This is a genomic window from Hymenobacter metallicola, from assembly GCF_004745645.1.
Lineage (GTDB): Bacteria > Bacteroidota > Bacteroidia > Cytophagales > Hymenobacteraceae > Hymenobacter > Hymenobacter metallicola.
The window spans coordinates 398664-454790 of sequence record NZ_SRMB01000005.1; the positions used below are offsets into that span (position 1 = coordinate 398664).

At 59.6% G+C, this 56127-nt stretch carries 43 protein-coding genes and 1 tRNA gene (1 of these 44 cut by a window edge); 24 read left to right on the forward strand and 20 right to left on the reverse strand.

Annotated elements, in window-relative coordinates; genetic code table 11:
- The 3 genes from nagB to E5K02_RS22410 form a co-directional block, all read left to right on the forward strand.
- Positions 1–733 carry the final stretch of a glucosamine-6-phosphate deaminase gene (nagB, locus tag E5K02_RS22400; protein ID WP_135398162.1) on the forward strand. 1181 nt of this gene lie to the left of the window's left edge, so 733 of the gene's 1914 nt are visible here — the last part of the coding sequence; the start codon falls outside the window, past its left edge; it ends in the stop codon at positions 731–733.
- Positions 734–1209: 476 nt separating this feature from the next.
- Positions 1210–4188, forward strand: coding sequence for a SusC/RagA family TonB-linked outer membrane protein (locus E5K02_RS22405; protein ID WP_135398164.1), 2979 nt, complete (start codon positions 1210–1212; stop codon positions 4186–4188).
- Positions 4189–4230: 42 nt separating this feature from the next.
- Positions 4231–5898 (forward strand): RagB/SusD family nutrient uptake outer membrane protein, encoded by a 1668-nt coding sequence (locus tag E5K02_RS22410; RefSeq protein ID WP_135398166.1) that lies wholly within the window; start codon positions 4231–4233, stop codon positions 5896–5898.
- Positions 5899–6164: 266 nt separating this feature from the next.
- On the opposite strand, the gene E5K02_RS22415 is transcribed toward E5K02_RS22410, so the two are convergent.
- Positions 6165–6593, reverse strand: a complete 429-nt coding sequence (locus tag E5K02_RS22415; protein ID WP_135398168.1) for a Fur family transcriptional regulator — start codon at positions 6591–6593, stop codon at positions 6165–6167.
- A 162-nt stretch (positions 6594–6755) separates the two neighbouring features.
- Here E5K02_RS22415 and E5K02_RS22420 point away from each other — a divergent pair, with 162 nt between their 5' ends.
- Entirely contained in the window at positions 6756–7934 is a 1179-nt protein-coding gene (locus tag E5K02_RS22420; protein WP_135398170.1) for an acyltransferase family protein, read from the forward strand.
- 61 nt (positions 7935–7995) lie between these two features.
- A complete protein-coding gene (locus E5K02_RS22425) occupies positions 7996–8496 on the forward strand; it encodes a DUF2059 domain-containing protein (protein ID WP_167856544.1) in 501 nt (166 codons plus the stop codon).
- 198 nt (positions 8497–8694) lie between these two features.
- Here the strand turns inward: E5K02_RS22425 and E5K02_RS22430 are convergent, their stop codons facing one another.
- Together E5K02_RS22430 and E5K02_RS22435 are read right to left on the reverse strand one after the other, a co-directional pair.
- A complete protein-coding gene (locus E5K02_RS22430) occupies positions 8695–10329 on the reverse strand; it encodes a 3-(methylthio)propionyl-CoA ligase (RefSeq protein WP_135398174.1) in 1635 nt (544 codons plus the stop codon).
- 358 nt (positions 10330–10687) lie between these two features.
- Positions 10688–13975 (reverse strand): glycoside hydrolase family 3 N-terminal domain-containing protein, encoded by a 3288-nt coding sequence (locus E5K02_RS22435; RefSeq protein WP_240737405.1) that lies wholly within the window; start codon positions 13973–13975, stop codon positions 10688–10690.
- Positions 13976–14586: 611 nt separating this feature from the next.
- Here E5K02_RS22435 and E5K02_RS22440 point away from each other — a divergent pair.
- The gene (locus E5K02_RS22440; protein WP_135398176.1) at positions 14587–16302 is read left to right on the forward strand and encodes a cellulase family glycosylhydrolase; all 1716 of its coding nucleotides are present in this window, start codon (positions 14587–14589) and stop codon (positions 16300–16302) included.
- Positions 16303–16398: 96 nt separating this feature from the next.
- On the opposite strand, the gene E5K02_RS22445 is transcribed toward E5K02_RS22440, so the two are convergent.
- On the reverse strand, positions 16399–17409 hold the full coding sequence (locus tag E5K02_RS22445) for an alkaline phosphatase D family protein (protein ID WP_135398178.1): 1011 nt from the start codon (positions 17407–17409) through the stop codon (positions 16399–16401).
- 221 nt (positions 17410–17630) lie between these two features.
- Between E5K02_RS22445 and E5K02_RS22450 the strand changes: the two genes are divergently transcribed.
- Complete coding sequence (locus tag E5K02_RS22450) at positions 17631–18923, forward strand: carboxypeptidase-like regulatory domain-containing protein (RefSeq protein ID WP_240737414.1); 1293 nt, start codon at positions 17631–17633, stop codon at positions 18921–18923.
- Between the two features lie 79 nt (positions 18924–19002).
- On the opposite strand, the gene E5K02_RS22455 is transcribed toward E5K02_RS22450, so the two are convergent.
- Positions 19003–19719, reverse strand: coding sequence for a 3-ketoacyl-ACP reductase (locus E5K02_RS22455; RefSeq protein WP_135398183.1), 717 nt, complete (start codon positions 19717–19719; stop codon positions 19003–19005).
- A gap of 96 nt (positions 19720–19815) precedes the next feature.
- Positions 19816–20769, reverse strand: a complete 954-nt coding sequence (locus tag E5K02_RS22460) for a bifunctional helix-turn-helix transcriptional regulator/GNAT family N-acetyltransferase (RefSeq protein ID WP_135398185.1) — start codon at positions 20767–20769, stop codon at positions 19816–19818.
- Positions 20770–20952: 183 nt separating this feature from the next.
- Between E5K02_RS22460 and E5K02_RS22465 the strand changes: the two genes are divergently transcribed.
- Both E5K02_RS22465 and E5K02_RS22470 read left to right on the forward strand, forming a co-directional pair.
- On the forward strand, positions 20953–22830 hold the full coding sequence (locus tag E5K02_RS22465; protein WP_135398187.1) for a DUF885 domain-containing protein: 1878 nt from the start codon (positions 20953–20955) through the stop codon (positions 22828–22830).
- Between the two features lie 544 nt (positions 22831–23374).
- The gene (locus E5K02_RS22470) at positions 23375–27502 is read left to right on the forward strand and encodes a PA14 domain-containing protein (RefSeq protein WP_167856545.1); all 4128 of its coding nucleotides are present in this window, start codon (positions 23375–23377) and stop codon (positions 27500–27502) included.
- Between the two features lie 126 nt (positions 27503–27628).
- On the opposite strand, the gene E5K02_RS25810 is transcribed toward E5K02_RS22470, so the two are convergent.
- Positions 27629–28279, reverse strand: a complete 651-nt coding sequence (locus E5K02_RS25810; RefSeq protein ID WP_206026005.1) for a hypothetical protein — start codon at positions 28277–28279, stop codon at positions 27629–27631.
- Positions 28280–28632: 353 nt separating this feature from the next.
- Between E5K02_RS25810 and E5K02_RS22480 the strand changes: the two genes are divergently transcribed.
- Both E5K02_RS22480 and E5K02_RS22485 read left to right on the forward strand, forming a co-directional pair.
- Positions 28633–29262 (forward strand): flavin reductase family protein, encoded by a 630-nt coding sequence (locus E5K02_RS22480; RefSeq protein ID WP_135398192.1) that lies wholly within the window; start codon positions 28633–28635, stop codon positions 29260–29262.
- Positions 29263–29345: 83 nt separating this feature from the next.
- On the forward strand, positions 29346–29903 hold the full coding sequence (locus E5K02_RS22485; protein WP_135398194.1) for a DUF4126 family protein: 558 nt from the start codon (positions 29346–29348) through the stop codon (positions 29901–29903).
- An 84-nt stretch (positions 29904–29987) separates the two neighbouring features.
- Here E5K02_RS22485 and E5K02_RS22490 read toward each other — a convergent pair whose 3' ends face one another.
- On the reverse strand, positions 29988–30428 hold the full coding sequence (locus E5K02_RS22490; RefSeq protein WP_135398196.1) for a hypothetical protein: 441 nt from the start codon (positions 30426–30428) through the stop codon (positions 29988–29990).
- Between the two features lie 126 nt (positions 30429–30554).
- Between E5K02_RS22490 and E5K02_RS22495 the strand changes: the two genes are divergently transcribed.
- Positions 30555–31259, forward strand: a complete 705-nt coding sequence (locus tag E5K02_RS22495; RefSeq protein ID WP_240737406.1) for a Dph6-related ATP pyrophosphatase — start codon at positions 30555–30557, stop codon at positions 31257–31259.
- Positions 31260–31267: 8 nt separating this feature from the next.
- Here the strand turns inward: E5K02_RS22495 and E5K02_RS22500 are convergent, their stop codons facing one another.
- The 5 genes from E5K02_RS22500 to E5K02_RS22520 all read right to left on the reverse strand — a co-directional run bounded on the left by E5K02_RS22500 (position 31268) and on the right by E5K02_RS22520 (position 36350).
- Positions 31268–32170: an RES family NAD+ phosphorylase gene (locus tag E5K02_RS22500; RefSeq protein ID WP_135398198.1), complete on the reverse strand. Its 903-nt coding sequence runs from the start codon at positions 32168–32170 to the stop codon at positions 31268–31270.
- Positions 32171–32396: 226 nt separating this feature from the next.
- Positions 32397–33416 (reverse strand): MBL fold metallo-hydrolase, encoded by a 1020-nt coding sequence (locus tag E5K02_RS22505; RefSeq protein WP_135398201.1) that lies wholly within the window; start codon positions 33414–33416, stop codon positions 32397–32399.
- A gap of 105 nt (positions 33417–33521) precedes the next feature.
- Positions 33522–35087: a hypothetical protein gene (locus tag E5K02_RS22510; RefSeq protein WP_240737409.1), complete on the reverse strand. Its 1566-nt coding sequence runs from the start codon at positions 35085–35087 to the stop codon at positions 33522–33524.
- Positions 35088–35205: 118 nt separating this feature from the next.
- Complete coding sequence (locus tag E5K02_RS25695; RefSeq protein ID WP_167856546.1) at positions 35206–35922, reverse strand: hypothetical protein; 717 nt, start codon at positions 35920–35922, stop codon at positions 35206–35208.
- A gap of 143 nt (positions 35923–36065) precedes the next feature.
- Complete coding sequence (locus tag E5K02_RS22520; RefSeq protein ID WP_135398203.1) at positions 36066–36350, reverse strand: hypothetical protein; 285 nt, start codon at positions 36348–36350, stop codon at positions 36066–36068.
- A gap of 480 nt (positions 36351–36830) precedes the next feature.
- Between E5K02_RS22520 and E5K02_RS22525 the strand changes: the two genes are divergently transcribed.
- From E5K02_RS22525 to E5K02_RS22540, 4 genes are all read left to right on the forward strand, one after another.
- Positions 36831–37244: a thiol-disulfide oxidoreductase DCC family protein gene (locus tag E5K02_RS22525; protein ID WP_135398205.1), complete on the forward strand. Its 414-nt coding sequence runs from the start codon at positions 36831–36833 to the stop codon at positions 37242–37244.
- A gap of 125 nt (positions 37245–37369) precedes the next feature.
- Positions 37370–38374 carry a zinc-binding dehydrogenase gene (locus E5K02_RS22530; RefSeq protein WP_135398207.1) on the forward strand — a complete coding sequence of 335 codons (1005 nt, stop codon included), beginning with the start codon at positions 37370–37372 and terminating at the stop codon, positions 38372–38374.
- Positions 38375–38481: 107 nt separating this feature from the next.
- Positions 38482–38745, forward strand: a complete 264-nt coding sequence (locus E5K02_RS22535; protein WP_135398209.1) for a hypothetical protein — start codon at positions 38482–38484, stop codon at positions 38743–38745.
- Between the two features lie 165 nt (positions 38746–38910).
- Entirely contained in the window at positions 38911–40038 is a 1128-nt protein-coding gene (locus E5K02_RS22540; protein WP_167856547.1) for a metallophosphoesterase family protein, read from the forward strand.
- Here the strand turns inward: E5K02_RS22540 and E5K02_RS22545 are convergent.
- Together E5K02_RS22545 and rfaD are read right to left on the reverse strand one after the other, a co-directional pair.
- Positions 40035–41426, reverse strand: coding sequence for an FAD/NAD(P)-binding protein (locus tag E5K02_RS22545; RefSeq protein ID WP_167856548.1), 1392 nt, complete (start codon positions 41424–41426; stop codon positions 40035–40037). The two genes, E5K02_RS22540 and E5K02_RS22545, sit on opposite strands and share 4 nt — an antisense overlap.
- Before the next feature lie 198 nt (positions 41427–41624).
- Positions 41625–42590 carry an ADP-glyceromanno-heptose 6-epimerase gene (rfaD, locus tag E5K02_RS22550; RefSeq protein WP_135398213.1) on the reverse strand — a complete coding sequence of 322 codons (966 nt, stop codon included), beginning with the start codon at positions 42588–42590 and terminating at the stop codon, positions 41625–41627.
- A 125-nt stretch (positions 42591–42715) separates the two neighbouring features.
- Here rfaD and E5K02_RS22555 point away from each other — a divergent pair, with 125 nt between their 5' ends.
- From E5K02_RS22555 to lpxB, 4 genes are all read left to right on the forward strand, one after another.
- On the forward strand, positions 42716–43630 hold the full coding sequence (locus E5K02_RS22555) for an ABC transporter substrate-binding protein (RefSeq protein WP_135398215.1): 915 nt from the start codon (positions 42716–42718) through the stop codon (positions 43628–43630).
- Complete coding sequence (locus E5K02_RS22560) at positions 43627–44634, forward strand: FecCD family ABC transporter permease (RefSeq protein ID WP_135398217.1); 1008 nt, start codon at positions 43627–43629, stop codon at positions 44632–44634. The genes E5K02_RS22555 and E5K02_RS22560 overlap by 4 nt, the downstream gene beginning before the upstream one ends.
- 95 nt (positions 44635–44729) lie before the next feature.
- Positions 44730–45146, forward strand: coding sequence for a 6-pyruvoyl trahydropterin synthase family protein (locus tag E5K02_RS22565; RefSeq protein ID WP_135398219.1), 417 nt, complete (start codon positions 44730–44732; stop codon positions 45144–45146).
- A 113-nt stretch (positions 45147–45259) separates the two neighbouring features.
- The gene (gene lpxB / locus E5K02_RS22570; protein ID WP_135398221.1) at positions 45260–46369 is read left to right on the forward strand and encodes a lipid-A-disaccharide synthase; all 1110 of its coding nucleotides are present in this window, start codon (positions 45260–45262) and stop codon (positions 46367–46369) included.
- Positions 46370–46494: 125 nt separating this feature from the next.
- Here the strand turns inward: lpxB and E5K02_RS22575 are convergent, their stop codons facing one another.
- The 5 genes from E5K02_RS22575 to E5K02_RS22595 form a co-directional block, all read right to left on the reverse strand.
- Positions 46495–46794: a hypothetical protein gene (locus tag E5K02_RS22575; RefSeq protein ID WP_135398223.1), complete on the reverse strand. Its 300-nt coding sequence runs from the start codon at positions 46792–46794 to the stop codon at positions 46495–46497.
- A 108-nt stretch (positions 46795–46902) separates the two neighbouring features.
- The gene (gene clpX, locus E5K02_RS22580; RefSeq protein ID WP_135398225.1) at positions 46903–48132 is read right to left on the reverse strand and encodes an ATP-dependent Clp protease ATP-binding subunit ClpX; all 1230 of its coding nucleotides are present in this window, start codon (positions 48130–48132) and stop codon (positions 46903–46905) included.
- A 237-nt stretch (positions 48133–48369) separates the two neighbouring features.
- Positions 48370–49077: a ClpP family protease gene (locus tag E5K02_RS22585; protein WP_135398227.1), complete on the reverse strand. Its 708-nt coding sequence runs from the start codon at positions 49075–49077 to the stop codon at positions 48370–48372.
- Positions 49078–49266: 189 nt separating this feature from the next.
- Positions 49267–50598, reverse strand: coding sequence for a trigger factor (gene tig / locus E5K02_RS22590; protein ID WP_135398229.1), 1332 nt, complete (start codon positions 50596–50598; stop codon positions 49267–49269).
- A gap of 101 nt (positions 50599–50699) precedes the next feature.
- A tRNA-Leu gene (locus tag E5K02_RS22595) sits at positions 50700–50781 on the reverse strand.
- A 376-nt stretch (positions 50782–51157) separates the two neighbouring features.
- On the opposite strand from E5K02_RS22595, the gene E5K02_RS22600 reads away from it, so the two are divergent.
- The 4 genes from E5K02_RS22600 to E5K02_RS22615 all read left to right on the forward strand — a co-directional run bounded on the left by E5K02_RS22600 (position 51158) and on the right by E5K02_RS22615 (position 55615).
- Positions 51158–53365: a RelA/SpoT family protein gene (locus E5K02_RS22600; RefSeq protein WP_135398231.1), complete on the forward strand. Its 2208-nt coding sequence runs from the start codon at positions 51158–51160 to the stop codon at positions 53363–53365.
- A 149-nt stretch (positions 53366–53514) separates the two neighbouring features.
- Positions 53515–53988 carry a Fur family transcriptional regulator gene (locus tag E5K02_RS22605; RefSeq protein WP_394346329.1) on the forward strand — a complete coding sequence of 158 codons (474 nt, stop codon included), beginning with the start codon at positions 53515–53517 and terminating at the stop codon, positions 53986–53988.
- Positions 53985–54332, forward strand: coding sequence for an STAS domain-containing protein (locus tag E5K02_RS22610; protein WP_135398235.1), 348 nt, complete (start codon positions 53985–53987; stop codon positions 54330–54332). The genes E5K02_RS22605 and E5K02_RS22610 overlap by 4 nt, the downstream gene beginning before the upstream one ends.
- Positions 54332–55615, forward strand: coding sequence for an adenylosuccinate synthase (locus tag E5K02_RS22615; protein ID WP_135398237.1), 1284 nt, complete (start codon positions 54332–54334; stop codon positions 55613–55615). Before E5K02_RS22610 ends, E5K02_RS22615 begins: the two co-directional genes overlap by 1 nt.
- Positions 55616–56127 lie beyond the last annotated feature (512 nt).

Here is a 56127-nt window from a genome sequence, read left to right on the forward strand (position 1 = left end):
TGCCGTCTTCGATGACGAAACCCTGCGCTTCGCCGAGTTTGTGGCCGACTACGACGCGGCTTTTCGCCTGGACGAGCAGCCGGCCGAAAACCTCTACCAGCGCGTGGCCGAGTTTCTGCGCAACAAAGCGCCCGGCCAGGTCGACTCGCCCGAGGTGCAGCAGATCAAGGGCCTGATCCGGCGGGGCGAGGCCAAGGCCGCCTGCCGCTACGCCGGCATCCCCGACGACCAGGCCCACTTCATGGACCTGCCGTTTTACGAAACCGGGCGGGTGCGCAAAAAGCCTATCGGGGAGGAGGATATCCGCCTGACGATGGAGATGCTCAACCAGATCCGGCCCCAGCAGATTTACGCCGCCGGCGACTTGTCGGACCCCCACGGCACCCATCGGGTGTGCCTGGCCGCCATTTTCGAGGCCGTGCGCCGCCTCAAGCAAACCCACACCGACTGGCTGGCCGACTGCTGGGTGTGGCTCTACCGCGGGGCCTGGCAGGAGTGGGATATCGACCAGATTGAAATGGCCGTACCCCTGAGCCCCGAGGAACTCACCCGCAAGCGCCGGGCCATCTTCAAGCACCAGTCGCAGAAGGACCGGCCGCTGTTTCCCGGGGCCGACCAGCGCGAATTCTGGCAGCGCTCCGAAGCCCGCAACCGTACCACGGCCAAAATCTACGACCAGCTGGGCCTGCCTGAGTACGAGGGCATCGAGGCGTTTGTGCGCTGGGTGTTCTAAGGCACGCGGCCTAGGCTTGGGCCGGAGCTTTAGGCTAACCAGGATGGGGTTAACCAGAACCGGAGCCCGGTAGCGTAGGTCGTTGAACACGACTGGCGCTGCCGGGCTCCGGCTGGTTGTTAGGTCCTGTAGAGTAGGAAGTAGGCAGGGAGCTACGGGTGCGTTGCGTTGGCAAGGGTAGGGGTTTGAAGCCGGGAGGCCCGCCGGTTTATTTACATAGTGCAATTATTATATAGCCTGAAGCCTACTTGGGCAAGAAGGTTGGCAAGCCCTAAACCCGGGGTAGGAAGTGAGTAATTACTTATAGTGGGGTAAGTGGGCACTTCCTGGCAACGTTCCCGACAACGATTGCATAAAATTATCTGGGCTACTTCTGTCCTTTCTATCTGAAACCCGCAACCTTATGAGGAAGCAAGGTGCTGGCATTTTGCAGGCTGTTCTTCGGCAAATCAAATTTCCACCATACTTCCCACCTCATGAAAAACTGGTTACTTCTGATTGGGCTGCTGCTCGGCCTGGCCGGGCACGCCCGCGCCCAACAAGCCCGCCAACTCTCCGGGCAGGTGCTCGATGAAGCCTCGGGTCAGGGGCTGCCGGGCGTAACGGTGGTCGTGAAAAACACCACTATCGGAGCCAGCACCGACGGCAGCGGCAACTTCAGCCTGGCGGTGCCCGCCGGAACCGAGCCCACGCTGGTGCTGAGCTACGTGGGCTATCTGGCCCAGACCGTGACGGTCGACAATACCAACAGCATCACGGTAAAGCTCAAAACCGACCAGAAAGCCCTGGATGAAGTGGTGGTTATCGGCTACGGGGAAGTAAAGAAAAGCGACGTGACCGGCTCCATTGTGTCGGTAAAAGAGGAAGACCTCAAGAAGGTGCCCGCCGCTAACGTGATGGAAACCCTGCAGGGCCGCCTGCCCGGCGTAGACATCACCAGTGCCGGGGGCTCGGCCGGGGCCGCCGTGAACATTACCGTGCGCGGCAACCGCTCGATTCTGGCCAGCAACGGCCCATTGTTTATCGTCGACGGGGTGCAGTACAACTCCATTCAGGATATCAACCCCAACGATATTCAGAACATGGAGGTGCTCAAGGATGCCGCTTCCACGGCCATCTACGGGGCCCGGGGCGCCAACGGGGTTATCATCGTGACGACCAAAAAAGGCAGCGCTGGCAAAACCCGCGTGACGCTGAACTCCTACTACGGCCAGACCGACGCGGTTTTCTACCCCGAGGTCAACAACGGGGAGCAGTACGTGGCCCAGAAGCGCGAAGCCAACCGCGCCAGTGGCACTTGGACCAGCCCCGCCGACGACGCGAAGATCTTCACGCCCCTGGAGCTGCAGGCCATTGCCAACGGCACGTCCACCAACTGGGCCGATTTGCTCCTGCGCAACGGCGTGCAGCAGGAACACCAGGTGGGCGTAGCGGGCGGCTCGGAAAAAACCAAGTTTTACCTCTCGGCCGACTTCTACAACGAGCAGGGCCTGTTCCGCAACGACGACCTGAACCGCTACTCCTTCCGGGCCAACATCGACCAGGCCATCAACGACAAAATCCGGGTGGGCCTGCAAAACCAGCTGACTTACTACAACCTGGATGCCCGGCGCGACCCGACCAATATGGCCAACAAGATTAACCCCTTGAGCACGCCCTACGACGCCAGCGGGAACTTTGTGAACTACCCCAACAACCAGGCCTTCCTCAACCCGCTCACCGACGAGCGGGCCGATACCTACGTCAACAACACCCGCCGGACGCGTACCTTCTCGACGGCCTACCTGAGCTACCAGATTCTGCCCAGCCTGAACTTCCGCTCCAACCTGGGCCTGACGCTGTCGAATGACCGCACCGGCATCTTCCAGGGGCAGTACTCCATCGACCGGAACGGGCAGATCAACCAGGCTTCCTATGGCACTGGCTTTGAAACCAACTGGAGCTGGGAAAACATCCTGAACTTCAACAAGACCTTCGGCGACCATTCCGTGAACGTCACCGGCGTTACCTCGCTGCTGACCTTCAACAACGAGGCTTCCCTGGCCCAGGGCCGGGGCGTGCCGGTATCGTACCAGCAGTTCTACGCCCTGGCCAACTCCGGGCAGGTAGTAACCTCTTACACCGACCTCAAGCGCAGTGAGCTACGCTCCCTCACGGCCCGGGTGCAGTATGGCTTCAAGAGCCGCTACCTGCTCACGCTGACCGGGCGGCAGGACCGCTCCTCGAAGCTGGCCAAAGACAACCAGGTGGCCTTTTTCCCCTCGGCCGCCGTGGCCTGGCGCGTGGTCGACGAAAGCTTCATGAAGGACTTCACCGCCGTTACCGACCTCAAGCTGCGCGCCAGCTACGGCCGGGCCGGCAACTACGACGTGGCACCCTACTCCTCGCAAAGCCTGCTGACGCGCATTCCCTTCAGCTTCGGCGAAACCAGCGCCGCCGGCTACGGCTTCGACAAGCGCGTGGGCAACACCAACCTGGGCTGGGAAATTTCCTGGACCAAAAACGCGGGCCTCGACTTTGGTTTGTTCCGCAACCGCCTCACCGGTTCCATTGATGTGTACGAAACCCTGACCAGTGACCTGCTGCTCGACAACAACCTGCCCTCGACTACGGGCCGGGGCAACATCATCGAAAACATCGGCAAAACCCGCAACCGCGGGGTAGAAGTGGGCCTGAATGCCCTGGCCCTGGAAACGCCCGACTTTCGCTGGAATGTAGGCGCCACCTGGTTCAAGAACAACGAGGAAATCCTGGAGCTGGGCGGAGCCGACGACCTGCTCAACAACCGCTTCGTGGGCTACCCCGTGCGCGTGTTCTACGACTACGAGAAAATCGGCATCTGGCAGACCGACGAAGCCGATGCCGCCAAAGCCTTTGGCCAGAAGCCCGGCCAGATCAAGGTGAAGGATATTTCGGGGCCCAACGGCGTGCCCGACGGCAAGATTACGGCTACCTACGACCGGCGGGTGCTGGGCGCGGCCGTGCCCAAGTGGAGCGGCAGCTTCAACAGCGACATGAGCTACAAGGGCTTCGACTTGTCTTTCCAGGTCTTTGCCCGCATCGGCCAGATGATCAACTACGAGTACGCCCAGATCTTCGACCCCCAGGGCATCGAAAACAGCGGCGTGCACAACTACTGGACCCCCGAGAACCCCAGCAACGACTACCCCCGGCCCGACGCGGCCCTGTCGAAGTCGACGATGCAGAACAGCCTCTTTGGTACCACGCTGCAATACAGGGATGGCTCCTTTGCCAAGCTGCGCGGCGTAACGCTGGGCTACAACCTGCCCAAGGGCTTCCTGGAAAAATTCGGCATGGGCTCGGCCCGCCTCTACGTGCAGGGCAAAAACCTGGTGACCGTCAGCAAAATCGACAACTACGACCCCGAGCGGGGCGGCCCCATCACCACGCCCATTCCGCGGGTGGTGCTGGCCGGCATCAACCTGGGCTTTTAAGCCCGGGGCGCGCGAGTTGCTCACCGTTTAAAGACTATTCCCATGAAATTTTCGAAGAAGATCTATAGCATCGTTGCGGCCTGCGCCCTGGTTGGGCTTTCCACGTCCTGCAGCAAGGAGCTAGAAGAATACAACCCCTCGGGCCTCACCCCCGACGCGGTATACACCACCCCGGGCGGATTTGAAAACCTGGTGAATGCCGCCTACTCCTACACCCGCTGGTGGTACGGCAAGGAAGACGGCTTCAGCATGTCGGAAATGGGCACCGACCTGTGGCTGCGCGGGGCCGGCGACGTAAACCCCGACCTGACCGACTACACCACGCTGCAGTCCAGCTCCCGGGCCGTGGAGTCGCTCTGGAGCAAGCTCTACATCGGCATCAACGTCTGCAATGCCGGCATCAGCCGCGTGGGGCAGTCGGGCATGAGCGACGCGCTGAAAAAGACCCGGGAAGGCGAGCTGCGCTTTTTGCGGGCCTTCTACTACTGGCACATTGTGGAAAGCTGGGGCGGGGTGCACTTCACCACCGAGGAAACCCAGGGCGCCGTGAAAACGGCCAACCGCACTCCCGTGGACGAGTTCTACAAGCAGATTTTTGCCGACCTCGACATTGCCGTGGCCAACCTGCCCGCCACCCTGGCCGTGGCCACCGAGTACGGCCGCGTGACCAAGCCCGTAGCCGAGGCGTTTCTGGCCAAGATGTATCTGACCCGTGGCGAAAACCAGAAGGCCGCCGACCTGGCCCAGAAAGTCATTACCAGCTACGGCTTCTCGCTGCAGCCCCGCTACGCGGATCTGTGGTCGATGACCAACCTGGAGAACAAGGAAATCGTGTGGGCCGTGAACTACTCCCGCGACCTGACCCTGAACGACCGGGTCGACGCGGGCCTGTACCCCGACGGCCACTCGCGCGGGGGCAACAACGGCCACCTGCTCTGGCTCATGAAGTACGACGACCAGCCCGGCATGACCCGCGACGTGGCCAACGGCCGGCCCTTCAACCGCTTCATGCCCACCAAGTTTCTGCTCAACCTGTTCGACGAAACCAAGGATGCGCGCTACGCGGCTTCTTTCCGCACGGTGTGGCTGGCCAACACGGCCGTCACGACGGGCACCAAACCCCTGGCCGTGGGCGACACGGCTATTCTGGCCACCAAGAAGGTGGTATCCACGGCCGTGCGGAACGCCAAAAAGTACCGCGTCTACGATGTCAACGACATTTACAACGCCAACGGTACGGGCAAAAACCGCTTACAGTACGTGTGCCTGCGCAAGTTTGAGGACCCCACCCGGCCCACCATTCAGGAGGAGCAGAGTGCCCGCGACGCCTACGTAATCCGGCTGGCCGACGTGTACCTGCTGGCCGCCGAAGCCAACTTCAAGCTGGGCAAGCTTGATGATGCCGTCAAGCAAATCAACGCGGTGCGGGAGCGGGCGGCCCTGCCCGGCAAAGTAGCCGACATGCGCATCAGCGCCGCCAACCTCAGCCTGGACTTTATCCTGGATGAGCGGGCCCGGGAGCTGGCCGGCGAGCAGCACCGCTGGTTTGATTTGAAGCGCACGAACAAGCTGGTTGACCGGGTGAAGGCCAACAACCCCGAGGCCGGAGCCAGTATTCAGCCTTTTCACCTGGTGCGCCCCATTCCCCAGCGCCAGCTCGATGCCGTGACCAACAAGAGTGAGTTTATTCAGAACCCCAACTACCGGTAATCGTTGTTAAGCATTAAGACTGAAAAAGCCCGCCTGAATAATTTCAGGCGGGCTTTTTTCAGTCTATGCGTATTGCTTGAAAGCCAGACCAGATGGGTTGGTCCGTTTCTTTGAGCGTAAGGGTCTCGTTCTCCTCTCCACAACCCAAGCAACCTTTTCCACCCCATCTGGCGCCGGGCAGCTTGCCGGAACACAAACCGCAGGCATAGTGAGCTTTCAGAACATAGAAGCAGCAAAGTGCCCAAGGGTTGCACCCCGACCAGGAATCAGGTGGCGTGGCACTGCTGGCACACCCCAGACATGAGGTAGTCGCGGTGCACGGCCTGAAACCCGCCGGGCAGCTGCACGGCCGGAATGGCTACCTGGTTGAGGCAGTAGGTATGCTGGCACACCGAGCACTTGAAGTGCACATGGTCGTCGGCGTGGGCCTGCTCGGTGCAGGTGGCTGAGCAGGCGGCAAAGCGAATCACGTCGGAGCTGTCGAGCACCCGGTGAATCACGCCCTTCTGCTCGAAGGTGCGCAGGGTGCGGTAGAGCGTAATCCGGTCGGTGCCTTCCTCCAGGGCCTGCTCGATGTCGTTGCTCGACAAGGCAAACGACTTGCTGAAAAGCACGCTCAGCACGGCCCGGCGCATGGGCGTCTGCCGGAGCCCGTGGCGGGCGAGAGTCAGCGAAATGTGGTCGGGAGTTGCCATCAGGATTCCAAAAGTACGAGGTTGGCACCGAAGCGCCTACTGCGGGGCGCCTTCTGGCTGCTAGGGGGTAACAGCGAAAGGGCCAAAAAGTGTCGGGGGCTGGCGGTGTGCCGAATTTTATCATCTTAGGTCCTCCGTAACGACTCCCTTATCTGCTGGCCCATGTCTTCCTCTTCGCCTGCTGTTCACCCACCGGCCGCGCCCGCGCTGCCCCCCACCGGCACGCCGCCCAGCCGCCTGGTGGCCTTGGATGTATTCCGCGGCTTGACCGTCATGGCCATGATTCTGGTCAACAACCCCGGCGACTGGGGCCACATCTACGCCCCGCTGGCACACGCCCAGTGGCACGGCTGCACGCCCACCGACCTGATTTTTCCCTTTTTCCTGTTCATTGTGGGCGTTTCCATCGTCTACGCCCTGGATTCGGCCCGGCGCACGGCCCCGCACGGGCCTTTGCTGCGGCGCATTGCGCGGCGGGCGGCGGTGCTGTTTGGCCTGGGCTTGTTTGGCTCCCTGTTTCTGGACTGGGACCTGAGCACGGTGCGCATTCCCGGGGTGCTGGCCCGCATTGCGCTGGTATTTCTGGGGTGCGGAGTCTTGTTCGTAAAAACCACCTGGCGGCAGCAGGCGATTCTGCTGGCCGTTCTGCTGGTGGGCTACAACGTGCTGCTGCAGCTAGTGCCCGTGCCGGGCTTCGGGCCCGCCAATCTGGAGCCGGCCACCAACCTGGGCGCCTGGCTCGACCGGCTGCTGCTGGGGGAGGCCCACCTCTGGAAAGAAAGCAAAACCTGGGACCCGGAAGGGGTGCTCGGCACGTTGCCCGCCGTGGGTACCGGCATCATGGGGCTGCTGGTGGGGCAGGGGCTGCGCCGCACAAGCCTGGAGGCCGCCGGCCGGGTAGCCTGGCTGTTTGTGGCCGGGGGCGCGGCCCTGCTGCTGGGGTTGGTTTGGAATAGCTGGTTTCCCATCAATAAAAGCCTGTGGACCAGCTCCTACGTGCTCTATACCGGCGGTATTGCCACGATGAGCCTGGCGGCCCTTTACTGGCTCTGCGACGTGCAGGGCTACCGCCGCGGCATCAAGCCCTTTGTCGTGTTCGGGGTCAATGCCATTACCGTGTTTTTCCTTTCGGGCCTCATTGCCCGCGGGCTCAATCGGTGGCAGGTAACGGGCGCCGGCGGCTCCCCGACGGGCCTGAAGCAGTGGCTCTACGAGACGCTGTTTGTGCCCGTCTTCCCCGACCCCTACCTGGCCTCCCTGGCCGGGGCCCTGGCCTGCGTGCTGATATGGCTGGGTGTGCTGTGGGTGATGTATGAGCGGCGCATTATTATCAAGGTGTAGGCGCCGGGGACGCCATGCTGAAAAAGGCCGCCACTTTCCGGTGAGTTGCGTACCTGCTTGTATGAAGCAGCTCCTGACCCTGGTAACCGTACTGACTTTTGCGCTGCCCCTGGCCGCCCAAACCACTTCTGCCCCGACCACCGCCGCCCCGGTTGCGGCCATCTCCCCGAAGCAGCGGCAGGCGGCCGAGGAGCTGTTGCAGATGATGAAGATGGAAGAAAACATGAACAAGAGCATCGACCAGATGGTCAGCATGCAGGTGCAGCAGCGCCCCGACATGAAGCAGGTGGAGCCCGAGCTGCGCACCTTCATGACCAAGCACATGAGCTGGGCCACGCTCAAGGACGATATGGTACAGCTCTACGCCGCCGAGTTCACCGAGAAAGACCTGCGCAACCTGACGGCCTTCTACAAGTCGCCGACGGGGCAGAAACTGCTCGACAAGCAGCCTGAACTGATGCGCGCCACCATGCAAATGGGCCAGCAGCGCCTCCAGCAGAATATTCCCGAGCTTCAGCAGCTCATCGAAAAGAAGATGCAAACCCAGGATACCAAGCAGTAGAGGCGCAGAGTCGGGGTAGCCTAGCGGCTACCTTCGCCTGTCCCGACGAGCCACGCGAAGCCATCCGTCCTCTGAAGTGTGCCAAGAGCCCTTATGTGAAAAGCCCTTTCCTGTTTGTGCGGGAAAGGGCTTTGTGGTAAAAGGTCGTGACTACCTTCGCAGAGGACGGATGGCTTCCTCGCAAGGACAGGAATGAGTCTAGTGAGCCGCCGGAAACTCGTAGCCGGCGAAGTCCTGGCGGAGCTTGGTTTTGAGCAGCTTGCCGGTGGCGGTATGGGGCAGCTGGTCCACAAACTCCACGGCGTCGGGCTTCCACCAGTGGGCTACCTTGCCCTCGAAAAAGTCGAGCAGCTCCTGTTTGCTGACTTGGATTTCGGGCTTGCGCACCACAACCAATAGCGGCCTTTCGCTCCACTTGGGATGGGGCAGGCCAATAACGGCGGCTTCGGCCACGGCGGGGTGGGCTACGGCCAGGTTTTCGAGGTCAATGGAGCTGATCCATTCCCCGCCCGACTTGATAACGTCCTTGGAACGGTCGGTGATGTTCATGAAGCCGTCGGCATCAATCGTGGCCACGTCGCCGGTGCGGAACCAGCCGTCGGGGGTAAACTGCGCGCGGTTGTCGGACTCGTAGTAGCCGCCCGCCACGAATGGGCCGCGCACGAGCAGGTCGCCGAAGGCCGTGCCGTCGTGGGGCAGCTCCCGGCCCTCATCGTCCACTATTTTCATGTCGATGCCGAAGATAGAGCGGCCCTGCTTGGTGCGGACGGCAAACTGCTCGTCGGGGCTGAGGTTGAGCTGGTTACTCTTAGGCGTATTTACCGTACCCAAGGGCGAGGTTTCGCTCATGCCCCAGGCGTGGCGGATGGTGACGCCCAACTCCTCGTCGAAGGCCCGCAGCAAGGCCGGTGGACAGGAGGCCCCACCCACAATCATCTTGGTGAGGGTGCGGAAGCGGGCCTTTTTCTCGCGCATAAACGTCAGCAGGCCAAACCAAATGGTGGGCACCCCGGCCGAGAACGTCACGCCCTCGTTTTCGAATAACTCAAACAAGCTGGCTGCGTCGAGGCCAGGGCCGGGTAGTACCAGCTTGCAGCCAATCATGGGAGCCAGGTACGGAATACCCCAGGCATTGACGTGAAACATGGGCACCACGGGCAGAATCACGTCCCGGGCCGAGCAATTGAAGCAGTCGGGCAGGCCGGCGGCATAGCTGTGCAGCACCGTGGAGCGGTGGGAGTAGAGCACGCCCTTGGGCTGGTCGGTGGTGCCGGACGTGTAGCAGAGGGAAGAGGCCGTATTTTCATCGAAGGAGGGCCACTCGAACTCGGCTTTGTGGGCAGCCAGCAGGTCTTCGTAGCAGCGGATATCGGGCAGGCTGCTGGTCTCGGGCATGTGGGCGCGGTCGGTCAGCAGCACCCAGCCCTCGACGGTGGGGCAGTGCGGGGCCAGCTTCTCGACCAGAGGCAGGAAGGTCAGGTCGAAGAAGATGAACCGGTTGGCGGCGTGGTTGATGATGTAGATAAGCTGCTCGGCAAACAAGCGGGGATTAATTGTGTGGCACACCGCCCCGATGCCCGACACGCCGTAGTAGAGCTCGAAGTGGCGGTGGTTGTTCCAGGCCAGCGTCCCGATTCGGTCCCCGTGCTGCACGCCCAGCTCTAGCAGGGCATTGGCCAGCTGCTTGGCCCGCTGGTGGGCGGCGTGGTAGGTGTAGCGGTGAATGCCGCCCTCGGTCAGGCGCGTCACGATTTCGGTGTCGGCGTGCCACTTGGCGGCGTGCTGCAAAAGCCCGGCAATGCGCAGGGGCTCGTTCATCATTAATCCTAGCATAGGGCGGTGGGGTTAGGTCGGCGCTTTAAGCTACGGAATTAATGTGCTGATGTGCTAATGTGGTGGATGTGCTACGGCTTTCCGTGTCCTTGCGAGCAACGCGAAGCCATCCTTCCTCTATGAAAGTAGCCGCCGCCTTTACCCATTAAGCCCTTTCTCCTTACCCAGTGTAGAGACGCATACTTGCGTCTGCTCGTTAACTGTCGTTATTATGACGCAGATGAGGCCCCGCCAACACAAAGCCCTTTCCCGTGCAGACAGGAAAGGGCTTAGCGGGTAAAGACTGTTAGTCATTGGCAGAGGACGGATTGCTTCGTGCCTCGCACTGATAGGTTTCCTCGTACGAGCCTGGTGTTTTCTATTCCTCCACCGTCGTTTCTACTTCTTGAGTTTGCCCCTTGCGGATGCTTTCCAGCGCCACCTGCAGAATCTGGGTGCGCACGTTCAGTTCGCCGAGCTTGTTGTTGCGCCGGGTGGGGTTCACGCGGTTGGAGAGGAAGACGTACACCAGCTCCTGCTCCGGGTCGACCCAGAAGAAGGTACCGGTGAAGCCCGAGTGGCCGAAGCTGCTGGAGGAGGCGTCGTGGGCGGTATTGCCGGCGGGTTTGGCCGCTTGGCGGTCGAAGCCCAGGCCACGGCGGTTGCCTTGGTCGCAGAACTGGCAGCGGGTGTAGTCGGCCAGTACGTCGGCCTTGAGCAGTTGCTGCCCCCCGTAGTTGCCCCGCCAGGCATAGGCCTGCACCAGCTTGGCCAGGTCATTGGCATTGCCAAACAGGCCGGCGTGGCCCGAGAGGCCGCCGAGCAGGGCGGCCCCTTCGTCGTGCACGGTGCCGTGCAGCTGTTGCCGCCGGAAAAGCGAATCATACTCGGTGGGGGCAATGCGGCGGCGCGCAAAGCGCCGGGTGGGGTTGAAGCCCAGCGTGGTAGCACCCAGTGGTTTGTAAATTTCCTGCTGCAGAAACTGGTCGAAAGGCTGGCCGGTAATCTGCTTGACCAGCAGCGGGTAGAGGTAAAACGACAAGTCGCTGTAGACGTAGCCCGGCTTCTCGTTCAGCGGCGACTCCCCAATTTGCTTGACCAGCTGCTCGGGCAAGTCCTTACGGGCCCAGAGCTTGGTGGCTACCTGCAACGGGAAGCGGGCCGAGGAATCAGCCCGGAAGTAGCGGCGGCTGAGCTGGGCATCGGCGGCGGGCTTCTTGCTGGGGTCGGGCTTGCTGAAGCCGGCAAACAGGCGGGCAAAGAAGCCCTTGGGCTGGGTGTAGCCCTGCCAGAACGGAATCCAGGCCTTGAGCCGGGCCTGGTGGGCCAGCACGTCGCGCAACTTTAAATCCTGCTTGTTGGTGCCTTTGAACTGGGGGAAGTAGTCGCCCAGGGTCTTGTCGGGGCTGAACTTGCCTTGTTCCTGCAGTTTCATCAGGGCCGGTACGGCGGCCGAAACCTTGGTCAGGGAAGCCAGATCGTAGAGGTCGGTGTTGCGCACGGGGCGGCTGGGCTTGCCGGCCTGGGCCGGGGCATCGGCAAAGCTGTGAGTGCCGTAGCTTTTGTGCAGTACCACCGTGCCGCGCCGGGCAATGAGCACCTCGCAGCCGGGCATGGCACGGGCCGCCAGCGCTTGGTTCACGATAGAGTCGACGCGGGCTTCCAGGGTGTTGTTCATGTTCACGTCCTCCGGAAAGCCGTAGCGCAGGCGCAGGCCGCCGGTGGTGGTCAGGCCGAAGCCGCGGCTGTACTTGTCGGTCACCGTCACGGGCAGCTTGCCGGTAGCGCCAAGGCCGCCGAAAATCACCTGGGCGGTTATTTCCTGGGCATTCTTGCTTTCCTGGTAGGCCAGCAGCACCGCGTCGGCCCGGTCCAGGTCGCGCACTTTCGCCACGGCATACGCATTGCCGAATACACTCACGACCACGCGCTGCCTGGCGCTGGTCAGCTCCCGCAGCAGCAGGTTGGTTTCGGGCGTCACGCCGAAGCTGGTGGCGGGCAAGCGGCCCAGGTTGTTGATGCCGACCAGTAACGTGTTGTAGCGCTGCAGCGTGGTCCGCATCTGGGTCAGCTCGTCCAGGCTCGCCGTGGCCGACAGCCAGTAGTGGTCGGCCGGGGCGTAGTCGGCCACCAGGCGCTGGAAGTCGGTGGTGTCTTTGGTGCCGATGGTGAGCGTAGCCAGGCGCAGGGTATCGAGGCGTTGCAGGGGCAGAAAGCTTTTCTGGTTGCGCAGTACCGTCACGCTCAGGGCCGAGAGCTTCTGGCTTAGCGCCTGCGCGTGCACCGGGTTAAGGTCCTGGTACAGGTTGCCCAGCTCAATGGGGCGGTACTTGTCGAGCCCGGCCCACTGTTTCAGGGCCAGCACCTTGCGGCAGCGGGCATCAATATCCTCCTGCTTGAGTTGACCCGCATTGATGGCGGCGCGCACCATTTTCAGAGCCAGCGGAATGTTCTTCGAAAACTCCAGAATGTCATTGCCCGCCAGCAAAGCACGCAGATCGGCCTCGCCGGGCGGATACTTGCTAATCACGCCCTTCATGTTCATGGCGTCGGTGAAAATCACGCCCTGAAAGCCCAGCTGCTGTTTTACCATACCCGTCACAATGGGTTTGGAAAGCGTGCTGGGCATGCCCGTGCTGTCGAGGGCCGGAATGTTGAGGTGGGCAATCATAATACCGCCCAGGCCGCGGCGCATCAGGTCCCGGAACGGAAACAGCTCCAGGGTATCGAGCCGGCGCCGGTCCACGCGCACCACGGGCAGGGCCAGGTGGGAGTCGGTATCGGTGTCGCCGTGGCCGGGGAAGTGCTTGGCCACGGCCAGCACGCCCGCATCCTGCATGCCGCGCATGTAGAGGTAGCTCTTCTCGGTTACGTTTTCGCGCTGCTCGCCCCAGCTGCGGAAGCCAATGACGGGGTTGGCCGCGTTGTTGTTTACATCGACCACCGGCGCGAAGTTGACGTGCATGCCCAGGCGCTTAAACTGCCCGGCTACTTCCTGGCCCATGTCATAGAGCAGCTGGTTTTCGCGGATGCCGCCCAGGCTCATCTGGTAGGGGAAGCGCACCACGCTATCCAGGCGCATGCCCGTGCCCCACTCGGCGTCCATGGCCACCAGCAGCGGCACTTTGCTCTGGCTCTGGTAGCGGTTCAGCAGCTTGCTCTGCCGCACCGGGCCGCCCTGGAAAAAGATGAGTCCCCCGATACCGTACTGCTGAATCAGGGTCGAAATGGAGTCTTCGTCGATGCGCTTCCGGTTGGAATAGGCCGCTACCATAAACAGCTGGGCCACGCGCTGGTCGGGCGTGAGGGTTTTCATCACCGAGTCGACCCAGGGGGAAGAGCTCAGCTGGCGGGCAAAGGGCACGGGCTGAGCACCCCGGGGCCTGGCGGCTCCGGCCGCTTTGCCCGCCGGAGCCGCCGCCGGTTTGGCCGTGGCAGCCTGGCGGGCCTGGGCCCGGGCGGCGGCAGCTTTCTTAGCCGCCTGGGCTTCCCGGTAATCCAGGATTTCCTGGCGCCGTCGGGCGGCGGCACTTTGCTGGGCGCGGCGGGCAGCGGCAGAAACCTTCTTTTGGGCAGCGGGCTTTTTACGGCGCTGGGCGGCGCTGTCGGCGGGGCTCAACAACACCAGTAGCAGCCACAGAAACGAGAGGAAGCGGGCAAAAGACAAGATAGGGCGCGGATAAGTGAGACGGCGAATTTACGGGAATGCACGGCTTCCCGATTTTCGGGCCGCCAAAGGGCCGCAAGCTGCTTAATGCTCGGAGTGCTGCCAGGCAAGGATGTGCGTACGAGCAGCAAGCCAAAGCTGTGTCGGTAAGTTGAATCGTTGCTTTTTAAACAGCTGATATAAAGTAATTTATTATTGCGTTAATAGACGCAAATAGGCTAGTCTTTTTTGCAGGGCTTCCGTACATTTAGCCAGAGCAGGATTCTGCGGGTACACTTGGCTTTTGCGGCTGAGTCGTACAGCAAGCTTCTTCCCCTTAGCCGTCGCCTGAGCAACTCCACCCTGCCACGCCCCGACCCGCACCAGTCGGTGGCCCGCGCCCAGTGCTGCCTACTGGTGGTAAGCTGCTACTCAGCAGCACAGCACCCCACCTCACCTATTGTTACTGCCGCTTAGCGGCCCGTGTTGGGCCGCCAAGTCGGCTGCGCTATGCCTTAGCCGTTCCGGCCAGCCGCCGCCGGGTCTGACTTGGCTTGCTGCCCGCCCGAAGCAGCCCACCTATTGCCGCCAGACGCTTTCTATTCTTTTCTCACCCTATCTATTCTTTCTCAATGAAAACTTTTGAAACAACCTTCTTTGGCCGGTGCGGTGCCGGGGCTAAAACCCTGTTGCTGGGTCTGGCTTGTGCCAGCAGCCTCGGCGCTACTGCCCAAACAACGACACCGGTGCAGCAATACGGCCTGCTGAAAGTAGCCGGCAACAAGATTGTGGATAAGAACAACCAACCCGTGAGCCTAGCCGGCAACAGCCTGTTTTGGAGCAACGACGGCTGGGGCGGCGAGAAATACTACACGGCCAACACGGTCGGCTGGCTCAAGAATAACTGGAATGCCAAAGTGGTGCGCGTCGCTATGGGGGTGGAAGACAGCGGTGGCTACATCAGCAATCCGGCAGGCAACCGGCAGAAGGTGAAGACGGTGGTAGATGCGGCCCTGGCCCAGGGCCTGTACGTCATCATCGACTGGCATTCTCACCACGCCGAAAGCTACCAGGCGCAGGCCATTGCCTTTTTTCAGGACATGGCCCGCACCTACGGCAGCACGCCCAACGTTATCTACGAGGTGTATAACGAGCCCCTGCAGGTTTCCTGGACCGGGGTGGTGAAGCCCTACGCCGAAGCCGTGGCCGGGGCCATCCGCGCCATCGACCCCGACAACCTGATCATCGTCGGCACGCCCACCTGGTCGCAGGATGTGGACGTGGCGGCCAGCAGCCCGATTACGCGCTACTCCAACATTGCCTACACCCTGCACTTCTACGCCGCCACCCACAAGCAAAGCCTGCGGGACAAAACCCAGGCGGCCCTCAACCGGGGCGTGGCCGTGTTTGTAACCGAATACGGTACTACCGAAGCCTCCGGCAACGGCTACGTCGATGCCGCTTCCACCCAGGAATGGATGTCGTTCCTCAAGCAAAACAGCATCAGCCACGCCAACTGGTCCTTCAACGACAAAGCTGAATCGTCCTCGGCCCTGAAGCCCGGCACCAGCCCCACGGCGGCCTGGTCGGATGCCTTTCTGACCCCATCCGGTTCCCTGGTGAAGGGCTACATTCAAAACTGGAACGGCACGACTACCGGTGGTGGGGGTGGAGGCGGCGGCACAACTCCGCCGCCCGCCACGGGCACCGTGGTGCAGGCCGAAAGCTACCAGGCCATGGCCGGGGTGCAAACCGAAACGACCTCCGACACCGGCGGCGGCCTGAACGTGGGCTGGCTGGACCCCGGCGACTGGATGGTCTACTCCGTGAACATTCCCACGGCCGGCAGCTACCTGATTCAGTACCGCGTAGCCAGCCCCAGCGGCGGGGGGCGCATCAGCCTGGAGCAGAACTCGGGCACCACCCAGCGGGGCACCGTGAACGTGCCGGCCACGGGCGGCTGGCAAACCTGGACCACAGTTTCGCATACCGTGACCCTGGCCGCCGGCCCGCAGGATATTGCCATTGGCGTGCCCGCGGGCGGCTTCAACATCAACTGGTGGAGCTTCAGTCCCGCCCCGGCCAGCCGCACGACGACCGTAACGACGGAAGCTGTATATCCCAATCCGGCCCAGAGTCAGGTGGTGGTCAGCGTACCGGCGGCCACGGGTGCGGTGCAGCTCACGATTCTGGATTCCGAGGGCCACGAGCTGAGCCGCCGCAGCATTCGGGGCACGGCGGCGGGCCAGCAAGTAGCCCTGCCCGTAGCCGGCCTCGAACCGGGCGTGTACCTGGTGCGCATCGTCCAGAACGGGCAGGTAGAAACCCGGCGCTTTGTGAAGGAGTAGGCGCCCAGGGTACTGACCAAAAAAGCCCGCCGTATGCTTTATACGGCGGGCTTTTTAGCGGGCTATTACCAGAATTCAACCTTGTGGGTAAGAATATTACTTCACTTCGAATTCCTCGGTGTAGAATACTTTCCCGTCTTCGCCTTTCAGCGTCGCGGTGGCCAGGAGCTTCTTGCCCTGCTGCCGGAAGCGTAGCAGCCCGTAGTGCTTCTGATTTACGAGGGGGCCCACGCGGTACTGGTTTGCCTCGCCCGTATTCTGGCTGGCCGGGTGGGTCAGGCCGCTGGAGGTGATTTCGTAAATCGGGTGCTTCTGGCCGGCCAGGGTCAGCTTGGATACTTCACCAATGTGCCGGTCGCCGCTGATGAGCAGTACGCCCTTGGCCTTGCTCGAAATCAACAGGTCGAGCAGGCGCTGGCGGGCGGCCGGAAAGTTGGCCCACTTCTCATAGGGGTGCTGCTGGGGCAAAAACTGAATACCCGAACCCAGGATGTGCACGTCGGCATCGGAGCCCGTGAGCTGCTGCTGTAGCCACTGCCACTGCGCTTCGCCCAGAATGTCGCCGGTGGGGTTGGGCAGGTAGGCCCGGTCGGCGCCGCGCTGCAGCTCGTCCTGAAAATACCGGTCGTCGAGCAGAATCACCTTCACTTTTTTGCTGCCGGCCTGGTAGGTGTAGGCCGCGTAGATGCCTTCCTGCTGGCGGCGGGCACTGGTTGGGGGCTCCTGCAAAAAATCCAGGGCCAGCTGCTGACTTTCCTTTTTGAAAGGGTATTCCTTGCCCGCGTCGTTGCGGCCGTAGTCGTGGTCGTCCCAGGTACCGATGATGGTAGGCACCTGCTGGCGAAACTGCTGGTAGGCCGGCAGGTTGAACTGCGTCGTATACTTGCCCTTGAGCACCTGCATATCGTCGGTGTCGCCGTAGATATTGTCGCCGAGCCAGATCCAGACGTTGGGCTGGTCGCGGGCAATATCGTCCCAGAGCGGCTGGGGCAAATCGATGCGGTTGCAAGAGCCAAAGGCCAGCGTCAGCTCCTTCTTTTTCTGGGCCCGAGCCGTGGTGCCACCCAGCAAGGCGGCGCTCAGCAGGAGCAGGAGGGATTTTTTCATAGCGCAAAGATGCTACTTACTCGGTGCTGCCGGCATGAAGAGTATGTTAAGCCTGCGAAAGCAGGTGCGTGTTTGGCTTGGTAGTTTGAACTATCCGCGAAAAGTTTCCCTCTCTAAAGCCAGAGCGGTCCTACTTTTGCACGGCCGCATACGCTGCCGGTGGTCCTGGCCGTTTTCAACCTCAGGATGCTTCTCCTTACCTTCTATTCTCTGCCGCTGTGATGATTTCCGCTGCTTCTGCTCTACCAGCCGCCCCGTCGCGGTTTCGGCCCGTGTATCTGTTCCTCGTACTTGGGCTGTTGCTCACTCAGTTTGCCCAGGCCCAGCAACTGCGCGGGGTCGTCATTGACCAGGAAACCAACCAGGTATTACCCTTTGCCAGCGTATCAGTGCCCGGCACCACGCTGGGCACCACCACCAATACCGAGGGCGAGTTTACCCTGCGCGTGCCCAGTCTGCCCGTAACCCTGCTGATTTCGGAGCTGGGCCACGTGCGCGACACCCTGCGCGTAACCTCGGCCGCCGAGCCCATCCGGGTGGCTTTGTCCACGGCCAATATCACGCTGCCCGAGGTAAAGATTGGCTCCTACGCCTTCCGCCTCGTCGATAGGGCCTTCCGCCAGCTACAGCGCAGCTACGGCAAGAAGTTCTACGGCAAGGCGTTCTACCGCCAAACGACCCGCATCGGCGGCGAGCCGACCGAGTTGCAGGAGGTGGTCTGGAATGTGAAGTCGACCACGGCCCGCATCGAGGGCACCGCCATTGCCCAGGGCCGCTACGCCGCCAAGCAGAGCCTGACCAGCTTCAGCAACTTCTCGCTCTACACCAAGTCCTACGGCCTCTACGACGCCAACGCCGACACGACCAAGTCGCTGGCGCTGCTGAGCCCCAATGCCGTGAAAAACTACTTGCTCGAGCTCAAAGGCATTGTGGCCGGGCCCGACAGCACCAAGGGCGGCATTGCCGAAATCGACTTTGAAACCCGCCCCGAACTCACCAAATACAAGGCCCAGGGCACGGTCTGGATTGACGTGGACAGCTACAAAGTGGTGCGCTACCGCATGACGACCCCCAACTTCACGGCCTCGACTTCCAACATCAACCAGAAGTTCCGCAACACCAAGCTCGACATTGAAATGTCGTTCCAGAACTCGACCGAGGAAATTGCGCCCCTGGAATACATGAAGGTAAACCTGTCCGCCGAGCTGACTTCGCCCGGTAAGCCCGCCACCCCGCTCACCGTGTCGTCGTTCACCTTTTTCTACGACACCAGCACCACGCCCACCAGCATTCCCTACGCCCGCGTGAGTGTGCAGGACCGCGACCTGGAGGCCATCAAGAGCATTAAGTACAACCCCGAGTTCTGGGCCAACAATCCGGTGGTAAAGCGCACTCCGGTGGAAGATGAGGTAATTCAGTCGTTCGAGAAGAAAGGCGCTTTCGGCACAATGGTGCCCAAAGCGGCGGCCAAGCCCGATGTACGCATCGACAGCAATGGCCGCGTTGTCAAGTAACGGAGTTCTGAACTGCCCACAAAAAAGCCCCGGAAGCAACCTCCGGGGCTTTTTTGTGGGGTAATGCAAGCTTCTTGCGCTACGGATTAGTGCTCCACATGCCGGCTTCCTTGATAAAGATGCGGCGGCTGAGCTTGAGCTGGGAAATAATGAACTCGGCCAGGTCCTCGGGCTGCATCACCTTTTCGGGGTTGCCGTCGGTCAGGTTGTTGCCGATGGCCAGCTCGGTGGCTACGGTGCTGGGCGTCAGGGCCGACACCCGGATATTCTGCTTGCGTACCTCCTGCATCAGCGACTCGGTGAGGCCCAGAATGGCAAATTTGGAGGCGCTGTAGGCACTGGTCGTAGCCGCCCCGCGCTGGCCGGCGGTAGAGGCAATGTTGATAATGTCGCCGGTTTCGCGGGCTATCATCTGGGGCAGCACGGCCCGGGTGGTGTAGTAGGTGCCCAGCAGGTTTACCTGAATGATATGCTCCCACTCGGCCGGCTCCATATCGACGAGCTTGGCAAAAGTGCCGATGCCGGCGTTGTTGATCAGGATGTCGATGGTGCCCAGGGCTTCCAGAGCCTGGGCCACGGCGGCTTCTACGGCGAGGCGGTCGGCTACGTCGGCCGTGACGACCACGGCTTTCACGCCCAGCGCCTCAATTTCTTGGGCTACTTCCCGCAGCTGGCTTTCGGTGCGGGCCAGCAGGGCCACATGTACGCCTTCCCGGGCCAGGGCTAGGGCTACGGCCCGGCCAATTCCTTTCCCGGCTCCCGTTACCAGGGCTGTTTTTCCGGCTATTGCTTGCATCGCAAATGAGTTGAAATGAATGATAGGGTTGTATAACCGGGAACGGGCGTTGGGGTTGTCGGCTGGCAAAAGAAAGGTAGATTTCAGCCCGCCGGGTCAACTGCTCAAAGGCAGTTCCATCTGAATATTGCACCGCTCGTAGGGCGAAGGCGGGCCCGATACGGTTTTGCGAAAACCCAGCTTGTGGTACAGGTTCAGGGCGGGCCCAAGCTTGGTGTTGCTTTCCAGATACAGCCGCCGCGCTCCTAGCTCCCGGGCCCGGGCCACGGCGGCCTCTCCCAGCCGCTGCCCGATGCCCAGCCCCTGCGCCGCCGGCGACACCGCCATTTTGGCTAGCTCAAACGTGGCGTCCGGCATCTTAATCAGGGCGCAGGTCCCTACGATCCGGCCCTGGTGCTGGGCCAGCAGAATGTGCCCGCCCGGCCGCAGGATGTAGTCGTCGGGGTGGTTCAGCGACTTCAGGTCGGTTTCCTCCAGGCGGAAGTACCGCTCTATCCACTCGGCGTTGAGGCGCTTAAAGTCGGGCTGGTGCTGGGGAGTATAGTCCAGAATCTGCACCTGAGCAGCTACCCGCTGGTCGCGGATGGTTTTGACCCGGCTGGCCAGGCTCTGGCGCGACAAGGCATACTCCATTTCTCCGATGGCCAGCCACAGGTTGTGCCGGGTGTCGGCCAGCAGCTCTTCGGTGGCCTGGCGCACATCGGCCGCCTGCTGCTGCAGGGTAGGCCACAGGTCGGCCCCCGACGGCGTGAGCGTTACCAGGCTGCGGCGCTGATCGGCTTCCCCGCGCTGCACCTGTACCAAGCCGTGCTTAGTCAATTCTTTTAAGACCTGACTGACGGCCGCATGCGTGTGGCCGATGCGTTCCGCAATTTCGCCCACGTGCAGATCGGGCGTAGATGCCACGGTGTAGAAAACCGGAAACCAGCGGGGCTCGAAAGGCACGTGGTACAGGGCATAAACTGCGGCCGCCTGGGTGGTCATTTGCTCGCTGAGGCGGCGCAGGCGGCTTCCCAGGGCCGCCGGCCCGAGTTGTTCAAAAAAGTCCATGGTGCAAGTGTAAGCATTTGTGTAAGTACTTACAAAATATATTGAGGCTACTACGTACACGCTCTCTTGGGGCTGATGCACCGGGGGAAAGCGCACTGCCCGGCGCAGCTTTAAAGCCGGGCCGCTGTCTTTTCGCCCCAAAGGCTTTACCTTCCCACCTCAACCTTCACACATTCTTTTGGAATGAAAAAACTTGCTCTGGGCGGCCTGCTCGCCTGTGCGCTGCTGGCTTCCTGCAACCAGCAGAAAACCACCGACCAAAACACAACCACCGAGAGCGGGGGCGCCGAAGCCAAGGACCTGCCCAGCTTGTTCAGCAACTACTGGGAAGAGCAGTCCAAGCTGTTTCCGCTGAGCGCCACAGCCCAGGGCGACAACCGCTACAACGACCAGCTGCCCAACGACCAGACCCGGGCTTTCCGCAACGGCCTGCAGGAGTTTTACCAGCGCTACCTCACCCAGCTCCAGCAGTTTGACCGCGCCCAGCTGTCGGAAAACGACCGGGTGAGCTACGACATTTTCCAGTACGACCTGCAGATGCGCCTCGATGGGCTGAAGCAGAATATCGTGGTGGGCGGCGACTATCCTAACAGCTGGATGATACCGTTCAGTCAGTTTGGTGGCCTGCCCATTTCGTTGGGGCAGTTCGGCTCGGGAACGGGGGCGCAGCCCTTCAAAACCACCCAGGATTACGACAACTGGCTGGGCCGGGTGCATCGCTTCCCGGTGTGGGCCGATTCGGCCATCAGCAATTTTCGTCAGGGCATGAAAGCGGGAGTGGTGCTGCCCCGGGCCCTGGTGCAAAAGATGATTCCCCAGATGCGGGATTTGGTCGTGACGGATGCCGCCAAGTCCTTGTTCTACGGCCCGGTCAATGCCTTTCCCAAAGACTTCAGCGTAGCCGACCGCAAGCGAATTTCCTCGGCCTACCAGGAGGCGGTTCTGACGGAGTTGTCGCCGACGTATAAGAAGCTGGCCGATTTTCTGGAAACAGAATACTTGCCCAAATCCCGCCCCAGCACTGGTAGTAGCGCCCTGCCTAACGGCCCAGAGCAGTACCGGTTCCTGGTGAAGTTCTGGACCACGACCGACAAAACGCCCGAGGAAATCTACCAGACCGGCCTGGCGGAAGTAAAGCGGATTCGCGCGGAAATGGAGCGGGTCAAAACCCAGGTGGGCTTCCAGGGCGACCTGCCGGCTTTCTTCCAGTACCTGAAGACCGACCAGAAATTCATGCCCTACAAAACGCCCGACCAGGTGCTCGGGGCTTTCCGTAATATTCAGGCTAAGATTGACCCCAATCTGAAGAAGATGTTTGGCCGGGTACCCAAAACCGGCTTCGAAATCCGGCAGACGGAAGCTTTCCGGGCTGCCTCGGCTTCGGCTGAGTACAACCAGGGCACGCCCGACGGCTCCCGGCCCGGTATCTTCTACGTGCCTATCCTGGACGCCAAGACCTTCAACACCACCTCGGGCATGGAGTCGTTGTTTTTGCACGAAGCCATTCCCGGCCACCACTACCAAGTGTCGTTGCAGCAGGAAAATGAGCAGCTGCCGAAGTTTCGCCGCTTTGCCTGGTACGGGGCCATGGGCGAAGGGTGGGCGCTCTACACCGAGAGCCTGGGCAAAGAGTTGGGCCTCTACACTGACCCGTATCAATATATGGGGGCCCTGGGCGACGAAATTCACCGGGCCATTCGCCTCGTGGTCGACGTGGGCATGCACACCAAGAACATGACCCGCGAGCAGGCCATCCAGTACATGATGACCAACGAGGCCATCAGCGAGCAGGGCGCTACGGCCGAAATTGAGCGGTATATGGCTATTCCGGGCCAGGCGTTGAGTTACAAGATCGGGCAGCTCAAGATTCGGGAGCTGCGCGAGAAGTACCGCACTCAATTAGCCGCCGGGGCTTCGGGCAAGCTGCGCGAGAAGTATCCGCGTCAGAATGCCGAGCACTTCAGCCTAAGTGCCTTCCACGACGAACTACTCAAGGACGGGGTAATGCCGCTGTCGGTGCTGGAGCGCAAAATGGATGACTGGGCCGCTGACCAGAAGTAGGCCGATGCGCTTGAACAAAAGGGGTGCCCATCGGGTGCCCCTTTTTTAGTTGGGTAGTTTGTTCGTGTCTGAATACCTCTAATCACTAGAGTAGCTGATACTTGGGTTATAAGAATACGATTGAATAAAACCTAGAAAATAGTACGTGGTATGACGGCAGCGAAATTTTGCTGGTGAGCCTGATTCCTGCATATTTTTCACTGGAATCAATCAGATATAAGACATTTAAGTAGTGAAAAGCCTGCCTATACTGATGTATCTACATATGTAAGTAAGGCTTTAGTAATAAGCAGCGGTCTAACTTCTGCCAACCACAATTGCAATATAGCAAGAATGCTATAAGTAGTGTGGGCTAGGGTTTAAAACCCTGAAAATCATGCAGTAGCTTTGCACTGTCGAGCTGTGGATACTGGTGGGCACAGTCGACATTTCGCTCTGCTTGCCGCCTGACACATCTATGCGCATTTTTACTTTTACTGGCGGGCTCAGTCGAGTCCTGAGCCAACGGGTTTGGCGTGACCACACAGCCCAACACTTTCTAGCCGTGCTGCTGCTATTACCCGCTTTCGGGGCCGTGGCCCAACGGGCCAGGGGGATAGACGGTAACCGTACGGTGGCATCTGGTACGGTCGTCGTCAATGAATACGCTAAGGTTACGGCCGATGCGGCGGCCGGTACCACTGCCCTTACCGTGGCCAGCAACACGCTGAATGCCAACAGCCGCTTTCCCGGTCCCCTCACGCAGGGCGACCTGATTATGCTGATTCAGATGCAAGGGGCCAGCATCAACACCACTGATGGTGCCAGTTATGGTGCGGTAACAGCGTATAACAACGCCGGCCGCTACGAAATTCTGGAAGTAGCTGCGGTTTCCGGTACAACAGGCATCACCCTTACCTGTGGTCTGAAGTACAGCTATACGGCCGCGGGCCAGGCGCAGGTAGTGCGTCTGCCGCGTTTTAGCACGCTCACCGTCAACAGCGGGGCCACCATCAGTGCTACCGCCTGGGACCGTACCAGCGGCGTGGGTGGCGTGCTGGCCATGGAGGTAGCCAACGGCACCACCCTCAACGGGACTATCAACGCTACCGGCCTGGGTTTTCGGGGTGGCGTGCTCGACAATTCTTCTGATGCCAGCAACGTCTACGTAACGGGCTACCGAGGCTTGGCTCCCGAATACGGGGCTGAAAAAGGGGAGGGCATTGCCGGTTTTCAAGCCGACTACGACGCCCTGAACGGCCGCTACGGCCGCGGTGCTGCTGCCAACGGCGGCGGGGGCGGCAATTCCCACAACGCGGCGGGCGGCGGCGGGTCCAATGTAGGCGCTACTGCCTGGACCGGCACCGGCAACCCCGACCGGGGCGCCTCCAATGCGTATGACGCTGCCTGGAATCTGGAGAGCCCCGGCTTTGCCACCACGGTGTCATCGGGTGGGGGCCGTGGGGGCTATAGCTACGCCTCCAGCAACCAGGATGCCCTAACGGTAGCCCCCGGCAATAACAGCTGGGGTGGCAACAATCGACAAAATACCGGCGGCTTTGGCGGCCGGCCGCTCGATACCCGTGGCCGTCTGTACTTGGGCGGCGGGGGCGGCGCCGGCGACGGAAACAATAGCGTATCAACCTCGGGCGGTAACGGCGGGGGGGTAGTATACCTGCTCACGGGCGGAGCCGTGGCCGGGTCGGGCTCTATTCAGGCCAACGGGAGTACGGGTGTGCGAGCCGGCAACATCGCCACCTCGGGAGGCACCGACGCAGCCGGCGGCGGGGGCGGCGGGGGCAGCATTGTGCTTCACGTGAGCGGTACCATCACCGGAATTACGGCCAGCGCCCAGGGTGGCACTGGCGGCTCGCAGCGCGACGCTGGCGTCGAGTCAGAAGGCCCGGGCGGCGGCGGGGGCGGCGGATTGATATCGTTTACCAATAGCCCCGGAACCAACTTCACGGCGCAGGTACTGGGCGGCGTGAACGGAACGACCTCCTCGACGGCCCTGACGGAGTTTGTTGCCAATGGTGCTACCCGCGGCGGCGACGGCCTAACGCAAATCATTCTCTACAACGAGCAGTGCGCCGTGGCCGACGTCAGCACGACGCTGGAGCCCCTGAGCAATCCAACTCTGGCTGGCCAGCCCGGTGGTTTCACCGCTACCTTTGCAAACGCCGGCCCGGCGGGAGCCAACGAGGTAATAGCACAAGTGCAGTTACCAGCCGGGCTGACGATGCTGTCTATTTCCAATGGGGGCAGTTACGATTTCGCGACGGGCTTGGTGACCTACCCCAACCTGAGCATGCTACCCAGCGGCCCGTCGCTCGTGTCGGTTATCCGCTTTGTGACGCCCCCAAGCGGTCCGATAACGGCCTCATCCTCTATTTCGACTACTACCGGGCAGGGTAGCAATACCAATCCGGATGCGGCTAATGCTTCCTTCAACGTGACCCCGGTGGCCGATGTCACAACCTCTATTGTGGGCTCCGGGGTACTGGGGCAGGGACAGGCTTCGGGTACTTTCGCCGTGAACTTCACCAATAACGGCCCGTCATCGGCGGCCAATGTGGCGCAGTCCGTGACGTTGCCTGTCGGTAGCACGGCAGTTTCGGCGCCGGGGGCGCAGTCGGTTGTCACAAATACTAACAACACGGTAACCATCACCTATCCGCCGGCAGCTACGCTGGGGAGTGGCTTGACCAACACGTTCCAGTTCAGCTTTACGGCTCCTCCTACTACAGGCTCAGTTAGCCTGGTGAGCAACACCGGCACCAGCACCAACCAGGGAGCCAATGCGGCGGCCGACCAGTTTACCTTCAACGCGACAGTAACCAGCGCTACGGCCGAGCTTCAAGCTGGTATTACGGCTGCGTCCAACTCGATTCTCTCCGGACAGGAAGGCTCGTTTAACGTGGTTTTCCGCAACAACGGCGCCGACGGAGCTTTCAATGTAGTTGCCCAGGTGCAGCTGCCCGCGGGCCTGGTGCTGACCGATGCGGCGGGCGGCTCCTACGACCAAAGCACCGGCAAGCTTACGTTCCCTGGCTTGACCACGCTGAGCAATGGGGCTACTTTCTCGCCGGTAATTAAGTTTAACGGTTCGGTTACTGGAGGCACCGTTACGGCTACCGCTTCTATTACTTCGGGCGCTTTCGACTCGAATACAAACAACAACTCGGCTACGGCCAGCATCATGGTGACGCCCACGGCCGACGTGGTGACGACCATCAGCGGCCCGGCTACGGCGGCCGCCGGCTCGGCCGTAACCTACGTGGCCAGGGTGCAGAACAATGGCCCTTCGGCAGCCACCAGCGTGGCGCCCACGGTACAGTTGCCCAAAGCCCTGTTGTCGTGGACGCTGCCCTCGGGAGCCAGCTACGACGTGAACACCGGCATTGTAACCCTGCCTCCAATTAATTCCCTGGCTAACGGCAGCTCCCAGGACTTTTCTATCACCTTCACGTTGCCCAACAACAACCAGCCTGTAAGTGGGCAAGCCCGGAACACGGCCGGTACCAACGACGCCGCGGCTCCCAACAACAACGGCAGCCAGCCTGTGGCCAACGTAACAACCACCGTGACCCTGCCTGCCGGCACCTGCGCCGGCACTACGTTCAACGGGCAGTCGGCGACGCGGGGACTGTATGCCGAGTACTTCAAAGGCTATTTCAACGACAACTTCTCGTACTTCAACACCACCCCGAGCCTTACCCGCAGCATAGCCAACGTGAACTACACCAACCGCAACGGCTGGGGCGACATCACGACGGCCATTAACTCGGGCACGGCCGCCGACCCCGACAACTACTCGTCGCGGATGCGGGGCTACATCACCATTACCACCGGGGGCACTTACACCTTCTCGCTCTACAGCGACGATGCTGCCTGGCTGTGGGTGGGCAACAACGCCCGGGACGCCTCCTTGCAGGCTTCCAAAGCGGTGGTAGACGCCCGCGGCGCGCACAGTGCGGCTACTTATACGGGTACCGTTACGCTGGCGCCCGGCACCTATCCGGTGCAGTTGCTCTACGGCGAAGCCGGTGGCGACAACGTGCTGACCTTCTCCTACAGTGGCCCCGACACAGGGGGGGCTACCCAGGTGGTACCCAGCTCGGTGCTGTGCTCTACGCAATTTGGCGGCCCGCTCCCCGTTGAGCTGACCCGCTTTACGGCCGTTGCCGTCGACTTAGACACCCAGCTTGACTGGACTACGGCGCAGGAACAAAACAGCGCCTATTTTGAAGTAGAGCGCTCCGTAGCTGGCCAGCCTTTTGGTGCTATTGGTCGGGTGGCGGCCCAAGGGAATTCCACCCAGCTTCGCCGGTATAGCTACCAGGATGCTGGCGCGGCCCGGGTGGCAGCTACCGTCTACTACCGTCTCAAGCAGGTTGATCAGAATGGCACAGTGGCCTACTCGCCGGTCCGTACTGTCCAGTTTGATGCAACTCCGCAATTTTCCGTAGCTCCCAATCCAGCCACCGACCTGCTTCAGGTGCGCTATACTGATGCTACCGGGCCGGCTACGGCCACAATCTATACGGTGCTGGGCCAGCCAGTGCTTAGCCAGGTGCTAAGCCCCAGCGGAAAGACCGATCTGGATGTGCGCAGCCTACCGGCGGGTAGCTACGTGCTCCGCCTGGTATCCGCGCAGGGCAAGGTGCGAAGTGTACGTGTTGTGAAGCACTAAGAAGGTAACGGCAATCAACCTGCTTTCTGGGGTTGATGCCAGCTTAGAAAAAATGCCCCGTTTGCCCAGAATTTTGGGCAAACGGGGCATTTTGTGGTTCAGACAGCTAGTCCAGGACACTCTCTATCAGGTTGTCGAACCGCCGGTTGTCGAGCCGCCGGTTGTCGAGCCAGTGGTGCTGCCCGAAGTCGTACCCGAGGTAGTGCCGCCAGTTGTCGAGCCGGTCGTCGAACCGCTGGTAGAGCCAGTCGTAGAGCCCGAGGTTGTACCCGACGTTGTGCCGGTTGTAGAGCCCGAGGTAGTGCCCGAGGTAGTGCCAGTCGTGCTACCGGAAGTAGTGCCACTGGTGGTGCCCGTGGTGCTGCCGGAAGTAGTGCCACTGGTGGTGCCCGTGGTGCTGCCGGAAGTAGTGCCACTGGTGGTGCCCGTGGTGCTACCCGAAGTAGTACCGGAGGTGGTACCCGTGGTGCTGCCGGAGGTAGTTCCCGAAGTGGTGCCGCTCGTGCTAGAGGTGGTTGAGCCGGAAGTCGTGCCGGAGGTAGTACCACTGGTACTGCTGGTGGTACTACCGGAAGTACTACTCGAAGTGGTACCGTTGGTAGAGCTAGTCGTAGAGCCCGAGGTTGTACCAGAAGTGGTACCGGAGGTTGTGCCTGATGTCGTGCCGGAAGTGGTAGAAGGCGTGTTGTCGTCATCGTCATCATCGTCGCAGGCAGTGAAGGCCAGTGACGAGCCGAGCAGAGCAGCCGTCAGAAGAGGAAGCCAAGGCTTTTTCATAGCGAAAGAAAAGTGTAGTGGTGATAGAATGGTTGATTCAATGCTAGCTTATACGTCTGTAAATCATGTATTTAAGTAAAGTAAGGCGCTGAATAAACACGGATTTTACTAGTTGTAGAACGCATGCTACGTACTTGTTCCGTGTAAACTATCCGTGGTTATCAGGATTTTACCCTCATAATTCGGGCTTTGTATTGTGTGCAACTGGTTGATTTATAGATGGTACTGTTGAAATGAGCTCTTCGCGGAAGTAAAGCTGCTGCCCGCGGCCGCCCGTAAGCAGCGTCGGCTGAGCCCAATTCCTGAACAAAACGCCTTCTTACTGGTCGTTAGGCTGCACTTACTTCCCACCTATGCGCCACTTGACCACCGCCGACATCGAGCGTTTTGAGAAAGTCTACCGCCTCAACCTGATCAACTCTATCACCGGCTACAAGCCTGCCAACTTAATCGGCACGGCCTCGGGCGAAGGAGCTACCAATCTGGCTATTTTCAGTTCCGTGATTCACCTGGGCTCGGCTCCGGCCGTGCTGGGCATTGTGACGCGGCCTGCCACGGTACCGCGCCACACCTACGAGAACATCAAGGCTACCGGCTGCTACACCATCAACCACGTGCATGCTGACTTTGTGGCCGCCGCCCACTACACCTCGGCCGAGTTTGGCCGAGAGGAATCCGAGTTTGCGGCCTGTGGCTTTACCCCCGTCTACCGCGACGAATTTCCTGCGCCCTACGTGGCCGAAAGCCGCATCAGCCTGGGCCTGCGCCTGAAGGAGGAGCTGCCGGTGCACAATGGCACGGTGTTGCTGGTCGGGACGGTAGAGCATATCTACTTGCCTATCGAGGTGCTCCGGCCCGATGGCACCCTGGATTTGCAGCTGGCCGGCGACGTATGCATTTCGGGTCTCGACGGCTACCACCAGGTCAAGCCGCTGGCCTCGTTTGCCTACGCCCGGCCCGGGCAAGGGCCACAGCCCAAGTAAGAGAATCTGCCGGGGCTGCCAACGCCCCGGCCCGATGTGCGTTTAACTAGGTTCCTGATTTTTCGCACCAGACGTTTCTTTCTATGGCAACTCCACTTTGGCAAACCCTGAGCCTGGGTACTCTGGCTGGCCTGCGCAGCCTGACGCCGTTGGCTTTTCTAAGCAATTCCTTTTCCAAGCATCAGTCTGAAGCACTGAAAGCTTCGCCCTTCCGGCTGCTGCAGTCCGGAGCCGCCGCTACGGGCCTGAAAGCCTTGGCCGCCGGGGAGATGGTAGCCGATAAAGTGCCCGGCATGCCCGACCGGATTACGCCCACCGCCTTGCTCGGCCGGAGCTTGTCGGGGGCGCTGATGGGGGCGATGGTGTATACATCGAAGCGGCGTTCCTGGCTGGGCGGCGGCTTGCTCGGGGGCCTGGCCGCCGTGGCCGGCACCTACGGCAGCTTTTATTTGCGCCAGCGGCTGGGCAAGCAAACCAAGCTGCCCGACTTGCTGTGGGCCCTGGTTGAAGATGCCACCGTATTCAGCAGCAGCAAAGCCGCCAGTCGTCTCAATCAGCCCGCCGCCCGCCGCGACGCCTACGTACCCCGGCATTTGCCCGCCAAGCCCTCGTACCACCCCAACTATCCGTCGCTGTTTTAGCGTCCCGCCGGTACGTAACTACAACAAGGCCCCGCAATCAGCTTGGTTGCGGGGCCTTGTTGTAAACCCAAGTCAGAAGCCGCCTTACTGCGTGCGGCCCGAGCCGCTGCTTTGGTTGGCCGTGCCGGTATTTTGGCCCGTGTTGGTCGTAGTCGGGGCCGAGCTGTTCTGCGAGGGCGCTTTCGAATCGTTCAGACTGTTATTGTTGCGCGCTTCACCAGCGCCGGCCGGGGTGCCCGACGGATTCTGGGGCGCGGTGCTGTTGCTGCCACCGGGGCTGGAGTTTACCGCGTTATCCGTCGACTGGCTCATGTCGGCGGCGGAGCCTTCACCTCCGGCGGGCTGCACGTTTTGCTGCGTATTCACGCTGTCCATGTTGGTTTCAATAGAGCGGGCCGGGGGAGCAGTCGAGAAGTCGTTGACGTTCTGCCGGTCTTCACCGGGGGTGCCGCCTCGGTCACAAGCTGTCAGAGAAGCTGCGGCGCCCAGCACGGCAGCCAGCACAAAGCGCTGAGTGAGTTTCATAGTTTGGGTGTTTGGAGTACAGAATAGAGTTGGTGGGAGCTATACGGAAAAGCCGGGCTCTATAGCTGAAGTAGGCTGGGCATAGTGGCTGAGTACTGATGCCAAAGTTCGATGTAGTTTTGCCCCATGCCCATTCCAGCCCTTATGAATTGGAGCGGGGGAAAAGACTCGGCCCTGGCCCTCTACCACGCCCTGCACGACCCCCGCTACGAGGTCCGCCACCTGCTCACCAGCGTCAACAGCCACTACCAGCGCGTCTCGATGCACGGGGTGCGGGTGGAACTGCTCGACGCGCAGGCCCGGCAAATCGGCCTACCCCTGACCAAGCTGGAGCTGCCCGAAGCCCCCGACATGGCCCAGTATGAGCAGCAGATGCGCGCCACGCTGGCACCCTTGCAGGCTCAGGGCATGCACCACGCCATTTTCGGCGACATTTTTCTGGAAGATCTGCGCCGCTACCGCGAAGAGCAACTGGCCCGGGTGCAGATGCAGGCCGTGTTTCCGCTCTGGCAGCAAACCAGCGCCGAGATTCTGCGCCAGTACCTGAGCCTGGGCTTTCGGGCCATTATTGTGTGCGTTAATGAGCAACACCTCGCCGCCAGCTTCTGCGGCCGCCTGCTCGACGAAGAGTTCCTGCGCGACCTGCCCCCCGGCGTCGACCCCTGCGGCGAAAACGGCGAGTACCACAGCTTCGTGTTTGAGGCGCCCTATTTCCGGGCACCCATTGCCTTCGAGCGGGGCGACTTGGTGCGGCGAACCTACCCGGCCCCGGGTGGGGGCAAGGAGGCCGGCTTCTGGTACTGCGACCTGCTGCCCGGGCCGCCCCGCTAGCCGGTAGCTCAGGAGGGTTGCACCTGCCAGCGGCCGGCATCGTAGCGGCAGTCGGTAGCGGTGCCGCCCTCACGCAGCACCCAGTTGCCGGGCCGCCCCAGCCACTGTAGCTGGCCATCGGGCAGCACCGTGTTGGCAAAGTCGTGGGAGCATACGGCAAGGCTTTCGGTTTCTACCTGATTCACCGTCAGATACTCTACGTACTGTAGCCGCAGTTTGCCCGCATCGATACAGTTGGGGTGCAAGGCCAGGTTGTGAGCCGGGCTGGGCATGGCTGCCGAGGGGTAGAGCAACCCATCGAAGGCGGTGCCCAGCTGGCAGGCCTCGGCAATGGCCACCGACAGCCGGTAGTGGTGCTGATTATCATCGTGCACCGAACGGGTAAAGGCCTTGGTCAGGAAGTTGGCTATGGGCCGGATACCTTCCGGGAGTTGCGTTAGGGCCTCAGCTAGGGCTTTTTCCCGGTCGGAATGCGGATCATCGGTACAGACGTCGGCGTAGCCAAAGCTGGCCAGACGAAGCGGCTGGTGGGTTTGCCAGCGGGTAATAACAATCCGGTCATTGGGCTGTACTCCGGCTTCGAAAAACGGCGGATGCCAGGTGGCGCTGCAATAAAACATGGGTACGCCCGCCCGGTTGGCCCGCTGGTCGGCCACGACCAGCTCCGGTGGTGGGTAGGAGAGGTGTTTGACGTGGGTGGGCAGCTCCTGGCAGGCCTTGCCCCGATAAAGCAAAAGGCCAGGCGCAAACTCGATGAGGCGCAACGTGTGCCCCTGCAGCAAGTCCCGAATGCGGGCGACTAACTCGTCGATGGAGTGCTTGCGCAAATCCAGATGCTGCAGCGAGGCTATTTTATGCTTGGTCTCTTCCACGGTCGACTCGGGCCGAGTCGTGGGTTGGGATAAGGCCATATTCGTGTGGGGTGGGTGGTAAGCAATGAGGGGCAGAAAGGAAAAGAGCGGCGTGGAAGAGGGCGGGAAAGGGCAAAACTGAACGGTAGAGGGCGGCCGTAAAGCAGCCGAAGTATCGACCGGCCCGTGGCTGAGCTACCGGGCGCAGGTCTGGGCAAGACGTGCAGGTAGCTTCAGACCACGGATTCCAGTCGATACTTCGGGTAGGCTTTAGCCAGAAAGGCTGTTAAAACTCGTAGGTGTCGCGGTAGCGGCGGGCGTAATCCTCGGAATGCTCGTGGTGGCCGCGGGGCGCGTACTTGCGCTTGTCGCGCAGCAGCAGGTAGCCCAGGCCGCCCACTAAGGCTGCCCCAATCACCCACTTAGGCAGCGGGCTTTCCGGTGCCGGCGGCACCGATACCACGCCGGTTTCGTCGGCAATGGCCGGGTGGCCCACGTAGCGGCCCTGGCTGGGCACGGCTTTCTGCTCAAACTGCGCCGATAGTTCGTGCAGCTGCTGGCGCAGTTCGGCGCCGTGCATCGGAATCCCGTGCCCGGTGGCGGCAATCTGCGGTTCCAGAGCGGCTAGCTTGTCTACCGAGGCGCGGGCCTGCAGCCAGTCCTGGGTGAAGTAGGCCGGCGGGCCGTGCACCTCCTGGCGCTGCTGCCACACCTCCGAACCCGACTCCTGCTTCACCGTCACGAAGGCGTCGCCGGCAAGCAGAGTCCGGTCGTACTCGCGGAAAAACGAGACGTGGCCCGGCGTGTGGCCCGGCGTGTGCACCCAGCGCCACTCCGACAGGAACGGCACCGTACCGTTCAGGGGCAGAGGCTGCACGCGGGAACCCAGATCAATCGGCTTTTTGGGATACAGAAACGACATGGCCGCCATGGCCCCGCCGCCTACGGTAGGATCTGGCGGGGGATAGGAAGAGCGGCCCGTCAGGTAGGGCAGCTCCAGCGGGTGGGCGTATACGGGCACGTCCCATTCCTCGGCCAGGGTTTTGAGGGCCCCGATATGGTCGAAGTGGCCATGGGTGAGGATGATGGCCGAGGGCGGGTTGTTGGGGCCGAAAATCTGCTCGGCATTGTGCTTGATTTTGGTGGCCGAGCCGGGCAGGCCTGCATCTACCAGCACCCAGGGCTCCAGGGGCGAGGACGTGTCGCGCACGAAATACAGGTTCACGAACACATTGCGCAGCCCCCATACTCCGGGAACTACCGCCTGAAGTGCAGGCGTATTGGCACGGTTTGCGGTGTTTGGCATAAGGTGAGGTGGGTTGAGTGAGGGTAGAGGCGGCCCCGGCCCAAGCCGGGAGTAACCAAACAGAAATACGCAGCCGCCGGGGTTAGGATGGCCTCCAACCGACATTTACTGCGCCGAATCGGGGGCACTGTTGAGGTTGGGCTTGGCGGGCTGTTCAGGTTCGCAGATGCACAGTACTTCGCGTGTAGGCTTGGGAACCTGATAGTTAGGCAAGGAAATTTCTTTCATGTACACTACCTCCAAGCGCCGTAGCGGCGGGTGGGTCGGATTTTCGTGCCAGATGCGCAGCAGGTAGTTGCAGTAGTAGGGCCGCATGTACTCATTGCTTACAAACAGGTAATTCTCGGAGTACTTGCGCCACCGGTCATTCTTGTGCAGGGCCATAACCGAGGCGGGCTTGGCATACGTTACCGGTTGGCCGTCGCGGTACAGGTCCAGGTGCTGGCCCGCCGTGGTTGTGCCGTCCAGGATATACCAGCCGTCGTCCTTGAAGACGGCCGGGGCAAACATGCCCCAGTGCTGGTCGACGCGAAACAGGTAGCCAAACCAGCGCAGCGGCTGCGACATGTAGAGGGAAGGATTGTTGACGCTATCCAGATTCCACCAGACCACGTAGCCCAATACAACGGCTACTGCGGCATTGCGCACATTGCGCAGCAGAAACCGGCGGCCCTCCGTTAGGGGCAGGTTATGCTCTACGCTTAGGCGCAGCGGTAGCTGCAACCGGCGCAGGTGGGGCCGCACCCGGGCCAGCTGCTCGGTAGCCCAGGGGCGCCAGCGCTGGGCCCCCGTGTGCAGGTTTCGGTCTAGCCAGTTCATGGCCACCGGCGGCAGCAGCCCCAGCACCGAGGCCATGTTGATGAGGAAAAATAAACCTACAAACAAGGTCAGGCTAATGCCCAGATGAAAGGCGTACATCACCCCCACAAACAGCAGGCGCCACCAGGTTACTCGGAAGGGAATAAAGAGCAGGAAGGGCAGGAGCAGCTCGGTGTAATAGGTGGCAAAGGTGAGCCCCTGCAGCAGGGAAGCGTAGGGGTACAGCAGGCGGCCGCCGGGCATCAGCACTTGGTCCAGGCTGAGGGCATAATAAATGGCGGTGCCTTCAGTACGCCATTCCGGGGCGCTTTTCAGCAGGGCCGTACACCAGTACACCAAGGCAATCTGGACGATGTAGGCCACGGTGGCCGCGCTGAAATACGTTACCTTTTCCGGTGGGCCTAGCCGGCGGGCGTCCCGGGAGTAAAAGCGGCCCCAGGGCAGAAATAAGGCCCAGAACAGCAGCATCCGCAGCAAATCGTCGCCCCCTTGACCGATGAGCGGATTACGGTTCTGCACCGAAACCAGCAGTACCCAGGTAACCAGCGTAGCCAGCCGGGTATGATACCCGACTAGCAAAGCCACGGCTCCTGCCGCCTCCAGCAGAAACAGAATTGCCTGCACCTGCCACAACCCACTGATGGCGTGCAGGGAAAGTTGGTAAGGATTCCAGCAGTACTGATACAGCACGTGCAAGGGCAACACCCCCATGTTGGAGTAGTGGGCCTCCAAATCAGTACTGCGAATACCAATGTCCAGCAGAATCACGGCTGCCACGGCGATGCGCATCAAAGCCAAGGCGCGCAGGTCAAGGACAAACGGACGGCGGAGTAGGGTAAGAAATCCGGGCATAAACTCCCGTGGTCGGGAATAGGGGTGAAAGAAAAAAGGCGAAAAAGCACGCCATCCGGGGTGGATGGTGGGCCTTTTCGCCCTTGCGTAGCCGCGTTAGGTTAGACGCGAATAGCTCTTACCGGGTTGTGGAGCCCGACGTGCTGCCACTGGTGGTGCCGGAAGTAGTGCGGCCTGAGGTAGTGCCGCTGGTAGTGCGGCCCGAAGTCGTGCTGCCACTGGTAGTGCTCCGGCGTGTGCCGGTGGTGCTGCCCGAAGTAGTGCCACTGGTGGTGCGGCCCGAAGTCGTGCCCGAGGTGGTGCCCGAAGTAGAACCGGACGTGCTACCGGAAGTAGAGCCAGAGGTGCTTCCCATGGTCGTAGCGCCGGAAGTCGAGCCCGAAGTAGTGCCACTGGTCATAGAGCCCGAGGTGGTACCGCTCGTCATTGAACCGGAAGTTGAACCAGAGGTCGAGCCACTGGTCATAGAGCCGGAAGTTGAGCCGCTGGTCATCGAGCCGGAAGTAGTAGTCGAGCCCGAAGTAGAGCCGTAGGTTCCGGAAGTAGTTCCAGAGGTGGTACCACCGGCCGTTGACCCGCCCCCCGTGCTGCCGCTGGTCGTAGTGCTGCCAGTGGTCGTGGTGCCGCTGGTCGTGCCATAGGTATCGGTGCTGGTGCCACTGGTCGAGCCACTCGTGGAGCCACTACCCATATCCGTGCTGTTCATGTTGGAAGAGCCGCTGGTCGAGCCACCAGTACCGGTTTTGCTAGCGTTGCAGCTAGTCATGGCCAAGTTGCCGCCCAGCAGGGAGGCCGCCACAAGTAGGCCCCACGGGGCAAATGTTTTCTTTTTCATAGCAGGTAGAATGTGGAGGTTGGGAATGGGAAGAAAAGCACACCTTAGGGAATCATGCTCCGGTAGAAGCTTCTGGGAAACTGTAAAAAGGGCAATTACCTTATGGCAACCGCCCTTTTTGCAGTTTTCTAACCAGATCCGAATTATAAGCCGCCGGTAGTACCGCCACCGGTGCTACCGGTACCGCCAGCGGTGCTTCCACCAGCCGTAGTACCGCCAGCAGTGGTACCGCCCGCCGTCGAGCCTCCGTCGGTTGAGCCACCAGCAGTGGAGCCACCGGCAGTGGAGCCACCGGCAGTAGTTCCACCAGCCGTTGAGCCGGTGCTACCAGCGGTAGAGCCACCGCCCATATCGCCGCTGCCGGCCGTTGAACTGCCGCCCATGTCGCCGCCAGTGCCCCCGCCCATCGAGCTAGTATCCGTGCTCATAGAAGCATCATTGGTGCTGGTTGCTTCTTCAGTTGCCATGCTGGAGCCACCGCCATTTTCAGCAGTTCCGCTGCCGTTGTTGTCACCGCATGAGCTAAAAGTCAGAGCGCCCATACAAAGGGCCGCTGTCAGGATCATTATCCGTGGTTTGTGCATGATAGTAGGAGCAAAAGAACAGTGAAAGAAATAGTTTTGCCCCTGCTATACGGTTGGTTATGAATAAATAATCAAAATTTATCTAAAAATAAATACTTAATTTCATGAATTAACACGGATGTGAGAAGTACGCTAACTCCACTGTTGCACAGAATAGCCTGGCCCATACTAAGCGTGTCAGCAGCTAATTAAGCACGCTTTCCTATCTTAGCTGCGCTTGTTGGTTCGTCTATCCGTTACAGAGCCAATTTGCTTTCTACCGAATCCGTTAGCCTACTTATCACTCCTTACGTTGTTATTCTATCCTTTTTGGCTTCTATTCCTATGACTACTACCGCATCTACCACTATTCTCTTCGACGGCGTCTGCAACCTCTGCAGTGGCTTCGTGCAGTTTATCATTGAGCGCGATACGGCGGGCTATTTCCGCTTTGCGTCCCTGCAGTCGGCCGTGGGGCAAAAGCTGCTGGCCCAACATGGCATCACACTACGGGAGACAGGGCCAGAAACAGTAATGCTGGTAGAAAACGACCAGGTCTATACCCATTCCACCGCCGTCCTGCGCATTGCCCGGCAACTAGGAGCCGGCTGGCCGCTGCTGTACACGTTTATCATCGTGCCCAAAGTGCTGCGCGACGCCGCCTACCGGTTTGTGGCCCGGCACCGCTACCAATGGTTTGGCCAGACCGAGGCCTGCATGCTGCCGACTCCCGAGCTGCGGCAGCGGTTTTTAGCGTAGCGGCCCCTTCTATCTTTTGGGCCGGAGCCACTACTTTTACCGGCTCCACGACGCGCGCTACCGGCCACTTGCCGGTGAAGGCTTGCCCGCGCGTCCTTTCTTTTCCCGCTTTTCCACCCAATCCAATGCACGTTCTTCAGCTCGACGGTATCGACCAGCCTCTTCATTTGCAGCAAGTACCCACGCCCGAGCCCGGCCCCGGACAGGTGCTGGTGCAGCTCCACGCGGCGGCACTTAATCACCGCGACGTCTGGATTCAGAAGGGCCAGTACGCCGGGCTGCGTTATCCCTGCATTTTGGGCTCCGATGGTGCGGGTGTGATTACCGAACTGGGAGAAGGGGTAGAGGAGGCCTTACGCGGGCAGGCCGTCGTCATCAATCCAGGCCACAACTGGGGCGACAATCCCCACGCCCAGGCCCGCAGCTTCACGATTCTAGGGTTGCCCCACCAAGGCACCTTCGCGGAGTACGTAAGCGTAGACGCCCGCTACGTGCGGTCTTTGCCCCAGCACCTGTCATTTGAGCAGGCCGCGGCCCTGCCTTTGGGCGGTGTTACGGCTTACCGGGCCGCTTTCACTCGAGCCCGACTACAGCCCGGAGAGCGGGTCCTCATTACTGGCATCGGCGGCGGCGTTGCCTTGCTGGCTTTGCAGATGGCCGTCGCTGTTGGAGCCCAGGTGTGGGTTACGTCGGGTTCAGCGGCTAAGCTCGAGCAAGCCCGGCAGCTTGGGGCTAAGGGCGGGGCCAGCTACAAAGAAGAAAAATGGGCTTCGGAGTTGGTAAAACAAGCAGGCGGCCCCTTCGATGTTATCATCGACAGCGCCGCCGGAGCCGGTTTTGAAGCGCTGCTGGACGCCGCTGCGCCGGGTGGGCGCATCGTTTTCTATGGTGGTACCCTGGGCGCTATTCCGCAGCTGCCCCCGGCCAAGGTGTTTTGGAAGCAGCTTTCCATTCTGGGCTCTACCATGGGTACCGAGCAAGACTTTGCGGCTATGCTCAGCTTAGTCGAACAGCATAGGCTGGTGCCGGTCGTCGACCAGGTGTTGCCGCTGGCCCAGGGCGAAGCCGCCATGCGTCGGATGGATGAGGGCCAGCAGTTCGGTAAGATTGTGCTGAAAATCAGGAGCTAAAAAATTGTCAAAATGCAGAAAATATCCAGGTTTCAGTGAATGTTGGCGGCCGGGGTTTTGTTATTTCTACAGCTGAGAGTACTGCGTTTAACAAGCTGCTGAAGAACATGAAAAACCCTGCTGAATACCTGGATAAACACGTTTTTGAAGCTCGTCGTCCGCGCAAGGAATTGCAGCCGGTCGTAGCTTATGCCGATGCCGTGCAGGCCATTGAGCAAGCACTGGCCGACGCGGAAAAATACAAGTATTTGCTGATGCGCGCATTGCGGCGGCACGCCGATGATGTGAAAGGCGTATCCTTTACCCCCGCAACCGGTACGCCGGTGCTGGCTCTGTATCCGGAAGCCGAAGAGCGGGAGCAGGCGGCCTAAAGAGTATACTATACAATTGCCCTTATCGACGGGTGGCCCCCACTTGGAGCCACCCGTTTTTTGCGGGCATTGAGCTCGACGCTAACAACACCCTGGCTGTCAAATCCGAAAAAGGAGCAGTGCCCGGCTATTTATCTACCCGCTGACTGCCCAGCTTCCTAGTTTATGTCGTTGTTCTTGCGTTGTCTTGTCCTGGCTGTGGGCTTGTTGGTGGTTGCTCCAGGCTATGGGCAGCGCTTTGCCGCCATTGGCGACTATGGCTCGGGCAGCGTGGCCGAAAAAGAGGTGGCAGAGCTGGTAAAAAGCTGGAACCCGGAATTCATCATCACTCTCGGCGACAACAACTACGACCTGGGCGAAGCCGCTACCATCGACCCCCATATCGGGCAGTTTTACCACGAGTTTATCGGGGGCTACACCGGTAAATACGGCCCGGGCGCGGCAGAAAACCGCTTCTTTCCTTCCCTGGGCAACCACGACTTATACACGGGCCAGGGAGCGGCCTATCTGTCGTATTTCACCCTGCCCGGCAACGAGCGGTACTATGACTTCGTGCGGGGCAACGTCCATTTTTTTGTGCTCAACAGCAATGGCTCCGAGCCCGACGGTATCAGCGTCATGTCGCGGCAGGCCCGCTGGCTGCAGCAGCGGCTGCTGGCTTCCACAGCCCGCTGGAAGGTGGTGTATCTGCACCATCCGCCGTTTTCCTCCGGCGACCATGGCAGCACGCCGGCACTGCAGTGGCCTTTCTGCGCCTGGGGGGCCTCCGCCGTGCTGGCCGGCCACGACCACCTCTACGAGCGGATGGAGGTCCACGGGCTGCCGTACTTTGTAAACGGGCTGGGCGGAGCCAGTATTTATTCCCTGCACAAGCCCGTGGCCGGCAGCCGGGTGCGCTACAACGACGATTATGGGGCCATGCGCCTAACGGCCACCCCCGATAGTCTGAAGTTCGAATTCATCAACCGAGCCCGGCGGGTTATCGATTCCTACACCCTGCGGCAGCCTTTCCTGCAAACCTCAGCCTTGAGCCGCACGCCTACGGGGTTGCTCATTCTGCCCAATCCGGTGCCCGAAACGGCAGCTGTGGAAATACAGGTACCGGTGGGAGGCGACGCAACGTTGCGTGTACTCGACAATGCGGGCCGGGAAGTGCTGGTGCTGCACCGGGGCCCGTTGACGGCCGGCCATCACCGGTTTTCGTGGCACCGGGGCAAGCTAGCCGCGGGCCTATATTTTTTACAGTTTACCAATGGCTGTTATACTCAAACGGAGCGGGCTGTAGTGCTCTAACGGTGCGGTAGTCGAAGAAAGAAGTGCTGCGCCAAGTCGGTGGCCTGCTGCCGCAGCTCAGGCACGGCCGTCGACTCAAAATAGCTGGGTCGGCGACTCGGACCCAAGGTGAAAAATACCTCCGACACCTCCCCGTGGGCGTTTCGCAGTGCCCCGTAGGCGTCCGTGCTGATGCCCAGCTTCAAAGCATCCGGTACAAGTTGGCCCGCCACGCGCAGGCTGCTTACCAGTGGGTCCGGAATGCGGCTGTAGTCGAGCAGGGGGCCGGTGCAGGAAATAACGTGCTGTACTATCTGCTCCTGCTGCTGCCCGCGGCGGGCTACGCGCACCCGCAAATCGGCTCCTTCCGCCTCAATGTGGACCACTCTTCCTGTCTGCACGCGCACCACGCCTCCATTCAGCATCTTCTGCACGGCTTCGGCATTCTGGGGTGGGCTGCGGTGGCGCACCACCGACCAGATAGAGGCCATATGGCGCACAAACCGGGCTTGCTCATCCAAGGGCCACGCCCGCCAAATGGTTCCTAAATCGGGCCGGAGTGAATCAATAACCGGCCGCCAGTCGAGGCCCTGGCCCAGGGCCGCCCGCACGTGCTGGCGCACCACCCGCACCACGTCGAGTACGGTTGCCAAGCCGGCTAGTTCGGTGGCGTAAAAGCTCGGGTAGGCCTGGCCCAAGGGGCCGTGTACGGTGGGCCAGCGCCCATTGCGGCTTACTACCGTTACTTGCCCGTGGTGGCCGTCGGCTGCCAGGCCCAGTAGTACGTCTACCGTCGTCAGGCCCGAGCCGATGAGCAACACTGTATCCGCGGGAGCAATATTTTGCAGGGCCTGCGGGCCCCAGGGGTTGCTGTGGTAGCGAGGATGATGCCGCACCTCCGGGCTGAGGCGCAAATCAGGAGCCGGGGGGAAATTGCCCAGTGCCAGCACCACGTGATGACTCGGTATTTCGTGGCCATCAGCCAGCCGCACCGTTGCCGACAGGCCATCAGCCGCCAGCGGGGCCGCTACGGCTTTTTGATGGTGGCAGAAAAACCGCATACCGTTGGCAGCGGGCCAGGCTAGTACATTTTCCGTGAGGTGCTGCAAATATTTGCCATAGGTTTGACGGGAGCAAAAACCGCCCACGCAAGCCGCCATCCTGCTGGTGCGCAGCCACTCCGTAAAATGGTCGGGCTGCTGGGGGAAGGCGCTCAGAAACGGGGCCCGCACATTCAGTAAATATTCCTTGCGCCGGGCCGAATAAGCTAGGCCGGGCCCGGCTACGGCCCGCGGCTCTACCAGATGAATATCCCACGCATACGGCCCGCCGGGCAGCTGGGCAAGCTGCACCAGGAGCATGGAGCCGGAGAAGCCTCCGCCCAGAATCGTAATGGTTCGTCGTGACACAGGGACTGGTTGTGGGGTGGAAGCGGGTCGGAATTGCGGGCAGAAAATGGGGTAAAAAATGCGGTCTGAAAAATCCGGGCAGTGCAAGCGTGGCGCCGCCTGGGCCTGGAAAGCAAACTGCCCGACCGCAAAATACATACGGCCGGGCAGTAGGAATGACAAAGCTCAACGGGCAAAATACCCGCCCCGAGCAGAATCTTATAAGTAGTGACCCGGGACCAGGTAATTGCGCACGTAGTCGTCGATACCGTCTTCCAGGCGGGTGAAAGGCCGGTCGTAGCCGATGGCGCGCAGCTTGCTCATGTCGGCCTGGGTGAAGTACTGGTAAGTGTCGCGAATGTCCTCGGGCGTGTCGCGGAAGCGGATATCGGCCGTGCGGTCCAGGGCCTTAAACGTGTTCAGGGTCAAGTCCAGGAAGGTGCGGGCCTCGCCGGTACCCAGGTTGTAGATGCCCGAGTTCTGGCGGTGCTGCATCAGAAAGAAGCACACTTCCACCACATCCTTCACGTACACAAAGTCGCGCTGCTGCTCGCCGTCGGCATAGTCGGGGTTATGGGAGCGGAACAGCGTCATGGAGCCGTGCTGCCGGATCTGCTCGAAGGCGTGGAAAATCACCGACGCCATGCGGCCCTTGTGGTACTCGTTGGGGCCGTACACGTTGAAAAACTTCAGGCCCGCCCAGAAAAACGGTTTTTCCGGCTGATTGATGGCCCAGTTGTCGAAGTCGTTCTTCGAGTCGCCGTAGGGGTTTAGGGGGCGTAGCAGCGGCAGCAGGGCGTCCTCGTCGGAGTAGCCCAGCGTGCCCGAGCCGTAGGTAGCCGCCGAGGAGGCGTACACCAGCGGCAGCTGGTACTGGCAGCAGGCCCGCCACATTTTCTGCGAGTACTCCACGTTGAGCAGGTCAAAAATGGCCTTGTCCTGCTCGGTTGTGTCGGTACGGGCGCCCAGGTGGAAGATAAACTCGACCTCCTCGTGATTTTTGTCGAGCCAGTCGAAAAATTCGTTGCGGTCCACGTATTCCCGCAGACGCTTGCCTTTCAGGTTAATGAGCTTGCGCTCCACGGCGAAATTATCCACCACCACGATATCGTTGAAGTTGGCGGCGTTCAGGCGGGTAACAAGGCAGCTGGCAATAAAGCCGGCCGCTCCGGTGACAACAATCATAGAGCTGATATTTTGGCCAAAAGTAGGGAAAAACGGCGGGTGCTATCCACCATCGGTTTCCGTAGAGGTACGCAGAGGCCGCCGAGGTCAGCCAAAAAGCCGCCGCCGCTGCTACCTTTGGTTTTATGATTCGTTTGCTCCCCCGGATTTCTTCCGGCCTTCTGCTGCTTGCAGTGCTGGCCGGCTGTCAGTCGAATGACCGGCCGGCTACCCCGGCTGCGGCCGAAGCCCCGCAGCACGTCACCGACGACCTCGGGCATCAGCTCACCATTCCGGCCCATCCGCGCCGCATTATGTCCCTGGCCGCCTCCATGACCGAAATGCTCTACGCCGTGGCCGATACCGCCACCATCGTGGCCCGCACCCAGGTCTGCGACTACCCCCGGGCCGTGCTGCGCAAACGCGTCATCAACAGCTACCCCCTCGATCTGGAAGGCCTCGTGGCCCTGCACCCCGACGTCGTATTCACTACCGAAGGCATCACTTCCCAGGACGACATTGCCCGGCTGGAAAAGCTTGGCGTACCGGTGTATTGCCAGCGCTATACCAAGGTAACCGATATTCTGCGCGGCCTCAACGACCTGGGCCGCCTGCTGGGGCGTCCGGCCCAGGCCCAAAAGCTGACCGATTCGCTGGCTGCTGAGCTGAAAACCCTGGAACAAAGGCCCCGGCCCACTGCTACCCGGCCCCGGGTACTGGCCATTACCTGGCAAGACCCGATTTATGTCTACGGCGAAAACACGCTTTTTACCGACCGAATCCGCCTGGCCGGGGGACAAAACGCCGTAACCGAGCATTTCGCCCAGCCCTATCCGGCCCTCACCCGGGAGTATATTCTCAAACTTAACCCCGATGTGCTCATTGGGGGCAGCTTTGGCAAGCTGGATAGTACCTTCTTTAAGACTTACCCCGAGCTGAAGCGCATCAAGGCCTACCAGACGCGCCGAATCTACGGCATCACCGGCGACCTGATGGAGCGGCCCAGCCCCCGGGTGGCCGAGTCGGTGCGGGAGCTGCAAGGCCTGCTACGCACCCCATGAGCCGGCCCGCGGCCCCCTATATTCTGGCCAGCCTCGGGCTGATGCTGGTGCTGGTCGTGCTGGGCTTGCGCATCGGCAGCTTTGCCACCGACTACACCTTTATCGGCCGCACCCTGCTGCAGTACAACCCCGCCGACCCGGCCCAGTTGGCCCTGGTGCAGCTGCGGTTGCCCCGTATTGTTATGGCCTTGCTGGCCGGTGGTGGGTTGGCCGTCAGCGGCTACCTCATGCAGGCCATGGTCAATAATGCGCTGGCCGACCCCTACTTGCTGGGCACGGCTTCGGGGGCTTCGCTGGGCGCTATTCTGTGCTTTTCTTTGCTCTCCAACCTCACCGTAGCCGGCATCTATCTGCCGCCCCTGGCCGCGCTGGCCGGCGCTTTGGTTACTACTCTGCTGGTGGTAGCCCTGGGTAGCCAGCGGGGGCAGCTCATTCCCGGGCAGCTGCTGCTGGCTGGGGTAGCCATCAGCTCCCTTACGGCGGCCCTGGGAGGCTTGCTGTCTTTTCTGTCCAGTTCCGAGGGGCAGCTGCGCACCGTCGTATTCTGGGCCATGGGCAGCTTCGAGCGGGCCGGCTGGGACGTGCTACCGTATCCGGCCGCCGCCTTGGCGCTGGCGCTGTTCCTGCTGATTTTCCTCCAGAAAGACTTGAATGTGCTGCTGCTGGGCGAAGAGCGGGCCCAAACGCTGGGCGTGCACGTGGCCCGCACCCGCTGGATTCTGGTGGTAGTAGCCGCGGCCCTAACGGGTTGCGTAGTGGCCTTGTGCGGCCCCGTGGGCTTTGTGGGCCTCATGGTGCCCCACCTCACGCGCTGGCTGCTGGGCGTCACGGGCAAGGCCAACTTGTTGTTCTGCGCCCTGCTTGGGGCCGACTTCCTGCTGGGCTGCGACCTGCTGGCCCGCCTGCTTTATCCGCCGGCTGGCTTGCCCGTTGGCCTAATCACGGCCTTATTCGGCGTACCGTTCTTCGTATATTTGCTGCGCAAAAAGCGCGTGGCGCTTTAATCGTGTTTGCTGCTAGTCGGGCCACTGCTGCTTCTGCAGGTAGGGTATCGACATTGTTGATTTTTCAAACACGCCTCAACTTCAGTACCCAACGAATGATTTACGTCAGCCGGCAAGAGCATTTCAACGCCGCTCACAAGCTCTATAACCCTTCCTGGACCGAAGAGCGCAACAAAGAAGTGTTCGGGCCCTGCGCCAATACCAACTGGCACGGCCACAACTACGACCTTATCGTAACGGTAAAAGGCCAGCCCGATCCGGAAACCGGCTTCGTCATCGACCTCAAGCAGCTCAGCACCCTTATTCGGGAGCATATCGTGGACCAGGTCGACCATAAAAACCTCAACCTGGATGTGCCTTTCATGAAGGATCAGCTGGCGAGCACCGAAAACCTGGTGGTGGCTTTCTGGCAAATCCTGGTTCGCGAGATTCCCAAAATTTCCGGCGCCCAGCTCCACTGCATCAAGCTGTACGAAACGCCGCGCAACTTCGTAGAATATTACGGGGAGTAAACCACCTAAGAGTAAAGAGTCAGGGAGTAAGAATTGACGGGCTGACAGGAGCTTGCTCAATTTGAAATTACCAGGGTTCTTACTTCTTGCTTCCTACTTCTTAATTCCAAAGGATGAAGTATTATCTGATTGCTGGTGAGCGTTCCGGCGACTTTCACGCCTCCCATCTCATGCGCGAGCTACGGCAGCAGGACCCGCAGGCGGAGTTCCGCGGCTGGGGCGGCGACATGATGCAGGAGCAGGGCGGCACGCTGGTGCACCACTACCAGGAAATGGCCATTATGGGCTTCTGGGAAGCGGCAACCAGCATCCTTAAGTTTCGCGGCTACCTGAAGGAATGTCAGCGCGATATTGAAGCCTACCAGCCCGATGTCGTAATTCTGGTCGACTACGCCGGCTTCAACATGCGCGTGGCCAAGTTTGCCAAGGAGCAGGGTTTCAAGGTGTTTTACTATATCTCGCCCAAGATCTGGGCCTGGAACCAGGGGCGCGTACACAAGGTAAAGGCCTTGGTAGACAAGATGTTCGTGATTCTGCCCTTCGAATCGGACTTCTACCAGCGTTTCGACTACAAAGTCGATTATATCGGCAACCCCACCGTGGATGCCATTGCCGAGCACGTACCCAGCGCCGACTTCTACCAGCGCAATAACCTCGACCCCGCGCGGCCCATTATTGCCGTGCTGCCCGGCTCCCGGAAGCAGGAAATCGAGGAGATGCTCTACGAAATGACGGCCATCATCCCGCCATTTCTGGATTACCAGTTCATCGTGGCTGGCGTCACGAACTTGGACCGAAACTACTACGCCAATTTTGAGCGCAACAACGTCCGCATCCTCTTCGACCAGACTTACGACCTGCTCAGCCATGCCAAAGCGGCTTTGGTAACCAGTGGCACGGCCACGCTCGAAACGGCGCTGTTCAATGTGCCCCAGGTAGTATGCTACCGCACCAGTGCCGTGTCGTACGCCATTGGCAAGGCCGTTATTAAGGTGCCCTACATTTCCCTGGTCAACCTGATTGCGGGTAAGGAAGTGGTAAAAGAACTCATCCAGGGCGAATTCAACTCCCGTAACCTCGTGACAGAGCTCAAGAAGGTGTTGCAAGACGAGGAGTTCATTGCCCGCCAGAAGGCGGGCTACGCCGAGCTGCAGGACAAGCTGGGCCGCAACAACGCGGCTAAGAAAGCGGCCGAGCTGATGGTGGGGTATTTAAAGGAGTAAGCACCGGAGCCAAGCTCCTTCGATAGACGAAGAATCCCTGACTAGATTCGGACTTATCCCAAAAAGAACCCCGGCCGTTTGTTCTGCCGGGGTTCTGTTATTAACAGTGGGTCGGGTACGGGTTCTTAAACGTTCCGATACGGTAGCGTTTCACTACTGGTGGCAGTATTCAGCATGACCACGATGTTGTACATGGAGGGGTTACCAACCCAGTACACCGATTTTCTATGGGCTTTGGCCTGCTCATAAAATAGTTGAGTTTCCAGGCTCATCCCAATTCCATGCAAAGAGTGGCACTCGGTGAAGTCGAGCAGAATCGTGTGGGCCGCCTGGTAATCCGGGCTCTGCGTTAGCGCTTCGACTGCTAGATTGAAGCACGGAAAAAAGTACTCCTTGGGTATAACGATGCGTACCACGTTGTCCACACGATAATATGGATAAGCTTCCTCGGTCATTGCACAGTTCTACGTAAAAGTAAAAAGGGCAGAGAACCTAGCTTTTCTGCCCTTTGGCGGTGTTATAGACAGAAACCCTTACGCGGCCCGTAGCTGCTTCAGCGGCGACTTCTCGAACTTGCCCTGGGCGTAGTCGAGGTCGATAATGAGCTCCTTGGCATCGGCGTCGGAGGGCATGTCGAACATGGCGTCGGTCATGATACTTTCGCAGATGGAGCGCAGGCCGCGGGCGCCGAGGCGATACTCGTCGGCTTTCAGCACGATGTACTCCAATGCCTCCTCGGTGAACGTCAGCTCGATGTTTTCCATCTCGAACAGGCGGCTGTACTGCTTCACAATCGAGTTTTTGGGCTCGGTCAGGATTTTGCGCAGCGTGGCGTGGTCCAGCGGATTAAGGTGGGTCAGCACGGGCAGGCGGCCGATGAGTTCGGGAATCAGGCCGAAAGCCTTCAGATCCACAGCCGTCACGTAGCGCAGGAAGTTGTTGGTATCTACCTTCTCCGAGAGCTGAGTTTTGGCAAAGCCCATGGGCTTGGTGTTCAAGCGGCTTTTAATGATCCGGTCGATGCCCACGAAGGCGCCCCCACAAATGAAGAGGATATTCTCGGTGTTGACCGTAATCATCTTCTGCTCGGGATGCTTACGGCCGCCGTGGGGCGGTACGTTTACCGTGGTGCCTTCGAGCAGTTTCAGCATGGCCTGCTGCACACCCTCGCCGCTCACGTCGCGGGTGATGCTGGGGTTGTCGCTCTTGCGGGCAATCTTATCCACCTCGTCGATGTAGACGATGCCCCGCTCGGCGGCTTCCACGTTGTAGTCGGCCGCTTGCAACAAGCGGGTCAGGATGCTTTCCACGTCTTCACCCACGTAGCCGGCTTCGGTTAGCACGGTGGCGTCGGCAATACAGAAAGGTACTTGCAGAATGTTGGCCAGCATTTTGGCCAGGAAAGTCTTGCCCGTGCCGGTTTCCCCCACCATGATGATGTTCGACTTCTCAATCGTGACATCGTCCTTGCCGGTGGTCTTGGGCTGCATCAGGCGCTTGTAGTGGTTGTAAACTGCCACCGACATTACCTTTTTGGCCTCGTCCTGACCGACCACGTACTGATCCAGGTACTCCTTCATTTCCCGGGGTTTCACCAGGTTAAATTTGGGCGTCTTGGAGTTCGAGCGGATCTTGTTCTCCTCGTTCAATATCTGTTGGGCCTGACCCACGCACCGCTCACAAATGTGGGCGTTGATGCCGGAAATCATGACCGAGACATCTTTTTTGCTCTTACCGCAGAAGGAGCACGTTATATCTGCCATTGCTAGGACTCTCAGGATGGGGTAGGATTTGCCTCGTTTTGCCCGAAGCCACCCCAAAGGTACGAAAACGCAAACGCCCTTTGCAGCAAAAAAAGTTGCTAACTGTCGGGTCTCTACTTAAAAGAACCAAAAGCCCGCCTCCAGGTTGTCAACTGAAAGCGGGCTTTGGGATATTTTGTAACGACGATAGGTAGAGCGCACTAGGAAGAAAACGGCGTTCTACACAGGGAGGCGAACCTAGGCCGTTTTACGCTCCAGTACCTCATCGATCAGGCCGTACTCTTTGGCTTCGTCGGCGCGCATCCAGTAGTCGCGCTCCGAGTTGTCGTAGATTTCCTGGTAGGTCTTGCCACTGTGCTTGGCCAGGATATCGTACAACTCCTTTTTCAGCTTCAGAATCTCGCGGGCCGTGATTTCAATATCCGTCGACTGGCCTTGGGCGCCACCCGAAGGTTGGTGAATCATGACGCGGGCGTGGGGCAGGGCCGAACGCTTGTCTTTCGCACCACCGGCGAGTAACACGGCCCCCATCGAGGCGGCCAGGCCGGTGCAGATGGTCGCCACATCCGGGCCTACGTACTGCATTGTGTCATAGATACCCAGGCCGGCGTATACCGAACCACCGGGGGAGTTGATGTAGAGTAGAATGTCCTTCTTGGCATCCGCCGACTCCAGGAACAGCAGCTGGGCCGTAATGATGTTGGCAATATAATCGTCGACGGCCGTACCCAGGAACACAATACGGTCCATGATCAGACGCGAAAACACGTCAATTTCGGCGAAGCGCGTAGGACGTTCCTCAATTACCGAGCGGGTCATGCCCGTGGGCAGCATCATGCCCGAGCGCACCTGGCCTTCCACGTGGTTCAGGTACTGATCCACGCCCAGGCCGCTGAGGCCCTGTCCTTTGACGGCGAATTTGCGGAACTCTTGTTTATTCAGCATGGGAAAAATGTAGGGTAGAGAAGATTAGAAGTGAGATGGTAGAGCCCAGAATTCAGAATAGGACGTAGCCGAAGGGCTCTTGGTTCTAGATTCTGACCCCTGGGTTCTAAACCCGCCGGGCAACAAAAAAGCCCTGACTGGCAAGTAAGGGCTTTTTTGTTGGTTACAAAACCAGATGCTGGCTAAGGCTTAGCTCGCACCCTGAGTCCGGAAGTCCTCGGCCGAAATCGGGTTGTCATTAACAACAACTTTGCCGCGCAGGTTTTCGATGACTTTCTCTGCCAGAATGGCTTCGTACTCCTGTACGTAGTTCTTGCCGTTGTCCTGACGCAGGTAGTTGTCGGCGAAGCCGCGGACCGATTCCTGCAGCTCCTCGCTGATTTCGGGCAGGTTGAACTGGCCCATAATCTTCTGCATGGTGCGCTCGATGATTTCCTCGTTCGACACCTTCAGCCCTTGTTCCTCAACGACTTTGTTGCGGATCATCGACCACTTCAGCTCCTTCTCATAATCCGAGTAGTGCTCTTCTACCTGCTCGGCGGTCAGTTTACCCTCGTTGGCGCGTACCAACCACTTCTTGAAGAACTCCGTCGGGATCTGCACCGTGGTGGCGTCAACCATCTTGTCGATGATCTGACGATTTACCAGGTTTTCCGCCTCCCGGTCGTAGTTTTCTTGCACCGTAGCGCGCACTTTCTCATCGAACTCCTCTTTCGAGGTTACGATGTCTTTGCCAAACACTTTGTCGAACAGCTCCTGGTTGTGCTCGGGCTTGGTCGTGCGGTTGATTTTCTCTACCGTCAGCGTGTATTCGCCGCTTACGGTGGCAGCTTCCTCCTTCGAGTGACCCGAGAAATTGGCAATAGCCGAAGCGTCGCCGCCGAAAGCATCGGCCAAGTCGAAGGTCAGCACGTCGCCGGGCTTCACCCCGATGAACTTGTCGGCGCCGTTCTTCACCTTGTTGATGGGCAGCAGCACGGGGCGCTCCGAAGCCTCGTCGTCGCTTTTCTTGAGCTTACCGTACAGGTAATCACCTTCTTCCGAAACTTCGGGGTTGGTGCTTTCGCCAAACTGGCGACCAATCTGGTCGTAAGTTTCTTCCAGCGTCGCGTCGTCAACCGCCACTTGGTGCCGGTCGATGCTGATGGACTGGTCGGCGGGCAGCTCGAAGTCGGGCAGCAAACCCAGTTCAAACTTGAAGTCGAAATCCTTATCGGTATCAAAATTCACGTCGCTGGGCACGGGCAGGGGCTCACCGAGGATTTTGATGTTGTTTTCTTTGATGTAGCCGTCGACAGCCTTACCGAGCAGGTTGTTGATTTCCTCCCCCAATACGCCTTTGCCGTACATCTTGCGCACCAGGCCCACCGGTACTTTACCCGGGCGGAACCCTTTGATTTGTGCCTTTTTGCTGTATTCTTTCAGCTTCTCGTCCACGGCGGGCGAGTAGTCAGCTTCCGTCAGGTGTACTGTCAGGATGGCACTAAGCTGATCGTCGTTTTTGTCGAGGGTGATATTCAAAACGGGGTCGTCGGTTAAAGTAAACGAATCGAAAGGCGGGCGAAAAAGAAACCCCCAACGGGTGGGTTGAGGGCTCTGGGTACTTGTTGTAAATTACTTTGTGCGGATGGAGGGACTCGAACCCACACGCCTTGCGGCACCAGATCCTAAGTCTGGCACGTCTACCAATTTCGCCACATCCGCGGTTCCTCGGCCTATTGCCTTGGGGCCGCAAAGCTACACAAGCATTGTGAATATTCAAATCAAGCTGGAAAATTGGCTTGGAAAGTAGGGGAGAAGCAGTAATGCTTCTGTGTAATAAACAGCTAGTCACGTGGTTATTCTTTGATGAAGAACATCGTGTCAAACGCACTGGGGCACGGCGCGCGGGGGTGCTCCGTAATGCAACGATGCCATACAAAATTGCTCGGCAAGCTCGAAATAACGTTCGGTAAGAGTTGCTGGGTGAGGATTTCCCGTGCTGCCGTGTTATAAATGCAGCTTGGGTGTAAAACCCGCCCCGCCCTTCGTACTTTCGTAAGCGTAGTAAATACCGAAGCCTCGTGCTTCACCCCGCATAATGGCCACTCTGATTGACCCCGAAGTAGAACGCAACGAGATTCTTCGCCACTACCGGCGCCTGCTGCGTACCGCCAAGCCCTACCTGTCCGGCAACGACGCTAAGCTCATTAAAAAAGCGTTTAACACCTCCCTGGAAGCCCATAAGGAGATGCGGCGCAAATCCGGGGAGCCCTACATTCTGCACCCCCTGGCTGTGGCCCAGATTGCAGTAGAGGAAATAGGCCTGGGCACGACTAGCATTGTGGCGGCCCTGCTGCACGACGTGGTGGAGGATACACCCTGGGAAATTTCGGATGTGGAGCGCGAGTTTGGTCCCCGCGTGGCCCAGATCGTCGACGGCCTGACCAAGATTTCCGGTGTCTTCGAATATGGTACCAGTGAGCAGGCCGAGAACTTCCGCAAGATGCTGCTCACCTTGTCGGAAGACGTGCGCGTCATCCTGATCAAGATTGCTGACCGTTTGCACAACATGCGCACGCTCGACTCGATGCCGCGCCACAAGCAGCTCAAGATTGCCTCCGAAACCATCTACCTCTACGCCCCGCTGGCCCACCGCCTGGGCCTCTACGCTATTAAGAGCGAGCTGGAGGATCTGTACCTGAAATACACCGATACCGAAGTCTACAACGACCTCACCAATAAAGTCCGCCAGAGCCGCGGGGCCCGGAACCGCTTTATTAAGGAGTTCGTGGCGCCCATCGACGAGGAATTGAAGGCCCAGGGCTTCGGTTTTGAAATCAAGGGCCGGCCCAAAAGCATCTATTCCATTCTGCGCAAAATGCGCAAGCAGAACGTGACCTTCGACGAAGTCTACGACCTGTTTGCCATCCGCGTCATCCTCGACGTGCCCCAGGAACAGGAAAAAGCGGCTTGCTGGCAGGTCTATTCCATTGTTACCGATTTCTACCAGCCCAACCCCGACCGGCTGCGCGACTGGGTAAGTACGCCCAAGGCCAACGGGTACGAGAGCCTGCATACCACGGTCATGTCGCGCACGGGGCAGTGGGTGGAAGTGCAGATCCGCAGCCGCCGCATGGATGACATTGCCGAAAAAGGCTACGCGGCGCACTGGAAATACAAGGATACCGGCTCGGTGCAGCCCGAATCGACGCTCGAAGCCTGGATTGCCAAGGTGCGGGAGATGCTTGAAACTAATAATTCCAGTGCCCTGGAGTTCATGGACGAGTTTCGCCAGAACTTGTTTGTCAAGGAAGTTTACGCCTTTACACCCAAGGGCAAGCTGGTTATCCTGCCCGATAAAGCCACGGCCCTGGACTTTGCCTTTGATATTCACACGCATATCGGGTTGCAGTGCCTTGGTGCCAAGGTCAATCAGAAGCTGGAGCCGCTGAGCTACCAGCTCCGCAACGGTGACCAGGTTGAAATTCTGACTTCCCAAAAGCAGCGGCCAACCGAAGAGTGGCTCCAGTACGTCATCACCTCCAAGGCCCGCACCAAAATCAAGGAGTGGTTGCGCGACGACAAGCGTAACAAGGCCGAAGACGGCCGTTTCATTGTGGAGAAGCGGCTGGAGTTACTCGGGGTTGAAAACAGCCAGGACAACCTGAACCGCATGTTGGCTCATTTCAACATGTATAACCCGCAGGATTTCTACTATCGAATTGCCCTGGGCCAGCTCGACGGCCGTGAAATCAAGGAAAGTCTTTTCGACCCGGCTATTGAAGTGCCCCGTATCCCGTCCATGCTCGAGCCCAAAGCTTTCGACCAGGAAGTGCAGAAAATCCGTGGGGTGCGCGCCGATATGCTGGTAATAGGGGAGGAGACCCAGAAGTTTGACTACACCATTGCGCCCTGCTGCAACCCAATTCCCGGCGACGATGTGTTCGGCTTCGAAACCGAGCAGGGCATTGTCATTCACCGCACCTCCTGCCCCAAGGCTGTGGCCATGATGTCGAACTACGGCAACCGCATTGTGCGGGCCAAGTGGACCGATCAGCTCGAACTGGCTTTCCTCGCCGGCATTCGCATCAAGGGCTCCGACCGGGTAGGCTTGGTCAACGATGTGACGCGCATCATTTCCAATAGCCTGAAAGTGAACATGCGCTCCATCACCATCGACTCCAATGACGGTTTTTTTGAAGGGCAGATCATGGTGTTCGTCAACGACACCGACCACCTCAACAAGATGATTCAACGCCTTTCCAAGGTGAATGGGGTGTTGCTGGTAGAGCGTTTTGCGTCGTAGGGTACTAAAAAGTTTAAAAAGTATTAAGTAGTACAAAAGCCTGGCACGGAAGAAAGTTGGTAAGGAACTATGCGTTACGTTGCTGGTTATAGCCTCCGAACCGCGTTGCTTTCACTACCTTTGGTACTCCTTATATATAAGGTCACATAATGTTGGATAAAGAGAAGTTCGAGGAGGTAAAGAAGATCTTCACCGCTTACCTCGAAAACAAGGGCCTGCGCAAAACGTCTGAACGGTATTCCATCTTAGAGGAGATTTATTCTCGGACTGGTCACTTCGACGTTGAAGAGCTTTACGCGGGCATGAAGGACCAGGGCTTGCAAGTCAGCCGTGCCACGGTTTACAATACTCTCGATTTGCTCGTTGAACATGGGCTCGTGAGCAAGCACCAATTTGGCCGCAACTTAGCTCAATACGAAAAGTCCTACGGCTACCGTCAGCACGACCACGTCATCTGCACCGAGTGTCACAAGGTCGTCGAGTTCTGCGACCCTCGCATTCACGGCATTCAGACTATGGTCGGGGAGCTTTTGAATTTCCATATCTTGCACCACTCTTTAAACCTCTACGGCGTTTGTGGCGATTGCCGCGCTAAAGCAGCCGCCCGCGCAGCCAGCGAATGAAAACTGAATCCACCGTAAGCAACGGCATCCTGCACGTGCGCCTGACCGGCGACCTAATCGGCAGCCCCGACACCCAACAGCTCCTGCAGTCCGTCGACGACCACCTGGGTGAGTCCGTAATGCTGTGCGCCGTCGACCTGTCGGGAGTGCGCTACATCAATAGCACGGGCATTGGCGTCCTGGTTTCCCTGCTCACCAAATTCCGCAGTCGCGGTGGCGAGTTGGTCCTGATCAACCCCGCCGACCATCCCCGCAAAATGCTGGCCTTGACCAAGCTCAACGCCATCTTCACCATTGCTGAAAATGAAACGGCTGCCGCCGAAGTCCTCAAATCCGCTAGCTAATGCCTGTTGATGTTCTTGTAGGCCTACAGTGGGGCGACGAAGGGAAGGGAAAGATTGTTGACGTGCTGGCTCCCACCTACGATGTAGTGGCCCGCTTCCAAGGAGGCCCCAACGCTGGCCACACCCTCACGTTCGACGGAATCAAGCATGTACTGCACCAAGTTCCGTCGGGCATTTTTCACCCGCATATTATTAATGTCGTCGGCAATGGTGTGGTTCTCGACCCGGTCGTATTCCGCGTCGAACTCCAGAAGCTCACCGACCGGGGGGTTGATTGGGCAAAGAACCTCTACATTTCCAAAAAGGCCCAGCTCATCCTCCCGTCGCACCGAGCCCTCGACCGAATTCTGGAGGAGGCCCGCGGTGGGGGCAAGATCGGTTCAACCCTGAAAGGCATAGGCCCCACCTACCAAGATAAAATCGGCCGCACCGGCCTGCGCGTCGGCGACATCCTGCTGGCCGATTTCCAAGACCGCTACAACGAAGCTGTAGCCCGCCACGCAACCCTGGCCAGCTTCCACGGCCAGCAACTCGACATCGAGCAGGCCGAAGCTGATTTCTTCTCCGCCGTCGACTTCCTGCGCACCCTGCAACTTGCCGACACCGAGTATCTGCTAAATGATCTGCTGCGCCAAGGCAAACAAATTCTGGCCGAAGGTGCTCAAGGCTCCTTATTGGATATCGACTTCGGTACCTACCCCTTCGTTACCTCCTCTAGCACGGTCGTTGCCGGTGCCTGCACTGGTTTGGGCATAGCTCCTCGTCATATCGATAAAGTCTACGGTATCAGTAAAGCTTACTGCACCCGCGTAGGCAGCGGCCCGTTCCCTACCGAGCTCCACGATGAAGTAGGAGAGCAAATTCGTGCTGCCGGTCGTGAGTTCGGCGCTACTACCGGCCGCCCCCGCCGCTGCGGCTGGATTGACTTGCCAGCTTTGCGCTATAGCATCATGCTAAATGGTGTAACCGAAATACACCTTATGAAAGCCGATGTGCTGGATGAGTTTGACGAAATTCGCATCTGCACGCACTACCAGAACCCGGAAGGCGAGGAAACCAACCAGCTACCTGACCTCGGCGACCTGCAAACCATGAAACCTGTCTATACAAGCTTACCTGGGTGGAAAGTGAATCTGCAGCAAATCAACTCCGCTGATGCCTTACCCAAGGAGTTAAAAGACTACGTTCAGTTTCTGGAAGCTCAGTTGGAAGTACCTATCAGCATCGTCAGCGTGGGCCCAGATCGAGTGAGTACGCTGCATATGGCAGAAACAGTAGCCTAGATAAGAACTGTTTTAGAACGGGGCAGGAAAGAAATCTTTCCTGCCCCGTCTTCGTTTTCAGCGCCTATCCTCAAGCTTTAGCCCGAGTGGTCAAAAAAATAGTAGGAGCTAATGAACTTCTTCCCATGTCTAATGGGTTATGCCTCAGCCTACTGATCAAAGAAGCTTTGCAAAGTGAGGCGGCCTTCAACGAAAAAGTTAGGAGTAGGGTTTGGAAGTACCGGATTGATCCTGCACTTTTGCACTCCCAACTCGAACGGAGGCGGGGTCCAGAGACCAAGTGAACTGCTTCGAAAAAAAAGTTTTCACCGGTATTTGGAAAGTAGAAAAGGGAGTTCTTACCTTTGCAGTCCCAAATCGAGTGGAGGCGGGCTACGAACAACGGAGAAAAAAGTTTTCTAAGTTGTTTGGAAAGTAAAAAGAAAGGTTCTTACCTTTGCAGCCCGCTTCGAGAGGAAGCGGAGTAGCTTACGGAAACAAGAGCGAGAGTCGAAAAATAAATTTTCACTTTC

Excerpts from the sequence above, each read along its gene's own strand:
- E5K02_RS22425 (WP_167856544.1), top strand. The coding sequence starts at position 7,996 with ATGAAGCAGCTCCTGACCCTGGTAACCGTACTGACTTTTGCGCTGCCC.
- E5K02_RS22585 (WP_135398227.1), bottom strand. The coding sequence starts at position 49,077 with ATGCTGAATAAACAAGAGTTCCGCAAATTCGCCGTCAAAGGACAGGGC.
- E5K02_RS22525 (WP_135398205.1), top strand. The coding sequence starts at position 36,831 with ATGACTACTACCGCATCTACCACTATTCTCTTCGACGGCGTCTGCAAC.
- E5K02_RS22600 (WP_135398231.1), top strand. The coding sequence starts at position 51,158 with ATGGCCACTCTGATTGACCCCGAAGTAGAACGCAACGAGATTCTTCGC.
- E5K02_RS25695 (WP_167856546.1), bottom strand. The coding sequence starts at position 35,922 with ATGAAAAAGAAAACATTTGCCCCGTGGGGCCTACTTGTGGCGGCCTCC.
- E5K02_RS22490 (WP_135398196.1), bottom strand. The coding sequence starts at position 30,428 with ATGAAACTCACTCAGCGCTTTGTGCTGGCTGCCGTGCTGGGCGCCGCA.
- E5K02_RS22420 (WP_135398170.1), top strand. The coding sequence starts at position 6,756 with ATGTCTTCCTCTTCGCCTGCTGTTCACCCACCGGCCGCGCCCGCGCTG.
- lpxB (WP_135398221.1), top strand. The coding sequence starts at position 45,260 with ATGAAGTATTATCTGATTGCTGGTGAGCGTTCCGGCGACTTTCACGCC.
- E5K02_RS22560 (WP_135398217.1), top strand. The coding sequence starts at position 43,627 with ATGAGCCGGCCCGCGGCCCCCTATATTCTGGCCAGCCTCGGGCTGATG.
- E5K02_RS22565 (WP_135398219.1), top strand. The coding sequence starts at position 44,730 with ATGATTTACGTCAGCCGGCAAGAGCATTTCAACGCCGCTCACAAGCTC.
- E5K02_RS22480 (WP_135398192.1), top strand. The coding sequence starts at position 28,633 with ATGCGCCACTTGACCACCGCCGACATCGAGCGTTTTGAGAAAGTCTAC.
- E5K02_RS22415 (WP_135398168.1), bottom strand. The coding sequence starts at position 6,593 with ATGGCAACTCCCGACCACATTTCGCTGACTCTCGCCCGCCACGGGCTC.
- rfaD (WP_135398213.1), bottom strand. The coding sequence starts at position 42,590 with ATGATTGTTGTCACCGGAGCGGCCGGCTTTATTGCCAGCTGCCTTGTT.
- clpX (WP_135398225.1), bottom strand. The coding sequence starts at position 48,132 with ATGGCAGATATAACGTGCTCCTTCTGCGGTAAGAGCAAAAAAGATGTC.
- E5K02_RS22505 (WP_135398201.1), bottom strand. The coding sequence starts at position 33,416 with ATGCCAAACACCGCAAACCGTGCCAATACGCCTGCACTTCAGGCGGTA.
- E5K02_RS22610 (WP_135398235.1), top strand. The coding sequence starts at position 53,985 with ATGAAAACTGAATCCACCGTAAGCAACGGCATCCTGCACGTGCGCCTG.
- E5K02_RS22445 (WP_135398178.1), bottom strand. The coding sequence starts at position 17,409 with ATGAAAAAATCCCTCCTGCTCCTGCTGAGCGCCGCCTTGCTGGGTGGC.
- E5K02_RS22450 (WP_240737414.1), top strand. The coding sequence starts at position 17,631 with ATGATTTCCGCTGCTTCTGCTCTACCAGCCGCCCCGTCGCGGTTTCGG.
- E5K02_RS25810 (WP_206026005.1), bottom strand. The coding sequence starts at position 28,279 with ATGAAAAAGCCTTGGCTTCCTCTTCTGACGGCTGCTCTGCTCGGCTCG.
- E5K02_RS22495 (WP_240737406.1), top strand. The coding sequence starts at position 30,555 with ATGCCCATTCCAGCCCTTATGAATTGGAGCGGGGGAAAAGACTCGGCC.
- E5K02_RS22410 (WP_135398166.1), top strand. The coding sequence starts at position 4,231 with ATGAAATTTTCGAAGAAGATCTATAGCATCGTTGCGGCCTGCGCCCTG.
- E5K02_RS22500 (WP_135398198.1), bottom strand. The coding sequence starts at position 32,170 with ATGGCCTTATCCCAACCCACGACTCGGCCCGAGTCGACCGTGGAAGAG.
- E5K02_RS22465 (WP_135398187.1), top strand. The coding sequence starts at position 20,953 with ATGAAAAAACTTGCTCTGGGCGGCCTGCTCGCCTGTGCGCTGCTGGCT.
- E5K02_RS22510 (WP_240737409.1), bottom strand. The coding sequence starts at position 35,087 with ATGCCCGGATTTCTTACCCTACTCCGCCGTCCGTTTGTCCTTGACCTG.
- E5K02_RS22460 (WP_135398185.1), bottom strand. The coding sequence starts at position 20,769 with ATGGACTTTTTTGAACAACTCGGGCCGGCGGCCCTGGGAAGCCGCCTG.
- E5K02_RS22535 (WP_135398209.1), top strand. The coding sequence starts at position 38,482 with ATGAAAAACCCTGCTGAATACCTGGATAAACACGTTTTTGAAGCTCGT.
- E5K02_RS22530 (WP_135398207.1), top strand. The coding sequence starts at position 37,370 with ATGCACGTTCTTCAGCTCGACGGTATCGACCAGCCTCTTCATTTGCAG.
- E5K02_RS22555 (WP_135398215.1), top strand. The coding sequence starts at position 42,716 with ATGATTCGTTTGCTCCCCCGGATTTCTTCCGGCCTTCTGCTGCTTGCA.
- E5K02_RS22520 (WP_135398203.1), bottom strand. The coding sequence starts at position 36,350 with ATGAGCACGGATACTAGCTCGATGGGCGGGGGCACTGGCGGCGACATG.
- E5K02_RS22485 (WP_135398194.1), top strand. The coding sequence starts at position 29,346 with ATGGCAACTCCACTTTGGCAAACCCTGAGCCTGGGTACTCTGGCTGGC.
- E5K02_RS22455 (WP_135398183.1), bottom strand. The coding sequence starts at position 19,719 with ATGCAAGCAATAGCCGGAAAAACAGCCCTGGTAACGGGAGCCGGGAAA.
- E5K02_RS22540 (WP_167856547.1), top strand. The coding sequence starts at position 38,911 with ATGTCGTTGTTCTTGCGTTGTCTTGTCCTGGCTGTGGGCTTGTTGGTG.
- E5K02_RS22615 (WP_135398237.1), top strand. The coding sequence starts at position 54,332 with ATGCCTGTTGATGTTCTTGTAGGCCTACAGTGGGGCGACGAAGGGAAG.
- E5K02_RS22605 (WP_394346329.1), top strand. The coding sequence starts at position 53,515 with ATGTTGGATAAAGAGAAGTTCGAGGAGGTAAAGAAGATCTTCACCGCT.
- E5K02_RS22405 (WP_135398164.1), top strand. The coding sequence starts at position 1,210 with ATGAAAAACTGGTTACTTCTGATTGGGCTGCTGCTCGGCCTGGCCGGG.
- E5K02_RS22430 (WP_135398174.1), bottom strand. The coding sequence starts at position 10,329 with ATGCTAGGATTAATGATGAACGAGCCCCTGCGCATTGCCGGGCTTTTG.
- E5K02_RS22440 (WP_135398176.1), top strand. The coding sequence starts at position 14,587 with ATGAAAACTTTTGAAACAACCTTCTTTGGCCGGTGCGGTGCCGGGGCT.